General features: G+C 71.8%; 51 protein-coding genes and 7 pseudogenes (1 of these 58 cut by a window edge). 25 read left to right on the top strand and 33 right to left on the bottom strand.

Annotated elements, in window-relative coordinates:
* The first annotated feature begins 242 nt into the window (after positions 1 to 242).
* On the top strand, positions 243 to 995 hold the full coding sequence (locus KSF81_RS04240) for a 3'-5' exonuclease (protein ID WP_217377918.1): 753 nt from the start codon (positions 243 to 245) through the stop codon (positions 993 to 995).
* A 105-nt stretch (positions 996 to 1,100) separates the two neighbouring features.
* On the opposite strand, the gene KSF81_RS04235 is transcribed toward KSF81_RS04240, so the two are convergent.
* From KSF81_RS04235 to KSF81_RS04220, 4 genes and pseudogenes are all read right to left on the bottom strand, one after another.
* Positions 1,101 to 2,456, bottom strand: coding sequence for a TldD/PmbA family protein (locus tag KSF81_RS04235; RefSeq protein WP_217377917.1), 1,356 nt, complete (start codon positions 2,454 to 2,456; stop codon positions 1,101 to 1,103).
* The gene (locus tag KSF81_RS04230; protein ID WP_217377916.1) at positions 2,453 to 3,718 is read right to left on the bottom strand and encodes a pitrilysin family protein; all 1,266 of its coding nucleotides are present in this window, start codon (positions 3,716 to 3,718) and stop codon (positions 2,453 to 2,455) included. Before KSF81_RS04230 ends, KSF81_RS04235 begins: the two co-directional genes overlap by 4 nt.
* 31 nt (positions 3,719 to 3,749) lie before the next feature.
* Positions 3,750 to 5,157 (bottom strand): annotated as a pseudogene (gene thrC / locus KSF81_RS04225) (threonine synthase).
* 112 nt (positions 5,158 to 5,269) lie between these two features.
* Complete coding sequence (locus tag KSF81_RS04220) at positions 5,270 to 6,478, bottom strand: hypothetical protein (protein WP_217377915.1); 1,209 nt, start codon at positions 6,476 to 6,478, stop codon at positions 5,270 to 5,272.
* A 304-nt stretch (positions 6,479 to 6,782) separates the two neighbouring features.
* Here KSF81_RS04220 and KSF81_RS04215 point away from each other — a divergent pair, with 304 nt between their 5' ends.
* Positions 6,783 to 7,433, top strand: coding sequence for a DUF938 domain-containing protein (locus tag KSF81_RS04215; RefSeq protein WP_217377914.1), 651 nt, complete (start codon positions 6,783 to 6,785; stop codon positions 7,431 to 7,433).
* On the opposite strand, the pseudogene KSF81_RS04210 reads toward KSF81_RS04215, so the two are convergent.
* The 15 genes and pseudogenes from KSF81_RS04210 to KSF81_RS04145 all read right to left on the bottom strand — a co-directional run bounded on the left by KSF81_RS04210 (position 7,396) and on the right by KSF81_RS04145 (position 19,790).
* Positions 7,396 to 8,881 (bottom strand): annotated as a pseudogene (locus KSF81_RS04210) (carboxypeptidase M32). The gene KSF81_RS04215 and the pseudogene KSF81_RS04210 sit on opposite strands and share 38 nt — an antisense overlap.
* A 91-nt stretch (positions 8,882 to 8,972) precedes the next feature.
* On the bottom strand, positions 8,973 to 9,581 hold the full coding sequence (locus KSF81_RS04205; RefSeq protein ID WP_217377913.1) for a transposase: 609 nt from the start codon (positions 9,579 to 9,581) through the stop codon (positions 8,973 to 8,975).
* A 215-nt stretch (positions 9,582 to 9,796) separates the two neighbouring features.
* Entirely contained in the window at positions 9,797 to 10,174 is a 378-nt protein-coding gene (locus tag KSF81_RS04200) for a response regulator (RefSeq protein WP_256444240.1), read from the bottom strand.
* On the bottom strand, positions 10,171 to 11,559 hold the full coding sequence (locus tag KSF81_RS31265) for an ATPase domain-containing protein (protein WP_309139699.1): 1,389 nt from the start codon (positions 11,557 to 11,559) through the stop codon (positions 10,171 to 10,173). Before KSF81_RS31265 ends, KSF81_RS04200 begins: the two co-directional genes overlap by 4 nt.
* Before the next feature lie 84 nt (positions 11,560 to 11,643).
* Positions 11,644 to 12,063 (bottom strand): sensor histidine kinase KdpD, encoded by a 420-nt coding sequence (locus KSF81_RS04190; protein ID WP_217377910.1) that lies wholly within the window; start codon positions 12,061 to 12,063, stop codon positions 11,644 to 11,646.
* 73 nt (positions 12,064 to 12,136) lie between these two features.
* Positions 12,137 to 12,427, bottom strand: a pseudogene (locus tag KSF81_RS31845) (histidine kinase dimerization/phospho-acceptor domain-containing protein); the annotation flags it as partial.
* A gap of 292 nt (positions 12,428 to 12,719) precedes the next feature.
* Positions 12,720 to 13,409, bottom strand: a complete 690-nt coding sequence (locus KSF81_RS04180) for an SURF1 family protein (protein ID WP_217377909.1) — start codon at positions 13,407 to 13,409, stop codon at positions 12,720 to 12,722.
* A gap of 4 nt (positions 13,410 to 13,413) precedes the next feature.
* Positions 13,414 to 13,767, bottom strand: a complete 354-nt coding sequence (locus KSF81_RS04175; RefSeq protein ID WP_217377908.1) for a DUF983 domain-containing protein — start codon at positions 13,765 to 13,767, stop codon at positions 13,414 to 13,416.
* Between the two features lie 5 nt (positions 13,768 to 13,772).
* Complete coding sequence (locus tag KSF81_RS04170) at positions 13,773 to 14,624, bottom strand: cytochrome c oxidase subunit 3 (protein WP_217377907.1); 852 nt, start codon at positions 14,622 to 14,624, stop codon at positions 13,773 to 13,775.
* A 117-nt stretch (positions 14,625 to 14,741) separates the two neighbouring features.
* The gene (locus KSF81_RS04165) at positions 14,742 to 15,353 is read right to left on the bottom strand and encodes a cytochrome c oxidase assembly protein (RefSeq protein WP_217377906.1); all 612 of its coding nucleotides are present in this window, start codon (positions 15,351 to 15,353) and stop codon (positions 14,742 to 14,744) included.
* Positions 15,354 to 15,413: 60 nt separating this feature from the next.
* Complete coding sequence (locus tag KSF81_RS30865; RefSeq protein WP_256444239.1) at positions 15,414 to 15,539, bottom strand: hypothetical protein; 126 nt, start codon at positions 15,537 to 15,539, stop codon at positions 15,414 to 15,416.
* Positions 15,536 to 16,492, bottom strand: a complete 957-nt coding sequence (locus KSF81_RS04160) for a heme o synthase (protein WP_217381556.1) — start codon at positions 16,490 to 16,492, stop codon at positions 15,536 to 15,538. Before KSF81_RS04160 ends, KSF81_RS30865 begins: the two co-directional genes overlap by 4 nt.
* Before the next feature lie 134 nt (positions 16,493 to 16,626).
* On the bottom strand, positions 16,627 to 18,249 hold the full coding sequence (gene ctaD / locus KSF81_RS04155) for a cytochrome c oxidase subunit I (RefSeq protein ID WP_217377905.1): 1,623 nt from the start codon (positions 18,247 to 18,249) through the stop codon (positions 16,627 to 16,629).
* Positions 18,250 to 18,292: 43 nt separating this feature from the next.
* Positions 18,293 to 19,216, bottom strand: a complete 924-nt coding sequence (gene coxB, locus KSF81_RS04150) for a cytochrome c oxidase subunit II (protein WP_254453358.1) — start codon at positions 19,214 to 19,216, stop codon at positions 18,293 to 18,295.
* Positions 19,217 to 19,463: 247 nt separating this feature from the next.
* A complete protein-coding gene (locus KSF81_RS04145) occupies positions 19,464 to 19,790 on the bottom strand; it encodes a metalloregulator ArsR/SmtB family transcription factor (protein ID WP_217377903.1) in 327 nt (108 codons plus the stop codon).
* 289 nt (positions 19,791 to 20,079) lie between these two features.
* Between KSF81_RS04145 and KSF81_RS04140 the strand changes: the two genes are divergently transcribed.
* The gene (locus KSF81_RS04140; RefSeq protein ID WP_217377902.1) at positions 20,080 to 21,402 is read left to right on the top strand and encodes an Nramp family divalent metal transporter; all 1,323 of its coding nucleotides are present in this window, start codon (positions 20,080 to 20,082) and stop codon (positions 21,400 to 21,402) included.
* A 46-nt stretch (positions 21,403 to 21,448) separates the two neighbouring features.
* Positions 21,449 to 21,925: pseudogene (locus KSF81_RS30860) on the top strand (lytic transglycosylase domain-containing protein); the annotation flags it as partial.
* Between the two features lie 29 nt (positions 21,926 to 21,954).
* Here KSF81_RS30860 and KSF81_RS04135 read toward each other — a convergent pair.
* Entirely contained in the window at positions 21,955 to 22,992 is a 1,038-nt protein-coding gene (locus tag KSF81_RS04135; RefSeq protein WP_217377901.1) for a VacJ family lipoprotein, read from the bottom strand.
* A 92-nt stretch (positions 22,993 to 23,084) separates the two neighbouring features.
* On the opposite strand from KSF81_RS04135, the gene hpnI reads away from it, so the two are divergent.
* From hpnI to KSF81_RS04090, 10 genes are all read left to right on the top strand, one after another.
* On the top strand, positions 23,085 to 24,257 hold the full coding sequence (gene hpnI, locus KSF81_RS04130; protein WP_217377900.1) for a bacteriohopanetetrol glucosamine biosynthesis glycosyltransferase HpnI: 1,173 nt from the start codon (positions 23,085 to 23,087) through the stop codon (positions 24,255 to 24,257).
* An 8-nt stretch (positions 24,258 to 24,265) separates the two neighbouring features.
* Entirely contained in the window at positions 24,266 to 25,711 is a 1,446-nt protein-coding gene (gene hpnJ / locus KSF81_RS04125; RefSeq protein ID WP_217381555.1) for a hopanoid biosynthesis associated radical SAM protein HpnJ, read from the top strand.
* Between the two features lies 1 nt (position 25,712).
* The gene (locus tag KSF81_RS04120; RefSeq protein WP_217377899.1) at positions 25,713 to 25,943 is read left to right on the top strand and encodes a hypothetical protein; all 231 of its coding nucleotides are present in this window, start codon (positions 25,713 to 25,715) and stop codon (positions 25,941 to 25,943) included.
* On the top strand, positions 25,940 to 26,782 hold the full coding sequence (hpnK, locus tag KSF81_RS04115) for a hopanoid biosynthesis-associated protein HpnK (protein WP_217377898.1): 843 nt from the start codon (positions 25,940 to 25,942) through the stop codon (positions 26,780 to 26,782). Before KSF81_RS04120 ends, hpnK begins: the two co-directional genes overlap by 4 nt.
* Positions 26,779 to 27,753 carry a lysylphosphatidylglycerol synthase domain-containing protein gene (locus tag KSF81_RS04110; protein WP_217377897.1) on the top strand — a complete coding sequence of 325 codons (975 nt, stop codon included), beginning with the start codon at positions 26,779 to 26,781 and terminating at the stop codon, positions 27,751 to 27,753. The genes hpnK and KSF81_RS04110 overlap by 4 nt, the downstream gene beginning before the upstream one ends.
* A 52-nt stretch (positions 27,754 to 27,805) precedes the next feature.
* The gene (locus KSF81_RS04105) at positions 27,806 to 28,774 is read left to right on the top strand and encodes a tripartite tricarboxylate transporter substrate binding protein (RefSeq protein WP_217377896.1); all 969 of its coding nucleotides are present in this window, start codon (positions 27,806 to 27,808) and stop codon (positions 28,772 to 28,774) included.
* Positions 28,775 to 28,894: 120 nt separating this feature from the next.
* Positions 28,895 to 29,644 carry an SDR family NAD(P)-dependent oxidoreductase gene (locus KSF81_RS04100; RefSeq protein ID WP_217377895.1) on the top strand — a complete coding sequence of 250 codons (750 nt, stop codon included), beginning with the start codon at positions 28,895 to 28,897 and terminating at the stop codon, positions 29,642 to 29,644.
* A gap of 7 nt (positions 29,645 to 29,651) precedes the next feature.
* On the top strand, positions 29,652 to 30,155 hold the full coding sequence (locus KSF81_RS29045) for a cytochrome P450 (protein WP_254453357.1): 504 nt from the start codon (positions 29,652 to 29,654) through the stop codon (positions 30,153 to 30,155).
* The gene (locus KSF81_RS29040; protein ID WP_309139469.1) at positions 30,115 to 31,017 is read left to right on the top strand and encodes a cytochrome P450; all 903 of its coding nucleotides are present in this window, start codon (positions 30,115 to 30,117) and stop codon (positions 31,015 to 31,017) included. Before KSF81_RS29045 ends, KSF81_RS29040 begins: the two co-directional genes overlap by 41 nt.
* A gap of 62 nt (positions 31,018 to 31,079) precedes the next feature.
* Positions 31,080 to 31,874 carry a hypothetical protein gene (locus tag KSF81_RS04090; RefSeq protein WP_217377894.1) on the top strand — a complete coding sequence of 265 codons (795 nt, stop codon included), beginning with the start codon at positions 31,080 to 31,082 and terminating at the stop codon, positions 31,872 to 31,874.
* 9 nt (positions 31,875 to 31,883) lie between these two features.
* On the opposite strand, the gene KSF81_RS04085 is transcribed toward KSF81_RS04090, so the two are convergent.
* From KSF81_RS04085 to KSF81_RS04065, 5 genes and pseudogenes are all read right to left on the bottom strand, one after another.
* On the bottom strand, positions 31,884 to 32,666 hold the full coding sequence (locus tag KSF81_RS04085) for an SDR family oxidoreductase (protein WP_217377893.1): 783 nt from the start codon (positions 32,664 to 32,666) through the stop codon (positions 31,884 to 31,886).
* Positions 32,667 to 32,678: 12 nt separating this feature from the next.
* The gene (locus KSF81_RS04080; RefSeq protein WP_217377892.1) at positions 32,679 to 33,695 is read right to left on the bottom strand and encodes a zinc-binding alcohol dehydrogenase family protein; all 1,017 of its coding nucleotides are present in this window, start codon (positions 33,693 to 33,695) and stop codon (positions 32,679 to 32,681) included.
* A gap of 127 nt (positions 33,696 to 33,822) precedes the next feature.
* The gene (locus KSF81_RS04075) at positions 33,823 to 34,701 is read right to left on the bottom strand and encodes a 3-hydroxybutyryl-CoA dehydrogenase (RefSeq protein WP_217381554.1); all 879 of its coding nucleotides are present in this window, start codon (positions 34,699 to 34,701) and stop codon (positions 33,823 to 33,825) included.
* 105 nt (positions 34,702 to 34,806) lie between these two features.
* Positions 34,807 to 35,709, bottom strand: a pseudogene (locus KSF81_RS04070) (electron transfer flavoprotein subunit alpha/FixB family protein); the annotation flags it as partial.
* A 1-nt stretch (position 35,710) separates the two neighbouring features.
* Positions 35,711 to 36,460 (bottom strand): electron transfer flavoprotein subunit beta/FixA family protein, encoded by a 750-nt coding sequence (locus KSF81_RS04065; RefSeq protein WP_217377891.1) that lies wholly within the window; start codon positions 36,458 to 36,460, stop codon positions 35,711 to 35,713.
* A 445-nt stretch (positions 36,461 to 36,905) separates the two neighbouring features.
* Here KSF81_RS04065 and KSF81_RS04060 point away from each other — a divergent pair, with 445 nt between their 5' ends.
* Complete coding sequence (locus KSF81_RS04060; RefSeq protein ID WP_217377890.1) at positions 36,906 to 37,985, top strand: sensor histidine kinase; 1,080 nt, start codon at positions 36,906 to 36,908, stop codon at positions 37,983 to 37,985.
* Between the two features lie 143 nt (positions 37,986 to 38,128).
* Here KSF81_RS04060 and KSF81_RS04055 read toward each other — a convergent pair whose 3' ends face one another.
* Together KSF81_RS04055 and KSF81_RS04050 are read right to left on the bottom strand one after the other, a co-directional pair.
* On the bottom strand, positions 38,129 to 38,323 hold the full coding sequence (locus KSF81_RS04055; RefSeq protein WP_217377889.1) for a twin transmembrane helix small protein: 195 nt from the start codon (positions 38,321 to 38,323) through the stop codon (positions 38,129 to 38,131).
* 116 nt (positions 38,324 to 38,439) lie between these two features.
* On the bottom strand, positions 38,440 to 39,519 hold the full coding sequence (locus tag KSF81_RS04050; RefSeq protein WP_309139697.1) for an MFS transporter: 1,080 nt from the start codon (positions 39,517 to 39,519) through the stop codon (positions 38,440 to 38,442).
* Between the two features lie 240 nt (positions 39,520 to 39,759).
* Between KSF81_RS04050 and KSF81_RS04045 the strand changes: the two genes are divergently transcribed.
* Positions 39,760 to 42,303: a mechanosensitive ion channel domain-containing protein gene (locus tag KSF81_RS04045; RefSeq protein WP_217377888.1), complete on the top strand. Its 2,544-nt coding sequence runs from the start codon at positions 39,760 to 39,762 to the stop codon at positions 42,301 to 42,303.
* A gap of 12 nt (positions 42,304 to 42,315) precedes the next feature.
* On the opposite strand, the gene KSF81_RS29035 is transcribed toward KSF81_RS04045, so the two are convergent.
* Entirely contained in the window at positions 42,316 to 43,374 is a 1,059-nt protein-coding gene (locus KSF81_RS29035) for an AzlC family ABC transporter permease (RefSeq protein WP_309139468.1), read from the bottom strand.
* Positions 43,375 to 43,479: 105 nt separating this feature from the next.
* Here KSF81_RS29035 and KSF81_RS04030 point away from each other — a divergent pair, with 105 nt between their 5' ends.
* Entirely contained in the window at positions 43,480 to 44,301 is an 822-nt protein-coding gene (locus KSF81_RS04030; protein ID WP_217377887.1) for an SDR family NAD(P)-dependent oxidoreductase, read from the top strand.
* Between the two features lie 13 nt (positions 44,302 to 44,314).
* On the opposite strand, the gene KSF81_RS04025 is transcribed toward KSF81_RS04030, so the two are convergent.
* Positions 44,315 to 44,965 carry a RecX family transcriptional regulator gene (locus KSF81_RS04025; protein WP_217377886.1) on the bottom strand — a complete coding sequence of 217 codons (651 nt, stop codon included), beginning with the start codon at positions 44,963 to 44,965 and terminating at the stop codon, positions 44,315 to 44,317.
* Positions 44,966 to 45,067: 102 nt separating this feature from the next.
* Here KSF81_RS04025 and KSF81_RS04020 point away from each other — a divergent pair, with 102 nt between their 5' ends.
* From KSF81_RS04020 to KSF81_RS03995, 6 genes and pseudogenes are all read left to right on the top strand, one after another.
* Entirely contained in the window at positions 45,068 to 45,523 is a 456-nt protein-coding gene (locus tag KSF81_RS04020; protein ID WP_217377885.1) for a heme-binding protein, read from the top strand.
* Between the two features lie 114 nt (positions 45,524 to 45,637).
* Positions 45,638 to 46,465: a PRC-barrel domain-containing protein gene (locus tag KSF81_RS04015; RefSeq protein ID WP_217377884.1), complete on the top strand. Its 828-nt coding sequence runs from the start codon at positions 45,638 to 45,640 to the stop codon at positions 46,463 to 46,465.
* Positions 46,466 to 46,647: 182 nt separating this feature from the next.
* The gene (locus KSF81_RS04010; protein WP_217377883.1) at positions 46,648 to 47,850 is read left to right on the top strand and encodes an aspartate aminotransferase family protein; all 1,203 of its coding nucleotides are present in this window, start codon (positions 46,648 to 46,650) and stop codon (positions 47,848 to 47,850) included.
* Positions 47,837 to 48,806 (top strand): annotated as a pseudogene (gene argF / locus KSF81_RS04005) (ornithine carbamoyltransferase). The gene KSF81_RS04010 and the pseudogene argF overlap by 14 nt, the downstream one beginning before the upstream one ends.
* Positions 48,807 to 48,965: 159 nt before the next feature.
* Positions 48,966 to 49,949: pseudogene (locus KSF81_RS04000) on the top strand (Hsp33 family molecular chaperone HslO); the annotation flags it as partial.
* A gap of 107 nt (positions 49,950 to 50,056) precedes the next feature.
* Positions 50,057 to 51,040 (top strand): RidA family protein, encoded by a 984-nt coding sequence (locus KSF81_RS03995; protein WP_217377881.1) that lies wholly within the window; start codon positions 50,057 to 50,059, stop codon positions 51,038 to 51,040.
* 88 nt (positions 51,041 to 51,128) lie between these two features.
* Here KSF81_RS03995 and KSF81_RS03990 read toward each other — a convergent pair whose 3' ends face one another.
* Together KSF81_RS03990 and KSF81_RS03985 are read right to left on the bottom strand one after the other, a co-directional pair.
* A complete protein-coding gene (locus tag KSF81_RS03990) occupies positions 51,129 to 52,217 on the bottom strand; it encodes a hypothetical protein (RefSeq protein ID WP_217377880.1) in 1,089 nt (362 codons plus the stop codon).
* 28 nt (positions 52,218 to 52,245) lie between these two features.
* Positions 52,246 to 52,620, bottom strand: a complete 375-nt coding sequence (locus tag KSF81_RS03985) for a helix-turn-helix domain-containing protein (protein ID WP_217377879.1) — start codon at positions 52,618 to 52,620, stop codon at positions 52,246 to 52,248.
* 110 nt (positions 52,621 to 52,730) lie between these two features.
* Between KSF81_RS03985 and KSF81_RS03980 the strand changes: the two genes are divergently transcribed.
* Positions 52,731 to 53,102, top strand: a complete 372-nt coding sequence (locus tag KSF81_RS03980; RefSeq protein ID WP_217377878.1) for a hypothetical protein — start codon at positions 52,731 to 52,733, stop codon at positions 53,100 to 53,102.
* 17 nt (positions 53,103 to 53,119) lie between these two features.
* On the top strand, positions 53,120 to 53,428 hold the full coding sequence (locus KSF81_RS03975; protein ID WP_217377877.1) for a hypothetical protein: 309 nt from the start codon (positions 53,120 to 53,122) through the stop codon (positions 53,426 to 53,428).
* A 107-nt stretch (positions 53,429 to 53,535) separates the two neighbouring features.
* Here KSF81_RS03975 and KSF81_RS03970 read toward each other — a convergent pair whose 3' ends face one another.
* Positions 53,536 to 54,591 (bottom strand): SDR family oxidoreductase, encoded by a 1,056-nt coding sequence (locus KSF81_RS03970; RefSeq protein WP_217377876.1) that lies wholly within the window; start codon positions 54,589 to 54,591, stop codon positions 53,536 to 53,538.
* 31 nt (positions 54,592 to 54,622) lie between these two features.
* Positions 54,623 to 54,666, bottom strand: the 3' end of a protein-coding gene (locus KSF81_RS03965) for a cyclase family protein (RefSeq protein WP_217377875.1). 697 nt of this gene lie beyond the right edge of the window; the window shows 44 of its 741 coding nt (coding positions 698–741); its start codon lies off the right edge, out of view; the stop codon is at positions 54,623 to 54,625.

Below are 54,666 nucleotides of genomic sequence, written 5' to 3'. Positions count from 1 at the left end.
TTGGTCCTGGGGGGGCGCGGTGTAGGTCTGGCTGCCGCGGCTGCCCAGGGAGCGGCTGCCACCCGGCCGGGCATCGGCCAGGGCCGGGGCGAGCGCAAGGGCGGCAGCGGCGACGGCGGCCAGGACGAAAGCGGGGCGACGCATGGGCTTGGATGTCTCCGGCAGCGGTTTCATTACAGCCAATATAGGCGAACCGCGGCGGGATTGCGATGGGAACCGGAAATGGTCACCCTGGCCGGGTGATGCCCCCAGGGTCCGCCGCCACCGCGCCGCATCTCTTCGTCGATACCGAAACGACCGGCCTGCCGCGGGGCGGGGAACAGCCGCGCATCGTCTCCATCGCCTGGATCGTGGCGGCGGCGGTGCCGGCGCCACCGCGCCAAGCCATCATCCGGCCGGAGGGCTTCACCATCCCCGGCCGGGTCGCCGCCATCCACGGTATCACCACGCAAAGGGCGCGGCGGGAGGGCCGCCCACTGCGGGCGGTGCTCGCCGAATTCGCCGCCGATATCGCGGCGCATCGCCCCGCCGCCCTGGTGGCGCACAACCTGGCCTTCGACCTGCCGATCATCGAGGCGGAATACGCCCGGCTCGGCTTGGCCTCGCCGCTCGGCGGCCTGGCACGGACCTGCACCCTGCATGCCGCGCGGCGCCGCTGGCCGGGCGAGCGCTGCGGGTTGCAGGCAGTGCATGCCCGCCTCTTCGGCGAGGAATTCGAGGGCGCGCATGGCGCGGCGGCGGATGTGGCGGCCTGCGCCCGGATCTTCTTCGGGCTCCAGGCGGGCGATCATGCGCCGCCGCCAAGCCAGGCGGCCGAGGCGCTGGTGGCCGCCATCCTGCTCTGGGCCCTGGAGCGCCCGGAATTCGACAGTTCCTTCGTGGCCAGTATCGCGGCGCAAATCCGGGCCGGCCGCAGCGCCAGCCCAAGGCAAGTGGCGGCCTTGCAGCGGATCGCCCGGCATTGGCATATCCGGCTGCCCGCCGCGGCGGCATGATCGCGGCGCCCCGCCTGGGCGATCAGCCGCGTCGCCCTGGCCGGCGGCTGGTATCCTGCGGACCGGTTCACGCCCTCCGGCTGCGCCTCCGGACGACCGGGCCGGTCAGCCCCCGGCCAGGGTCAGCCCCTCGATGCGCAGGGTCGGCGCATCGGTGCCGCGGCGGAATCGCAGGTCATCCGCCGGGGTCAGCGCCAGCAGCATCTGCACCAGGTTGCCGGCGATGGTGATCTCGCTCACCGGCTCGGCCAGGGCGCCGTCGCGGATCATGAAGCCGGCGGCGCCGCGGCTGTAGTCGCCGGTCACGCCATTCACCCCCATGCCGATCAGCTCGGTTACGTAGAGCCCCTCGCGGATATCGGCCATCAGCGCGGCCGGCGTCACGCTGCCAGGTGCCAGCCACAGATTGCTGGGCGCGGGGCTGGGCGGGCCGGAGGTGCCGCGGCTGGCATGGCCGGTGCTGGCCATGCCAAGCTGCCGGGCGCTGCGCCAGTCCAGGATCCAGGTGGTGAGCACCCCGTCCTCGACGATGGCGCGCCGCTCGCCCTTCATGCCCTCGCCGTCGAAGGGGCGGCTCCGCAAGCCGCGCCGCCGGGTCGGGTCGTCGAAAACCGTGAGGCCCGCCGGCAGCACCCGCTGGCCCAGCCGGTCCTTCAGGAAGCTCGTGCCCCGCGCCACCGCCGCGCCATTGATGGCGCCGGCCAGGTGCCCGAGCAGGGAGCCCGCCACGCGCGGGTCGTAGACCACCGGCAGCCGCGCCGTCCTCGGCCGGCGCGGGTTGAGCCGCGCCACCGCGCGCTCCCCGGCCCGGCGGCCGATCGCCGCCGCATCCTCCAGGTCCGCGAGGTGCACGGCGGTGGCATAGTCGTAGTCCCGCTCCATCCCCGTGCCCTGGCCGGCCAGGGCGGTGGCGGAGAGGGAATGGCTGGTGCGCAGATACGCGCCGGCGAAGCCATGGGTGCCGGCCAGCGCCACGGTGTAGCGGGAGAAGCCGGCCTCGGCGCCTTCGCTATTGGTCACGCCGGGGATGGCGAGCGCCGCCGCCTCCGCCGCCGCGGCGCGGGCGATGAGATCCTCGGCGCTCGGCTCCGTGGCATCGGCGAGGTCGAGATCGACCGCCACCAGCCCATCCGGCGCCTCCGGCAGGCCGGCGAAACTGTCCTCCGGCACCGCCCGGGCCATCGCCACGGCGCGCTCCGCGAGCGCCGCGAAGCCGCGGGCCGAGGGATCGCTGGAAGACACGATCGCCTGCCTTTGGCCAACGAAGACCCGGAGGCCGAGATCGAAGCCCTCCGCCCGCTCCAGGTGCTCGATCTGGCCGAGGCGGCGCTGCACCGAGAGCGAGGCGGAGGAGATCAGCAGCGCATCCGCCGCATCGGCGCCGGCCTTGCGGGCCGCCGCGACCAGCTCCTGCAGGGTCTCGCTGGCAGGCGGCCCGCCCGGGGGCCGATCCTGGCTCATGCCGCCAGCCTCTCGGCGATATGGGCCAGGCCCGGCACCTTGCCGGCCGGGCCGAGCGCGGCGAGGGTCGGCCGGGCGCGGAAGGCGGCGGCGGCCGCCTCCTGCACCTCCTCGATGGTGACGGCGGCGATCTTCGCCTTGGTCTCCTCGGTCGGGATGACGCGGCCATGCACCTGGATCTGCCGCGCCAATTGCTCGCTGCGGCTGCCGGTGCTCTCCAGCGACATCAGCAGGGAGGCGCGGAACTGCGCCTTGGCGCGGTTCAGCTCCTCCAGCGTCACGTCGGTCTGGACCTTGCGAAGCTCCTCCAGGGTGACGGGGACCAGCTCCTCCGCCTCCTTCTCGCCGGTGCCGGCATAGATCGCGAAGACCCCGCCATCCCGGAAGGGGTGGGAGAAGGAATAGATCGAATAGACCAGCCCCCGCTTTTCCCGGATTTCCTGGAACAGCCGCGAGGACATGCCGCCGCCGAGCAGGGTGCTCAGCAGCAGGGTCGGGTAGTGCAGCCGGTCCTTGTAGCCGGTGGAGGGGAAGCCCAGCACGATATGCACCTGGTCGAGGTCGCGCTCCTCGCGGAACTCGCCGCCGCCATAGCGGGCGGGTTCGGGCGCGGGCGGCGAGACCTGGGGCAGGTCGGCGAAATGGGTCTGCACGAGGTCCAGCAGCCGGTCGTGCTCCAGCGCGCCGGCGGCGGCCACCACCATGCGCTCCGGCCCGTAATGGTGGCGCATGTAGCCGGTGAGGGAGTCCCGGCTCATGCCGCGGATCACCTCCTCGGTGCCCAGCGTCGGGCGGCCCATGGGCTGGGACGGATAGGCGGTGGACTGGAAGTGGTCGAAGATGATGTCGTCCGGCGTGTCGTTCGCCTGGCCGATCTCCTGCAGGATCACCCCCCGCTCGCGCTCCAGCTCCTCCGGGATGAAGGTGGAATGCGTCAGGATGTCGCCGATGATGTCGGCGGCGAGGGGCAGGTCCTCCTTCAGCACCTTGCAGTAATAGGCAGTCTGCTCGCGCGCCGTATAGGCGTTGAGATGGCCGCCGACATTCTCGATCTCCCGGGCGATGGCGGCGGCGTCGCGCTTCTCGGTGCCCTTGAAGGCCATGTGCTCCAGGAAGTGCGAGACGCCGTTCTCCGCCGCCGTCTCGTCGCGCGTGCCGGCGCCGACATAGGCGCCGAAGGAGACGGTCTCGACCCGCGGCATGGTCTCGGAGACCACGGTGAGGCCATTGGGCAGGCGGGTCAGGCGGACGGCATCGGACATGCGATTCTGGGTCTTCCTCGATGGCCGCCGATCAGGCGGCGTTGCGGCGGGCATGGGCGCGGACGAAAGCCTCGACCTCGGGGAGTTCGGGCGCAAGCCGGCCATAGCGTTCCTCCCGCTCATATAGGTCGGCGAGGCGCGCGGGCAGAGGGGGGGCGGCGGCCGGTCGCCTCCTCCACCGCATCGGGGAATTTGGCGGGGTGGGCGGTCGCGGCCACCACCACGGGGATGGCGCGGTCCGCCGGCGCATGGGCGCGCGCGGCGGCGGTGCCGATGGCGGTATGCGGGTCCGCCAGATAGCCGGCGCTGGTCCAGAGATGGCGGATTTCGGCCAGCGTCCCGGGATCATCCAGCGTGAAGCCGCGGAACAGGCCGGTGGCGGCGCGCCAGGCGGCATCCGGCACCGGCATGCGGCCCTCGGCCCGGAAGCGCTGCATCTGCGCCGCCGTCGCGGCGCCGTCGCGGCCGAGCAATTCGAACAGCAGCCGCTCGAAATTGCTGGAGACCTGGATGTCCATGCTGGGCGAGAGGCTCGGCTCCACCGGGCGGATCGACATGTCGTTGGCATCGAGCCAGCGGGCCAGGATGTTGTTGCGGTTGGCGCCGATGATGAGGCGCTCCACCGGCAGCCCCATGCGGCGCACCGCCCAGGCGGCCAGCACATTGCCGAAATTCCCCGTCGGCACGCTGAAGGCCACCGGCCGGTCCGGCGCGCCGAGCGCCATCGCGGCGTAGGCGTAATAGGGGATCTGCGCCGCCACCCGGGCCCAGTTGATGGAATTCACCGCGGCGAGGCGCATCTCCGCGCGGAAGGGCGCGTCGTTGAACATCGCCTTCACCAGGTCCTGGCAGGTGTCGAAATCGCCCTCCACCGCCAGGTTCGCCACATTGGGCGAGAGCACGGTGGTCATCTGCCGCCGCTGCACCTCGGAGGTGCGGCCCTCCGGATGCAGGATCACGACGTCGAGGTTGGCCCGGTCGCGGCAGGCCTCGATGGCGGCGCTGCCGGTATCGCCCGAGGTGGCGCCGACGATGGTGATCCGCTCGCCCCGCCGCGCCAGCACATGGTCGAACAGCCGGCCGAGCAACTGCATCGCCATGTCCTTGAAGGCGAGCGTCGGGCCGTGGAACAGCTCCAGCGCGAAGCACCGGGCATCGAGCTGCACCAGCGGCGCCACCGCCGGATGGCCGAAGCCGGCATAGGCGGCGGCGGTCATCCGCGACAGATCCTCGAAGCCGAGCGCCGGGCCGGCGAAGGGGTGGATCAGCCGGGCGGCCAGTTCCGCATAGGGCAGGCCGCGGAGCGCCCGCCATTCGGCGGGGGAGAGTTCCGGCCAGGTCTCGGGCAGGAACAGCCCGCCATCCTCGGCCAGGCCGGCCAGGAGGACAGCCTCGAAATCGCGGGGCGCGGCCTGGCCGCGGGTGGAGAGATAGCGCATGGGGCGCGAAACTAGTCGCTTCGCGGGCCGAGAGGGAGGGGCTGTCGCAGGCGGGGCCGGCGGATGGGGGCGCCGCTGGCCGCGACGCCCCCTGCTTCCGGAATCCGCCCGGTTACATGAACCACTGCCCTGTCAGCGCGAAATTGCCATGGACCTGGGCCGCGATCGCGTGCCAGTCGATTGGCCCGGCCGATGCGGCGGGCTCCGCCGGCTGCGGGGCAAGGGCCAGGGCACCCCCGCCGATGGCGACCCCCTCGGGCGCGGTCCAGAGCGGCAGCCCCTGATCGTCATAGACCGCATGGCCCTGGCCCGTGCCATCCGCCGCGATGAGGCGGCCATAGCCGTAATTGTAATGCAGCAGGCCATCCGCCGGCAGCGGCTGCTCGAAGGTGACGAGCAGGCCGTTGCTGCCGGCCGGGCTGGCCGCGCTGGCCTTGATGAAGCCATTTGCCGAGACCACGTTCCAGCCGGTGCCGGCGGCGGCGGTGGGGTCAAGGGCGGCCAGGCCGGTGGCGGCGTCGAAGTCGAGGGTCAGATGCAACTGGTCCGCCCGGCCGGCGACCGGTCGCGCGCTGACCACCTCCGGGCCGAGGTCGTTGACCTGCCCGCCCGCCAGGGCCACTGGCGATCCGGGCCTGGCATGGTCGGCGAAGGCCTGGGCGAAGGACAGCGCCACCCGCTGCCCCAGGATTTCGGCATCGGACCAGCTGATATGGCTGCCGCCGTAGTCGCCGTCATTGTTCATGTCGAGGTCGGGGGCCTGGGCGGCGATTTCGGCGTGGAAGCCGGGGTCCTTGGCCAGCGTCGCCATGCCCTGCTTGATGGCCTGGTTGCTGTCCGAGCGGGCGTTCCCATAGGGGATGGCATTGACGAAGAGATAGGGGAGCTGCGCCGCCTCCTGGCCGAAGGCAGCCCGCAATTGCGCCGCATCGAAGCGCACGGCGCTTTCCCATTCGGCGGCGGAGAGGCCGGGCTGCTTGCTGTCATACTCGTTGTGCAGCCAGACCACCCCGGTGGGATCGGCCCGGACATCCGCGGGCTGCGCCGCGATGGTCTCGAGCAGCCCGGCTTCCAGGGGACCAACCTCCCAGCCCTGGCGCCAGTCGCCGTTGCGGGGGTTCAGCCACTCGGTCAGCAAGGCGGTGCCGCTGTTGATGGTATTGGCGCTGTCCTGGCCATGGGAGGAAATGACATTGATCCGGTCATTGACGCCATCGAAGCCGAGCAGGCGCTCGGCCTCCCGGGCTGCCGCATGGATGGCGCCGAAGTGGTCGAGAAGCACGGCATTGGATTGGCCGCGCAGCAGCATATTCAATTCCAAAACTAATGATCTCCCGGCATTATTGACACTTCGCGGCTGAACACGCCCGCGAAGCGGCAGCGGCCTTGGCCGCGCCGGGCAGCCCTAACGGGATATTACTCTCTGGCAAGTTTTCATTGCGCTTGACTTCATGGTCCAAGCGGGAACGGCGCCTCTTCCTTGCCAGGCCCCGGGCCGGACATGCTGAACAAATCGCGACAGCCGCACCGGGCCCGGATCCGTCCGGCCCATGGTCGCGGGTCGCGCCCAGGCCCGGACATGTCCTAACCTTCCCGGCCGATGGCGTGGGAAAGGGTGATGTGAGTTGCCAACAACGACCGGCGATGCCCGCCGCCACGCTCCCGCCGCGCTCAGGAACCGCGCGGCGATCCTGGCCGTGCTGGCGCGCCACCTGCCGCCGCGGGGCTCCGTGCTGGAGGTGGCCAGCGGCACCGGCGAGCATGTGGCGCATTTCGCCGCCGCCCTGCCCGGCCTGGTCTTCCAGCCGAGCGACCCCGATGCTGCCGCCCGCACCAGCATCGATGCCTGGGCGCGGCAGGCGGGGCTGCCGAATCTCCGCCCGGCGCTGGCGCTGGACGCGGCGGCGACCTGGCCGCCCGGCCTCCATGCGGCGGTGCTCTGCATCAACATGATCCATATCGCCCCCTGGGCGGCGACGCTCGGCCTGATGCGCGGCGCGGCAGGCGTCCTGCCGCCCGGCGGCGTGCTGATGCTCTACGGCCCCTACCGGCGGGAGGGCCGCCACACCGCGCCCAGCAATGCCGAATTCGACCGCGACCTCCGCGCCCGCGACCCGGCATGGGGGGTGCGCGACTTGGAGGCGGTGGCGGCCGCGGCCTCCGCGCAAGGCTTCGGCCCGCCGGTGGTCGAGCCGATGCCGGCGAACAACCTCTCGCTGGTCTTCCGCCGGCTGCCGCTTATCCATCGAGATACCGCTCCCGCAGATGCGCCGTGAAATCCGCGGGGTCGAGCGGCTTGCCGGTGGCGTGGCGCAGCAGGTCCTGGAAGCCGAGGCGCGAGCCTTGGGCATGCACCCGGTCCCGCAGCCAGGCCATCAGCGGCAGCATCTCGCCCTGCGCCATTTCCTCGTCCAGCGCCGGGAGGTCGCGCCGCGCCGCGCGCATGAGCTGCGCCGCCGCCATGGCGCCGAGCGTATAGCTCGGGAAATAGCCGAAGGCGCCGTCATGCCAGTGGATGTCCTGCAAACAGCCCTGCGCATCGTCCGGCGGCGCCTGGCCGAGCAGTCGGGCGAAGCCTTCGCCCCAGGCGCCGGGCAGGTCCGCCACGGCGAGGTCGCCGCCGATCAGCGCGCGTTCCAGCCGGAAGCGCAGGATCACATGCGCGGGGTAGGTCAGCTCATCCGCATCCACCCGGATGAAGCCGCGCGAGACGCGGCGCCACAGCCGCGCCAGGTTCGCCGCCGCATAGGGCGCCGGATCGCCGCCGAAAGCCGCGTGCAATTCGGCCCCGAGGAAGCGCAGGAAGGCGTCGGAGCGGCAGGCCTGCATCTCGACGATCAGGCTCTGCGATTCATGCGCCGCCATGCCGGCGGCCTCGCCCACCGGCTGGCGCGCCCAGGCCGCCGGCAGGCCGCGTTCATAGAGCGCATGCCCGGTCTCATGCAGCACGCCGAGCAGCGACTTCCCCACCTCCGCCTCGCTGTAGAAGGTGGTGATGCGGATATCCGTGGGCGTGCCGCCGCAGAAGGGATGCAGGCTCTCGTCCAGCCGGGCATGCGCATAGTCCAGCCCGACCCGTTCCGAGAGGCTGCGGCAGAGGCGGCGCTGCACCGGCACCGGGAAGGGGCCATGCAGCGGCAGCGGCGCCGGGCGGCGGGCCTGGATCGCCTCGGCCCGCGGCAGGGCCTCGGCCAGGAAGGCTTCATAGGCGGCGAAGACCGGCTCCAGCTCGGCCGCCGTCACGCCGCGCTGGTAGCCCTCCATCAGCGCGTCATAGGGGGGAGAGGCCGAGCGCGGCGGATAGCGCCTCGGCGGTGTGGCGCTGCAGCCGCACCACCTCGGCCAGGGAGGGCGCCACCAGGGCGAAATCGGCGCGGGCCTTGGCCTCCCGCCACACCGTCTCGCAGGCGCTGTTGGCGCGGGCGGTGGCTTCCACGAGGCCGGTCGGCAGGGCGGTGGCGCGGGCATGGGCGCGGCGCATCAGCGCCAGGTTGGCGGCGTCCCACTCGCCCGCGGCCTCGGCCGCCGCCAGATCCTCGGCCACCGCCGGGGCGGTGAGCAATTCGTGGCCGAGCCCGGCCAGGGCGGCAAGCTGCTCGCCCCGCGCCGCGGCGCCGCCCGGCGGCATCATGGCGCTGGCATCCCAGTGCAGCATGGACTGCGCCTCGCCCAGGGTGGCGATGCGGGCGAAGCGGGATTTCAGGCGCTGATAGGCGGGGGTCATGCGGCGTGGCTCCGTAAGGCCGGGAGGGCTTTGCCCTCCCCGACCCACCCACCAAAGGCCGAAGGGCCTTTGGAAACCGTGAGTTCGGGCATCAGGGTGGGGCCAGCTTCTTCGACCATACCCGGCGGCCGCCGGCATAGGCCAGGAGGCGGCCGAGCCGGGTGAGGGTGCCGGGCGGCGGCGGGTCCGAAAACAGCCGATCCAGCAGCCTGGCCTGGAAGCGGTGCAAGGCTTCGGACAAATCCCGGTTCGGCATGTAGCAGGGCAGCATCGGCAGCGCGCTGTAGAGGCCGAGGCGGCGGGCGAGCGTCAGGCCGGCCATGCCGAGCAGGCGCATGGCGCGGCGGGCGGCGCGGCAGAGCCAGTACTCGATGGCCCGGAGTGCGGGTGGACAGCGCGGCAGCACCAGGGCGACCAGCAGGCGAGCCCAGAGCCCGGCATGGGTGAGGCGGCGGAAGTGGCGGCTGACGGTGTCGCCCTTGCCGAACTGCTCCGGCAGGGCGTGCCAGGGCTGGCCGGAGACGGCGGCGTGCAGCATGGCGTCCATGCGGTTGCGCCATTCATCCCCGAGCGGCCGTCCGGCCCGCCGCCCGGCCGTGCCGGGCGCGGCCCTCATCCAGCGGCGGAGATGCGGCGCGAGCGCGGCCCATTCGGCATCGGAGAGCGGCATCCAGGCGCGGCGGGGCGTGAAGCGAGGCATGGCGGGCTCCGTCACCCGGGGAAAGCGGTTGGAACATATCATGAACTGCGCTGAAATGCAATGGAATGCCGGCGAGGCTGGAATTGGCCGTTGCAGCAGCGGCCCTGCCCTATGACCCGCTCCGGGTGGCGAGCAGTCCCAGGTGATGCAGCAGCCTGGCCAAAGGGGCGGTCCGGGGGCCCTGGCTCATCCTTGCCTGGGCCACCTGTCGGGCGTCAGGTCCTCGCTTGGCCTGCCTCGCCAAGGACCCGCTGGATCGTCTCCAGGACCTCGTCGGCGGTATAGGGCTTGCGCAGGATCGCGGCCGTGCCATCGGCCTGCGCCTGGATGGTTGCCTTGGGAAGCGAGCTCAGGATGATGACGGGGATGCCGCGCAGGCCCGGGTCGGCGGCCATGGCCTTGAGCATCGCGGGTCCGCTCATGACCGGCATCATCATGTCGAGGAGCACGATATCGGCCCGCGCCTCGGCCAGCCGCTCCAGGCCCTGCCTGCCGTTCGCGGCCGTCTCCACCCGATAGCCCGCATCCTCCAGCGCCGCCTCGAGCGCCATGGCGATGAGCGCTTCGTCATCGACCACCAGGACCCTTGTCATCTGTCCTCCGGGGTGGAGGGCCGGCCGCCGGGGCGGTGGCGCGCGAACCCGCTCAGAACCTCCTCCGCACCCTCGAAGTTGCCGGCGAGGACGATGCCGCGGTCAGTGATGGCGAATTCGCGCAGGTTGGCATCGAAATCGCTGTCGCGGACCTTCAGAACGGAAAGCAGCCGGCGCGAGCGCGAGCGGTACTCCACGTACCGAAGCACGATAAGGTTCTCCAGCAACGACGACATCCCGGTGACGGGCATCTCGACGCCGGAGCCAAACAAGTCCCTGGTCTCCATCGAGTAAAGCGTCGTCACGCCGCGCGCCCGAAGCTCGTTTGCCAGCACGGCGAAGAAGCGGCTGATGCGCCCGGGCTCGACCGAGGCCTCGATGAAGCCGCCGAGCCCATCGAGGAACAGCCGCCTGACGCCGCGCCTGCCCACCGCGTCCAGCAGCCGGTGCGCCAGCGCGTCCTGGAGACTTTCGGCCTGCGGCTGCCAGAGGATCTCGATTTCCCCCCGATCGACCTTCCCCGAAAGATCCAGCCCGAGCCGGGCTGCCTTGTGCAGCAGGCGGGGCGGTGTCTCGTAGAAGCCGAAGAACAGGCCCGGCTCGGCCGCGCTGGAGCCATCGAGGAAATGCAGGCCCATCGTGGTCTTGCCGACGCCCGATGGGCCGAGCAGGCCCGTGACGGTCCCGTCCGGGAAGCCGCCGCCGAGCATGGCGTCGAGCCCCGCCATGCCGGTCGACAGCCTGCCGGCCCGGACCTCGTCCGGGCGCGTGGTGACACGGAACGCCGCCTCGATCCGCGGATAGACCACCAGGCCCTCGGCGGTGATGCGGAAGGGATGCCGGCCGGGCAGGAAGTCGCTGCCGCGCAGCTTGTTGACGTAGAGCCCGCGTTCGGTGCGGGAGTCGTAGCGCACGTCCGTCAACTCGACGATGCCGTCCACCATGGTGTGCTCGGGGGGGACCGCCTGGCCCTTCGCCGTGGTGAGCAGGAAGACCGTGCAGCCATGCAGCCCGGCCTGGGTTTGCAACTCCTGGATGAAGGCCTTGAACTCGGTGTCGGTGGCGGCCCGGTCTTCCGCGGCCACGAGCCCGTCCAGGATCATGATGGTCGCCCGATGCGCCGCGATCTCGCGCCGGATGAGCGTCACCAGCCCCGCCAGCCCCTCGCCTTCGAGAACACCGAACCCGCTGATGTAGGAGACCTGCTCCAGCAGGCGCGAGGCATCGAAGAAGCGCATCGTGCCGAGATGCAGGAGCATCCGGGCATGGGTCTCGGACAGCAGCGTGGCATAGAGCGCCCGGCCGCCCGCGGCCGCGTGGTGGTAGCAGATCTGGTTCGCGAGGGTGGTCTTCCCCGTCCCGGGCGGCCCCTGGAGGATATGGATGCCCCCCCTTGGGGAAGCCGCCCTTCAGGATCACGTCGAGGCCCGGAACCCCGCTCGGCACCCGCTCGATCGCCTGCTCCTCGCTCATGCGCCTGCCTTCTCCGGTCCCAAGGGCAGCCTGACCAGGAAGGCCGAGCCCTCGCCAGGGGTGCTCTCGATGCCGATCGTGCCGCCCATGGCCAGGACCAGCTGATTGGCCAGCCACAGGCCGATGCCGAAGCCGCCATGCTCGCGCCGGGCCACGGCCCGCTCGAAGCGCTGGAAGATGCGGGCGCGGTCCGCCTCGGAGATGCCGATGCCCCGGTCCCGGACGGCAAGTTCCGCGGCTTGGCCTTCGGCGCGGAGGGTCACGGCGACCGGCTTGCCGGCACCGAATTTCAGGGCGTTCGAGAGCAGGTTCTCCGCCACCTGCTCGAGCGCGAGCGGGTCCCAGGTCCCGACGACGCCCTCCTGCAGGTCGGTCTCCAGGGGGGGACCGTCCCATGCGCGCCGCCGGCGCCGCACGGTCCACCACCGCCCGGACGAGGCGGGTGAGGTCGACCTCGGCAGGTTCGATCCGGACGTTCCCCGCCGCGATCCGGGACACGTCGAGCAGGGCGGTCGAGCGCCGCACGAATTCGCGCACGGCATGTTCGAGCAGCTCAAGCCGCGGCGCCAGGACCTCCGGGCGGCAGCGGTCCGGGTTCCGTGCGGCCGCGGCCAGGTTGTGGACCTGCATGAGGATGGGCGTCATCGGGTTGCGCAGCTCATGCGCCGCAATGGCAACGAACTCGTCCCGTGCCCGGACCGCCTCGCGCAGATCCTCGATCAGGCGGTCCTTGTCGGTTTCGCCGTGGGTGTCGCCCCCAACCTGGCCGGCGTCCGTCATGTGATCCTCAGGCGGTGTTCGGATAGGAGACAAGCGCATCGACATCGAGAAGGTGGCGCGGCCTTCGGCCCTGACGAGGGAAGGGATCAAGGATTGGCAGTTTCGCACCGACGCGGCGGCCGACAAAGCCACTTGGCCGGACAGGCCGCCCGGACAGGCGCCCTGCGTCGCCAAGCAAGCCGGTCATCAATTCGGCCATTGTATTGGCCGTGCCGGGGCATCAGGCAATCCGCCCGGCCCGCCCCCTGGTTGGGGGAGCCCGAGGGGGCAAAGCTCCCTCGGCCCTTCCCGGTCACGATTCCTCGCGCAGCCGCCGCCGCGCGAAGGCGATGAAGACGCCGACCAGCGCCAGGGCCAGCCCATACCAAGTGATGGCATAGCCGAGATGCGAGTTGGTCGGCCGCGGCAGGCTGCGGGCGGGCATGGGCAGGGTGCCCGGCGGCGCACCCTCGGCCGCCAGCGCCACCAGGCCGAAGGGCGCCACCTCCGGCAGGCCGAGCGCGGCGCCGATCGCCGCCGGGTCGAAGGTATAGAAGCGGCGGCCGGCCGGGTCGTCCTGCGCGCTGACCCATTCGCGCCGATCGGGGGGGCGGATATAGCCGGTGACGGCCACCTCGCCCTCCGGCCGCAGGACCGGGGCGCCGCGCTCCAGCGGCACCCAGCCGCGATCCACCAGCAGCGGCGACGCCGCGTCGCGGAGCAGCGGGGTCAGCAGATGCGCGCCGAGGCTGGTGCCGCGCACCTCCACGCCCAACAGCGCCTCCCGCGCATGGTCGAAGCGGCCGGTGGCGAGGACCTTGGCATAGGCTTCCGGCGCGGCGGGGCCGAGCGGCACGGGCGGCGCGGCCTCGGAGGCGGCGATGCGGGCCAGCAACTCGGTCTTCCAGTGCAGCCGCTGCACCTGCCAAGTGCCGAGCCCGAGCAGCAGGGCCAGCACCGGCAGGCTGGCAAGGGCCGGCAGCAGCAGGCGGCGCAACCGCATGGGTTCAGCCCGGCTCCGGGTTGTGCCGGTAGTGCAGCCCGGCCAGCGCCGCCTTGGCCACCCGCATGACCCAGATGGAAAGCGGCAGCACCAGCGCCGGCCAGAGCAGCGCATGCAGCCAGAGCGGCGGCGCGTATTTCACATCCACCACCAGCGCGGCCACCACGGTGATGGTGCCCACCACGAGGATGCCGGCCACCGCCGGGCCGTCCCCGGCATCCTGCGCCCTGAGGTCGAGGCCGCAGAGCGCGCAATTGTCACGGAAGCGCAGCAGCCCGGAAAAGAGCGGGCCGCGCCCGCAACGCGGACAGCGGCCCAGCAAGGCAACAACGGGCAGCGGCGCCGCCCAGGGGGTCATGGAGCCTAGTGCCCCATGATTTCGCCGGCGCCCCACCAGTAGATGCAGATGAACAGGAACAGCCACACCACGTCCACGAAATGCCAGTACCAGGCCGCCGCCTCGAAGCCGAAATGCCGCTGCGGGTTGAAATGCCCCTTCAGCGCCCGCAGGAAGCAGACCGCCAGGAAGACGGTGCCGACCATGACATGGAAGCCGTGGAAGCCGGTGGCGAGGAAGAAGGTGGAAGGATAGATGCCGCCGGTGAAGGCGAAGGGCGCCTCGGCATACTCGATCACCTGGAAGGTGGTGAAGGAGAGGCCCAGCAGCACCGTCAGGCCGAGGCCGGTGATCAGCCCGCGCCGGTCGTTGTGCAGCAGCGCGTGGTGCGCCCAGGTGACCGTGCAGCCCGAGAGCAGCAGGATCATGGTGTTCAGGAAGGGCAGGCCAAAGGGATCGAAGGTCAGGATCCCGGCCGGCGGCCAGATCGCGGTTTCCGCGCCGGCGACATGCTGCGGATAGAGCGCGAAGTGGAAATAGGCCCAGAAGAAGGCGACGAAGAACATCACCTCGGAGGTGATGAACAGGATCATGCCGTAGCGCAGGCCGATGCGCACCACGCCGGTGTGCAGGCCGGGCGTGCGCGACTCCCGGATGACGTCGCGCCACCAGAAGAACATGGTGGTCAGCACGGCGGCGATGCCGATGCCCAGCAGCCAATAGGTGCCGTAATGCGCCACCAGGATGATGCCGATCAGCAGCGCGGCGCCGGAGAAGGCGCCGACCAGGGGCCAGGGCGACGGGTCCACCAGGTGATAGGGGTGCTTGTGCGGCGGTGCGGGTTCCGCGGTCGCCGTCATGTCGGTGGTGCTGGCCATCGAGCGTCCTGGTATCGTGCTGCCTGTGCGAAGGCCCTGGCGGGCCCCCGCGTTTCGCCGTGCATCAATCCCGAAAACCCCGCGCGGATCAAGCCCACCCCGGGAAAGCCACGGTTTTCAAGGAGTCGCGCGTGAGGGCGCGGCGCCGACATGCTGGCCGGCGCTCGCCAGCGCGCCGGCGCGGTCGGCGTCATCGAGGCTGCGGAAGAAGCTGTAGCTGATCGTGATGGTATGGATGTCGCGGGTATTCGGGTCCTCCGCGATCTTCGGATCGACCCAGAAGGTGAGCGGCATCTCGGCCTGCTGGCCCGGCTCCAGGGTCTGCTGCTCGAAGCAGAAGCAGGCGGTCTTGTGGAAATACTTCCCCACCACCTCCGGCGTCACGTTGTAGGTGGCGATGCCGGTGGTGGGCGTCCCGGCCAGGCTCTGCGCGTGGTAGAAGCCCATGCCCTCCTCGCCGACGTGAAGCCGCATGCTCGGCTGGGCGGGGCCGAAGTGCCAGGGCAGGTTGGGCTGGGTATTGGCGTTGAAGCGGATGGTCAGCACCTGCTCGCCCGCCCCCGGCGCACCGCCGCCACCCACCTGCACCGTGCCGTTGTAGCCGGTCGCCTGGCAGAAGATGCGATAGAGCGGCACCGCGGCGAAGGCCATCCCCACCATGCCGGCGACGAAGCCGGCCATGCCGAGCCCCATCAGGCGGTTGCGGCGGCGGAGGGTGGTCGGGTCCATGGGGCGCCTTTCGAGGTCAGCCGCGGTCACGGCTACGCGCGGAAACGCGCGATGCTACGGCTACGCGCGGAAACGCGCGATGCTGATGAAGAAGAACAGCACCACGAGGCCGAGCAGCACCGCCAGGATCGCCCAGTTGCGGGCACGGCGGCGGCGGTCGAGGTCCTGCCGCTCCTCGGGCGTCATCCGAAGAGCAGCCGGTCGGCGGGCAGCGCCGCGAAGAGCAGCGACAGGTGCAGCAGGGAGAAGCGGAAGGCGCGTTTGGCGGCGGCATCCCCCGCCAGGCTGCGGCCGGCCTCGTCCTGCCGCTCCCGCCAGACCGCGATGGCGTGCCAGAGGAAGCCGAGCCCGAGCGCCGCCGCCACCACGGCATAGGCCGGGCCGGCCAGGCCCAGCGCCCAGGGGGCGAGGCCGAGCGGGGCGAGCAGGATGGTGTAGAGCAGGATCTGCCGCCGCGTCTCCCGCGCCCCCGCCACCACCGGCAGCATGGGCACGCCCGCCCGCGCATAATCGGCATGCGCCCAGAGGCTCAGGGACCAGAAATGCGGCGGCGTCCAGAAGAAGATGATGGCAAACAGCACCAGCGGCTCCAGCGTCACGTCGCCGGTGACGGCGGCCCAGCCGATCACCGGCGGGAAGGCGCCGGCGGCGCCGCCGATGACAATGTTCTGCGGCGTCCGGCGCTTCAGCCAGATGGTGTAGACGAAGACGTAGAAGGCGATGGAGAAGGCCAGCGCCGCCGCCGCCACCGCATTGGTGGCCAGCCCCATGACGATGACCGAGCCGATGGCGAGCGAGATGCCGAAGCCGAGCGCCGCGCCTGGCTGGATGCGCCCGGCCGGGATCGGCCGCCGGGCGGTGCGGCGCATCACCGCGTCGATGTCGCGGTCGTACCACATGTTGATGGCGCCTGCCGCGCCGGCGCCCACCGCGATGCAGAGGATGGCCGTCAGCGCCAGGACCGGGTGCAGCCGGCCCGGCGCCAGGAGCAGCCCGACCAGGCCGGTGAAGACCACCAGCGACATGACCCGCGGCTTCAGCAGGGCCAGCCAGTCGCCGACCTCGGAGAGATCCTGCGCTGGAGACAATGGCAGGGAGGCGGCGTTCCCCTCCCCCGGATTCACGGTGATATCGCTCATGGCATCGCTGATGTAGGACAGGCGCGGCTGGACCGCCATGCCTTTCGGCATGGCGGCCCGGTTGCGGAACGAGCAGGCTGGCGGCCGGAACTGCCGAGATCAGCGGATCCGCGGCAGTCCCGAGCCCCCGCGGGTCAACGGACCCGCGGCAGCTCCTCGAAGGTGTGGAAGGGCGGCGGGCTGCTCACCTGCCATTCGAGGGTGGTCGCGCCCTCGCCCCAGTAGTTGCTCCCCACCCGCTCGCCGGAGGTGAAGGTGCGCCAGATCACGTAGAAGAAGACGAACATGGAGGCGGCACTGATATAGGAGCCGAGCGAGGACACCATGTTCCAGCCCCAGAAGGCATCCGGGTAGTCCGGGTAGCGGCGGGGCATGCCCTGGGCGCCCAGGAAGTGCTGCGGGAAGAAGATCAGGTTGGCGCCGATGAACAGCATCCAGAAATGCACCTTCCCCCAGAACTCCGGGTATTGCCGGCCGCTCATCTTGCCGATCCAGTAGTAGAAGCCGGCAAACAGCGAGAAGACGGCGCCCAGGCTCAGCACGTAGTGGAAGTGCGCGATGACGTAGTAGGTGTTGTGCAGGATCACGTCCACGCCGGCATTCGCCAGCTTCACGCCGGTGACGCCGCCCACCGTGAACAGGACGATGAAGCCGATGGCAAACAGCATCGGGGTCTTCAGGCTGATGGAGCCGCCCCACATGGTGGCGACCCAGGAGAAGATCTTGATGCCGGTCGGCACCGCGATGACCATGGTCGCGGCCATGAAGTAGGCCCGCGTATCCACATCCATGCCGGAGGTGAACATGTGGTGCGCCCAGACGATGAAGCCCACCGCGCCGATCGCCACCATCGCATAGGCCATGCCGAGATAGCCGAAGACCGGCTTGCGGCTGAAGGTTGAGACGACATGGCTGATGATGCCGAAGCCCGGCAGGATCATGATGTAGACTTCGGGGTGCCCGAAGAACCAGAACAGGTGCTGGAACAGCACCGGGTCGCCGCCGCCCTCCGGCCGGAAGAAGGCCGTGCCGAAGTTGCGGTCGGTGATCACCATGGTGATGGCGCCCGCCAGGACCGGGATCGACAGCAGCAGCATGAAGGCGGTGACCAGCATCGACCAGACAAACAGCGGCATCTTGTGCAGGGTCATGCCCGGCGCGCGCATGTTGAAGATGGTGGCGATGAAGTTGGAGGCGCTGAGGACCGAGCTGATGCCCGCCAGGTGCAGCCCGAACAGCACCATGTCCATCGCCGGGCCGGGATGGTAGGTGGCGTCCGAGAGCGGCGGGTAGAGGGTCCAGCCCGCGCCGGCGCCCTGGCCCACGAAGAAGCTGCCGCACACCATCAGGAAGGCCGGCACCAGCAGCCAGAAGCTGATGTTGTTCAGGCGCGGGAAGGCCATGTCCGGCGCGCCGATCATGATCGGCACGAACCAGTTGCCGAAGCCGCCGGTCGTCGCCGGCATGACCACGAAGAACACCATGATGAGGCCATGGAGGCTGACGATGGTGTTCCAGCTCTGGCCATCGCCGAAGAATTGCAGGCCGGGATTCTGCAGCTCCATCCGCATCAGCACCGAAAGCCCGACGCCGATCACCGAGGCGAAGATGGAGAAGATGAAATAGAGGGTCCCGATGTCCTTGTGGTTCGTCGAGAACAACCACCGGGCCGCGAAGCCGGGCTTGTGGTCGTGGTCGCCATGGCCGTGGGCGGCATGGTCGTGGGAATCGTGCTTGCTGTCAGTCGCGGTCGCCATGGATCCGTCCGCCTCGGGTTTGGGTGTCAAGGGGTCCGCCGGCTCACCGGCGGGCCGCCGCGATGCGCAGTTCCGCAGCCTCGCCGGCAGCCGCATCGGCGGCCAGGGTCGCCGGCGCGGTCCGGTTCTGCGCGTATTTGGTCTTCGCCTGCTCGACCCAGGCCTGGAACTCGGCCTGCGGCACGGCACGCACCTCGATCGGCATGAACCAGTGGTTGGTGCCGCAGATCTGGTTGCACTGGCCGTAGAAGATGCCCGCGCGGTCGGCGCGGAACCAGGTCTCCAGCGTCCGGCCGGGGATCGTGTATTTCTGCACGCCGAGCGAGGGCACGAAGAAGCTGTGGATCACGTCCTGCCCGGTGGTCAGCACGCGGACATTGGCGCCCACCGGAATGACCAGCGGCTCATCCACCGTCAGGTTGCGGAGCTGGCCGGGCTGGAGGTCCTCGTCCGGGATCGGGCGGCTGTCGAAGGCCAGCTCGCCCTGGTCCGGATAGGCATAGTGCCAGTACCACTGGCGGCCCTGCACATTGATGGTGAGATCCGCATCCCGCGCCCGGTCCTCGTAGTAGATGAGCCGGAAGGAGGGGATCGCGATCACCACCAGGATCAGCACCGGCAGCACGGTCCAGGCGATCTCCAGCACCGTGTGGTGGCTGGTGCGCGACGGCGTCGGGTTCGCGCTCTCGCGGAAGCGCCACATGCACCAGCCGAGCAGGACCATCACGAAGGCGGTGATGACGATGATGATCCACAGCACCAGTGTGTTGAAGTCGTGGATCGCCTCCTTCACCGGCCCGCCGGCCGGCTGCAGCCCGAGGCCCCAGGGAATCGGCGCGCCCAGCGAGGAGTGGGTCTCTCCCACGATACCGCCCGAATCGCGGTTGTCCTGTGCCAGGGCCGGCCCGCACCAGGCCAGCACGCCCCAGAGGGCGGCCGAGAACACCATGCCGGCCCGGCCCGCCATGGCCGAACCCGCTGCCTTACCGAACCACCGCCCGATCACACGTCGCATCCCATGTCCCGTTCGTCCGCGTCGCACGCGCCGCCTGATATCCGCCCCGCCGCCCCGTCCGGGCGGCAGGCGCGCCGGGTCCACCCCGCGGAGCAGGGGGAGGGCGCGACCGGACCATAGTCGCGCGAGGCCGCACCGCACAAGGGAGGCTCCGCCGCGGAAGCGCAGGACAGGCGAAAACCGGCGCGCGGCATGGCGTTCAGGGCGCGGCCTCCGCCTCCGCATCCACCTCCGCCACATGGTCCACCATGTCGGACAGCATCGAGCGGATGTGCTCGTCCCCCACGGCGTAGAAGACCTGCCGGCCGCGCCGGTCCGCCTGCAAAAGCCGCGCCGCGCGCAGCAGCCGCAGGTGGTGCGACACCAGCGAGGCCGAGATGCCGAGCCGTTCCGCCATCTCCCCCACCGCCGCCGGCGCGTCGAGGCAGGCCAGGATGATGCGCAGCCGCGTCGGGTCGCTCATCATCTGGAACATTTCCGCCAATTCGACGACCTGGTCGTCGCCGATCCGCAAGCGCCCGCGCATGTCATCCGTCCTTCGCCCCGGCGCATCTTCCGCTCGCGCAAGGCGCACGGCCAGAGGGTCCAGGCTGTTTTTCACGGGGCGGATCGGCGCTCCGGAGCGCTGCCGCCCCGCCGCGATCCGTCCCGGCCCCCCTAGACTTGCCCCCCGCGCGGCGCGGCGGCAAGCGCCGGCGGGGCTTGACAGGAATGGCGCGTGAGGGCACCTCAAGGCTTCGACCTAACCCACTGAAAAGCCAAGGAACCTCTGAACAGTTGAAGATCTGTTCAGCCATCCCTTCCGGGACCGTGCCATGCTGACCCGGCCGGAGCCGCCTGCCGGACCGGAAGTCAGCCTGCCGGAGATCCACCGCAGCGTCCGGGTGCCGGATGGTGCCGGCTGGCTGCGCCGGATGCTGGCCTTCGTCGGCCCTGGCTACCTGGTCGCGGTTGGCTACATGGACCCCGGCAATTGGGCCACCGCGCTCGCCGGCGGCTCGGCCTTCGGCTATACGCTGCTCTCGGTGGCGCTGGTCTCCTCGCTGATGGCCATGCTGTTGCAGGCGCTCTGCGCCCGGATCGGCATCGCCACCGGACGGGACCTGGCGCAGCTCTGCCGCGACCGCTTCCCCCGCCCAGTGAACCTGGCGCTCTGGGCGCTGGCCGAGATCGCCATCTGCGCCACCGACCTCGCCGAGTTGATCGGCACCGCCATCGCCCTGCAATTGCTGTTTGGCATCCCGCTGCTGATCGGCGTGATGCTGACCGCCCTCGATGCGCTGCTGATCCTCTGGTTGCAGCACCATGGCGTGCGCTGGCTGGAGGCGCTGGTGGCCGGGCTGATCTTCCTGGTCTTCGGCTGCTTCGCGACGCAACTGGCGCTGGCCCAGCCGGTCTGGGGCGAGGTGCTGGCGGGCTATATCCCGAGCGCCTCGATCCTGACGAACGAGGAACAGCTCTACATCGCCATCGGCATCCTCGGCGCCACGGTGATGCCGCACAACCTCTACCTCCATACCGCCGTGGTGCAGACCCGCGCCTATGGGCTGGGCGAGGCGCGCAAGCGCGAGGCGATCCGTTTCGCCACCATCGACAGTACCGCGGCGCTGTCGCTCGCCCTGCTGGTGAATTCCGCCATCCTCATCACCGCGGCCGCCGTGTTCCACGCCGGCGGCCGCACCGAGGTGGCGGAGATCCAGGACGCCCATGCGCTGCTCGCCCCCATGGTCGGAACCACCCTCGCCGCCACCCTGTTTGCCGTGGCGCTCCTGGCCTGCGGGCTGAACGCCACCGTCACCGCGACCATGGCGGGGCAGGTGGTGATGGAGGGCTTCCTCGGCCTGCGCATGCCGCCCGCCCTCCGCCGGCTGGTGACGCGGCTGGTGGCGATCGTGCCGGCGGTGATCGTCACCTGGCTCTATGGGGTCAGCGGCACCGCGCAATTGCTGATCCTGAGCCAGGTGGTGCTGTCCTTGCAGCTTCCCTTCGCGGTGGTGCCGCTGATGCTGGTCGCCAGCAGCCGGCGGCAGCTTGGCGCCTTCACGGCGCCGGGCTGGCAGCTCTGGCTCGGCTGGGCGGCGACGGTGCTGATCGTGGCGCTGAACCTGAAGCTGCTCTGGGGTTTCCTGGCGGAGTAGGACCGGCAGCGTTGACGGGGCGGCTCCGCGCCCCGATCTCCGCCCGGTGCCCCGCCCCGCCGCGCTCCTCCTCATCCTGCTCTGGCCCCTGGCCCTCGCCTGCCGCCCGGCGGCGGCGCAGGACCCTGGCTGGACGGCCTGCCGCCAGGCGATTGCGGCGGCGGAGCCGGCCTCCGGCATCCCGCCCGGCCTGCTCGGCGCCATCGCCCTGGTCGAGACCGGCCGGCGCGACCCGCGTTCCGGCCGGATCGAGCCCTGGCCCTGGTCCTGGAACGCCGAGGGCGAGGGTGGCACCGCGCCCACGCGGGAAGCCGCGGTGGCGGCGGTGGCGGCATTGCAGGCGCGCGGCATCCGCTCGATCGATATCGGCTGCATGCAGGTGAACCTGCTGCACCACCCCAATGCCTTCGCCGGGCTGGAGGAGGGCTTCGACCCCGCCCGCAACCTCCGCTACGCCATCGGCTTCCTCAGGGAATTGCGCGCCCGCACCGGGGATTGGGGGCAGGCGGTAGCGAATTACCATTCAGGCGAGGCGGGGCGCGGCCTCGCCTATCACCGCCGGGTATTGCTGGCGAGGCTCGGCGCCGCCTGGATGACGGGCGGCACGGTGCCGCTGCCGGCCGGCACGGCGACGGGGCTCTGCGCGCCGGGGCTGAGCCCGGCCATGGTCCTGCGCGGCTCGGCGGCGCGGCGGGCCGGGCCGGCGGCTGCCAGGCCGCGCATCCTGTGCCGGCGGGTGGGGCGGGGCTGAACCGCCCGGACGCGGAGCGCGGCCTGGGGCCGGGGCGTCGGGCGCGATTCGGCCCGGGGCGGGGCGGGATCGGTCAGGGCGGGAGCAGCTTGGCCGGGATCCTCCAGGATCTCCGGCTCCTCGGCCGGGACCTCGCCGAGTTCGGCATCACGGTGCTGCCGCCACAGGCTGCGCAGCCGCGCATAGAAATCGAGCGAGCTGTTGCGGATCTCGTCCACGGTCTCGATGTTGCGCTCCCGCTCCGTCAGGCCCCAGGCGGCGACGGCGCCGAGGTTGACGCCGATCGGCAGCAGCCAGCCGACCGGGTTGAGGAAGCCGTTGCCGATGCTGCCCGCCAATTCCCGCGGGGTGGAGGGGCCGAGGACGGGCACCATCAGGTAGGGCCCGTCCGGCAGCCCCCAGTGATGCAGGGTGATGCCGAAATCCTGCACCTGGCGCGGCGGCCCGCCGATCTCCGCCAGGTCGAACATCCCGCCCAGGCCGAGGGTGGAGTTGATCGCGAAGCGCATCACCGATTGCCCCGCCGCCAGCGGCCGCGCCTGCAGCAGGTTATTGGCCGCGACCGCCGGCTCGGCCATGTTGTCGAGCACATTGCGGATGCGGGTGCGGGTCCAGGAGCCGAGACTCTCCCGGTAGAGGACCGCCATCGGGCGGATCACCGCGTCGTCCAGTGTCAGGTTGAGATCGAAGATGCGGCGGTTGGTGTTCTCCAGCGGGTCGGTGCGGCTGGTCGGGGCCGGGGTGGCGCCGGCAACGGCATCGGCCTGCCGCGTCCCGGCGCAGGCCGGAAGCAGCAGGGCGAGCAGCAGCGCGGACAGCAGCCTGGCGGAACGGGTCATGCAGTGTGGCAGGCTAGACCAGGCACGGCCCAACGGGAACCGCGCAGATGCGGCCCGGCGGGAAGGCCGCGGGGGAGAGGCCGGGCCGCCGCATGGTTGAGGCGCTGTTGCAGGGGCTCGGCCTGCTGGCCGGGCTGGTGGCCCTGGCCGGGGCGGTCTCGGCCCTGCTGGCGGCGCGGGCGATGCGCCGCTTCGCCCGGCTGCCGCCGGCCACCGCCCCCGCCCTGCCCGCCAGCCTGCTGAAGCCGCTGCATGGGGCGGAGCCGGGGCTGGCGGCGAACCTGGCCGCCAGCCTGCACCAGATGCACGCCGCGCCCCATGAGGTGCTTTTCGCGCTGCGTGACCCCGCCGACCCGGCGGCGCCGATCGCCGAGGCGGCCATGGCGGCGGCGGCCGGCGTGCCCGCCCGGCTGGTCCGCGACCCGCGCCTGCACGGGCCGAACCGCAAGGTCTCGCAACTGGTCAATCTGGAGGGGCTGGCGCGGCATCCCGTGCTGGTGGTCTCGGATGCCGATATGCGGATGCCGCCGCATTGGCTGACCGCGGTGACGGCGCCGCTGGCCGACCCCGCGGTGGGGCTGGTCACCTGCCTCTACCGTGGCGAGCCGGCGGAGCCCGGGCTCTGGTCACGTTTGGCGGCGCTCGGCATCGACTGGCAATTCCTGCCGAATGCGGTGCTGGGCGAATCCATGGGCCGGGCGGAGGGCTGCTACGGCGCCACCATGGCGCTCCGGGCCGAGACCCTGGCGCGGATCGGCGGTTTCCGGGCCCTGGCGGGGCTGCTGCCGGACGACCACGCGCTGGGCGTGGCGGTGCGGCGGCTGGGCCTCCGGGTGGTGGTGGCGCCCGTCCTGCCGGCGCATGTGATGCGGGAGCCGAGCCTTCCCGCCCTGCTGGCGCATGAGCTGCGCTGGGCGCGGACGCTCCGGCTGCTGGAGCCCGGCGGCTATCTTGGCATGGGGATCACCTATCCGCTGGTGCCCGGGCTGCTGGCGGCGCTGCTGGCCCCGCAGCCCTGGGGCATGGCCGCGCTGGCCTTGGCGCTGGCGACGCGGCTTGGCCTCGCCCTTACCGTGGACCGGGCGCTGGGGCGTCCGTTGTCTTTCCGGCGATTCATGCTTCTGCCGCTGCGCGATCTGCTCTCCTTCGGTATATGGGGGGCCGGGCTGGCCCGCGGCACGGTGGTGTGGCGCGGCCGGCGCTACCGGATGGGCCGCGACGGCAGCATGGTCGAGGCCGCCAGGAAGGCCAGCAAGAAGGGTTGATGCCGGCGATGATGCGCACGCTGTTTCTCCAGGCCCCGTCCTTCGACGGCTTCGATGGCGGCGCGGGCTCCCGCTACCAGGCGCGGCGGGAGATCAAGAGCTTCTGGTTCCCCACCTGGCTCGCCCAGCCGGCGGCGCTGGTGGAGGGCTCCAAGCTGGTGGATGCGCCGCCGCATCGCCAAAGCCTGGCGGATGTGGCCGCCATGGCGCGCGACCACGACCTGGCCGTGCTGCACACCTCGACGCCGAGTTTCGCCTCCGACGTGAAGGTGGCGGAGCGGCTGAAGGCGGAGAATCCGGGCCTGAAGATCGGGCTGATCGGCGCCAAGGTGGCGGTGCAGGCGGAGGAATCGCTGCGCGACGCGCCGGTGGTGGATTTCGTCGCGCGGAACGAATTCGACTTCACCGTGAAGGAGGTGGCGGAGGGCCGCGACTGGTCCGGCATCAAGGGCCTCTCCTGGCGGAACCGTGACGGCGTGCTGGTGCACAACGCGGAGCGGCCGGTGCTGGAGGACATGGACAGCCTGCCCTTCGTCTCGCCCGTCTACCGGCGCGACCTCGACTATACGAAATACTTCATCGGCTACCTGAAGCACCCCTATGTCAGCCTCTACACGGGGCGCGGCTGCAAGAGCCGCTGCACCTTCTGCCTCTGGCCGCAGACGGTGGGCGGGCACCGCTACCGCACCCGCTCGGTCGGGCATGTCATCGAGGAGATCCGCTACATCCAGGCGAATTTCCCGGGCCTCAAGGAGATCTTCTTCGACGACGACACCTTCACCGACAACCTGCCGCGCGCCGAGGCCATTGCCCGCGAGCTTGGCAAGCTCGGCGTCACCTGGTCCTGCAACGCCAAGGCCAATGTGCCGCGCGAGACGCTGAAGGTGCTGAAGGACGGCGGGCTGCGCCTGCTGCTGGTGGGCTATGAGAGCGGCAACCAGCAGATCCTGCACAACATCAAGAAGGGCATGCGGATCGACGTGGCGCGACAATTCACCAAGGATTGCCACGAACTCGGCATCGCCATCCACGGCACCTTCATCCTCGGCCTGCCGGGCGAGACGGCGGAGACCATCCAGGAGACCATCCGCTTCGCGATCGAGACCAACCCGCATACCGTGCAGGTCTCGCTCGCCGCGCCCTATCCCGGCACCTTCCTCTATGACCAGGCGGTGCGCGAGGGCTGGCTGGACACCGCCAATGCCGAATACATCGATGCGCACGGCGTGCAGATCGCGCCGCTGCACTACCCGCATCTGTCGCATACGGAAATCTTCGACAGCGTCGAGACCTTCTATCGGCGCTTCTACTTCCGCGCGCCGAAGATCGCCTCCATCTGCGGCGAGATGATCCGCGACCGGCAGATGCTGGTCCGCCGCCTGCGCGAGGGGGTGGAGTTCTTCCGCTTCCTGCGGGAGCGGTCGGAGGCAGGCCGGCAGCAGAAGGCGGCGTGATTTGTCGGGCACGCAGCGGTTCGAGCAGCTTCTCGCCAAAGTTCCCGCGGAAAGCAGTGGCATGAAGTCCGCCCTGATCCGCGTGCTCGATACGGCGGAGTTGTGCAAGGCTTGGTTCGAGGACCGGGGCATGACGCCAAGCACGGCGGACCTGATCGCTGCAACTCGCCTGGTGCTGGTCCAGGCTGCACGCGATGAAATCGAAGCGTCGCTCGATCCGGGAATCGAGTGACAGCTTCAAGGGTCATCCTCACCGCCGATGATTTCGGGCTCTCGCCGCAGGTGAACGAGGCGGTGGAGCGGGCGCATCGCGACGGCGTGCTCACCGCCGCCAGCCTGATGGTGGGCGAGCGTGCGGTGCCCGAGGCCGTGGCCATCGCGCGGCGCAACCCGTGCCTCGCCATCGGCCTGCACCTCACGCTCACCGATGGCACGCCCACCCTGCCGCCCGGCCATATCCCGGCGCTGGTCCAGCGCAATGGCCGCTTCCGCGACGACATGGCGGGGCTCGGCCTCACGCTCGCCACCTCCGCCGCCGCACGGGCCGAATTGCGCGCGGAGATCGCGGCGCAGTTCCGCGCCTTCCGCGCCACCGGCCTCGCCTGCGACCATGTGAACGCCCACAGGCACTTCCACCTGCACCCCGTCATCGCCGCCGCCGCCTTCGCCGCGGCGCGGGCCGCCGGGGTCCGCGCCACGCGCATCCCCTGGGAGCCGCCGGCGCTGGTCCGCGCGGTGGAGCCCGGCGCCCGCACCGCGCCGCGCGCCCTCGCCCCCTTCGCCCTGCTGCTGCGGCGGCTGGCGGCGCGGCAGGGGCTGGCGGCGGCGGACCGCGTGGTGGGCCTCGCCTGGTCCGGCGGCTTCACCGCGGACCGGCTGGCGGCGCTGCTGCCGCTTCTGCCGCCGGGCCGCACGGAGATCTACCTGCACCCCGCCACCGCTGGCGGCTTCCCCGGCGGCGCCCCCGGCTACCGCTACCCGGAGGAATTGGCGGCGCTGCTCGACCCGCGCGTGCGGCAGGCCGCCGCGCGCCTCACGACCGGCGGCTATGCCGCGATGCTCGCCGCATGAGCCGCCTCGGGCTGCTTCTGGCCGTGGCGGGGCTCGGCCTCGCCCTGCTGCTGATCGCCCGGCAGGACCTGGCGGAGGTGGGCGACCTGCTGGCCGATGCCGGCTTCGGCCTGGTGCTGGCGGCGCTGGCGCATATCCCCGCCATGGCGCTGAACGCGCATGCCTGGCGCGTGCTGCTGCCGCGCCGCCGCCGCCCCGGCCTCGGCGCCATGACCGCCAATGTCTGGGTCCGCGAATCGGTGAACGGGCTGCTGCCGGTGGCGCGGGTCGGCGGCGAGATCGCCAGCTACCGGCTGCTGCGCGGCGAGGGCGTGGCGGTGGCGCCGGCCGCCGCCAGCCTGATGGTGGACATGGCCCTCTCCATCCTGAGCCAATTGGCCTTCGCCCTGCTCGGCCTGGCGCTGCTGGCCTATGCCGGGGCGGGAGTGGGCTGGGGCGGCATCGCGCTGGCGATGCTCTGCGGCCTGGCGCTCGCCGGCGGCTTCATCCTGGCGCAGCGGGCCGATCTCCTGAGCCGCCTTGCCAGCCTGCTGAACCGCATCGGCGGCGGGCTCTTCGCCGGCTTCACCGCGCATTCCGCGCGGATCGACCGCATGACGCGCCGGCTCTGGCAGGTGCGCCGCGCCATCCTCGCCTGCTTCCTCTGGCAATTGGCGGGCTGGATGGCGGGGGCGCTGGAGATCTGGCTGGCGCTGTGGTTCCTCGGCGCGCCGGTCTCGGCGGCGGAGGCGCTGGCGATCGAGGCGATGATCCAGGCCGTTGCCTCCGCCGCCTTCCTGGTGCCGGGGGCGCTGGGATTGCAGGAAGCGGGGTTCCTGGGTCTCGGCCTGCTGCTCGGCCTCGACCCGGAGGTGGCGGCGGCGCTGGCCATCGCCCGGCGGCTGCGCGACCTGATCGTCTTCCTGCCCGGCCTGCTCGCCTGGGTCTGGGCGGAGCGGCGGATCGGCCGCAGCGCCGCAGTGGAAGGCTGACGCGCCGCCCTGGCCGGGCCTATGCTGCCCGCAAGCCTCCAGGAGGAAACGCATGACCCGCCGCCGCACCCTGCTGCGCGCCGCGGCGCTGGCGCCGCTCGCCGGCCTGCCCGCGCGCGCCGAGACCTGGCCCAGCCGGCCGATCCGCGTGATCGTCGGCTTCGTCGCCGGCGGCGGCGTGGACATCACCATGCGCATCCTGGCGCCGAAGCTGGGCGCGCTGCTCGGCCAGTCCGTGGTGGTGGACAACCGCCCCGGCGGCGCCGGCAACCTGGCGAACGAGATCCTGGCCCAGAGCCCGGCCGATGGCCACACGCTGATGGTCGGCACCATCGGCCAGATGACGGTCAACCCGCTGCTGACCCGCCTCAACCTCGACCCCGTGCATGACTTCACACCCATCTCGCTGCTGGTCGATGTGACCAACCTGATGGTGGTGCCGGCCGACCGGCCCTGGCGCAGCGTGGCGGAGCTGGTGGCGGCGGCGAAGGCCAAGCCGGGGGTGCTGACCTATGGCTCCTCCTCGGTCGGCTCGGCCGGGCACCTGGCGGCGGCGCTGCTGGACCAGGCGGCGGGGATCGAGACGGTGCATGTGCCCTATCGCGGCGGCGGGCAGCTCATCACCGACCTCATTTCCGGCAAGATCGACTTCAGCTTCGCCACCGCCGCCACCACCATCCCGCATGTGCAGACCGGGCGGCTCCGGGCGCTGGCGGTGCCGACCGCCCACCGCTCCGCCCTGGTGCCGGAGGTGCCGACCGTGGCCGAGAGCGGCGTGCCGGGCTTCGACGTGGTGAACTGGTACGGGCTGCTGGCGCCGAAGGGCACGCCGGAGCAGGTGGTGGCGCAGGTGAACGCGGCGCTGCACACGGCGCTCCGCGATGCCGAGGTGCTGGAAAAATTCGCCGCCCAGGGGCTGGAGCCGCTGCCGAGCACGCCGGAGGCATTCCAGGCCTTCATGGAAGCCGAGTCGGTGCGTTGGACGCGGGTGGTGCGGGCGGCGGGGATCACCTCGAACTGAGGGCCGTCCCGGCTTGCCCGCAAGGCCGCGGGCAAGCCGGGACGCCGGGGAACCGAGGCGCCGGTTCCCCGCCCCGGCGCTTTGGCGTAGGGATCAGGCCCCCGCGAAGGAGCCCGCCCCATGATCGTCTTCGTCACCGGCGCCACCGCCGGCTTCGGCCTGGCCATCGCCCGCCGCTTCGCCGCCGATGGCGCACGGATCATCGCCGCAGGGCGCCGCCAGGAACGCCTCGACGCGCTGGTCGGGGAACTCGGCGCCGCGGTGGTGCATCCCCTGGCGCTCGATGTGCGGGACCGCGCGGCGGTGATGGCGGCGGTCGCCGGCCTGCCCGCGGACTTCGCCGATATCGACGTGCTGGTGAACAATGCCGGCCTCGCGCGCGGGCTGGAGCCGGCGCAATCCGCCGATCTCGACGACTGGGACGCGATGATCGACACCAATGTGAAGGGGCTGGTCTATGCCACCCGCGCGGTGCTGCCGGGGATGGTGGCGCGCGGGCGGGGGCATGTGGTCAATCTCGGCTCCACCGCCGGCGAATTCCCCTATCCCGGCGGCAATGTCTATGGCGCGACCAAGGCCTTCGTCCGGCAATTCAGCCTGAACCTCCGCGCCGACCTCTTCGGCACGCCGGTGCGGGTGACGGATATCGAGCCCGGCCTGGTCGGCGGCACGGAATTCTCCAATGTCCGCTTCAAGGGCGACGACGACAAGGCCGCCGGCATCTACCAGGGCACCGAGCCGCTGATGCCGGAGGACATCGCCGATGCGGTGCATTGGGTGGCGACAAGGCCGGCGCGGGTGAACGTGAACGTGCTGCAAGTCATGCCTGTCGTGCAGAGCTTCGCGCCGCTCCGCGTGCATCGCGGCTGAGCCGGGCGTGGCGGCCTATGTCCCGCCCTGCCCGCAGCCCTTCACCGCCCGGCCGCCGCTGCCCGAGCTGCTGCGGCGGCTGCGGCGGAACCTGCTGGAGGTCTGGCACGCCAGGCATTTCGAGGAGGAATTCTTCGCCACCCGCGTGCTGGCCCGCCGCTTCTTCGTCTGCAACAGCCCGGCCACGGTGCAGGCCGCCTTCGTCCAGCACCAGGCCGCCTTCGAGCGCAAGACGCCGGAGATGCGCCACGCGCTGGAGCCGCTGGTCGGCGACGGGCTCATCATCAGCGACGGGCTGGTCTGGCGGGAGCGGCGCCGGGTGGTGGCGCCGGTCACGCATGTCTCGCGCATCGGCGGCCTGGCCGGGGTGATGACCGAGGCGGTGGCGGAGCGCGGCGCCGCCTGGGCCGCCCGCCCGCCCGGCGCGCCGCTCGACATGCTGGCCGAGATGGGGGGAACTGGCGGCGGAGGTGATCTGCCGCAGCGTCTTCGGCCGGACGCTCGGCGGTGATGCGGCGCGCCAGGTGGTCGGCGCCTTCGCGCGCTACCAGCGGGGCAGTGGCGTCGGCGGCCTGCTGTCGCTGCTCGGCCTGCCGGGCGGGATCGGCGCGCGGGCGCGGGCCTGGCGGCTGCGCGGCGAGGTGGCGCGCATCCATGCGGTGCTGGACCGGCTGGTGGCGGCGGCGCTGGCGCCGGGGGCGGCCCCCTCCCTGATCCGCGCCATGGCGGAAGCGGCGCTGCCCGGCAGCGGCGAGCCCCTCTCGCCGCTCGCCTTTCGCAACGAGGCGGCGACCCTGTTCCTGGCCGGGCACGAGACCACGGCCAGCACCATGGCCTGGGCCTGGTTCCTGCTCTCCCAGGCGCCCGGGGCCGCCGCGCGGCTGCGGGCGGAAGCCGATGCCGTGCTGCAGGGCCGCGCCGCGCGCTTCGAGGACCTGCCCGCCCTGCCCTTCGCCCGCGCCGTGGTGGAGGAGACGCTGCGCCTCTACCCGCCCATCCCGCTGCTGGCCCGCCAAGCGCAGCAGGAGGTGGAACTGGCGGGCCGGCGCGTGCCGAAGGGCGCCGTGGTCATGGCGGTGCCCTGGCTGCTGCACCGGCACCGCGCCCTGTGGGAGCAGCCGGACCACTTCCGCCCGGAACGCTTCCTGCCCGGCGCCCCGCCGCGGCCGCGCCACGCCTATATCCCCTTCAGCCTCGGCCCGCGCGTCTGCACGGGGGCGCATTTCGCGCTGGCGGAGGCGATGATCTGCCTGGCCACCCTGGCGCAGCGCTTCGCGCCGCGGCTGGCGCCGGGCGCGCGGGTCTTCCCGGTCTGCCGCCTCACCCTGAAGCCCGGCGAGACCCTGCCCATGCTGCTGGAGCGCCGCGCCTGAGCCGGCTCCGCGCCCTGCTGGCCAATGGGCTGGAGCACGCGCTGCACCATCCGCTGCGGCTGTTGCCGACGCCGGCGGTCTCGGCCATCGGCGCGCGGCTGGGACAGCGGGTCGGGCCGGCGCTCTATCCCGGGCAGGATGCGCTGGCGCGGGCGGCCTTCCGCCAGCTTCGCCCCGACCTGCCGGAGGCAGCGGCCATGGCGGCGCTATGGGGCAATCTCGGCGCCAGCTTCGCCGAGATGGCCCGCATCCTGCGCTTCTGGGAGGAAGGCCGGGTCGAGGTGCTGGGCGCCGAGCACCTGCTGGAGGCCCGCCGGCGCCGGCCGGTGCTGCTGGCCGGGCTGCATCTCGGCAACCCGGAGGTGCTGGGGTTGACGCTCGCGCGGCTCGGGCTGCGGCCGGTCGGGGTGGCAACGCGCCAGCCCACGGATTTCCGCGAGCGGGTCATCACCGGCATCCGGCTGCGCGGCGGCGGCCGCATGATCCGCGCCGACCGCGACGCGCTGCGCCCGGCGCTGCGGGTGCTGGCGGCGCGGGAGGAGACGCTGCTCTTCTGGATGGACGACTATATCGGCGGGCGGGTGCTCGGCCCCTCGCTGGACCGCGGGCCACGGCACCGGGGCAATATCCCCTTCGCGGTGCGGCTGGCGCGGCTTTCCGGCTGCGCCATCCTGCCGGGCTTCGTGGAACGCCTGCCGGGGCCGCGCTTCCGCACGCATTTCCTGCCGCCGGTCGCGCTGCCGCCCGGGGAGGACCGGGCGGCCGGCGCCGCGGCGCTGGATGCGGTGCTGGACCCGGTGGTGCGGGCCAGGCTGGAGCAGTGGTTCTTCACCATCGCCTGGCGGCCGGAGCGGTAGGGAGCCGGTTCAAACCGCCCGCCCCAGCCCGCCATCCACCAGGATGCTCTGGCCGGTGACGTAGCTGGCGGCGTCGCTGGCCAGGAAGGCGACCATATTGGCCGTCTCCGCCGCCGTGCCCAGGCGGCCGAGCGGGATGGTGGCGGCTGTCTCGGCGATGATCGCCTCCAGCGACACGCCCGCCTCCATGGCGCGCTGCCGCATCCGGGATTCGGCGAGCGGCGTCAGCACCCGGCCCGGGCAGACGCAATTCACCGTGGTGCCCGGCGCCAGCTCGTTCGACAGGGTCTTGGTCAGCGCCAGCAGCGCCGCCTTGTGGGTATTGGAGACGATCTGGTGCTCCGAGGGCTGCCGCGCCGAGGTGGCGCCGAGCAGCACGACGCGCCCTGTCTCCGCCTGGCGCAGCAGCGGCAGCGCCGCCCGCAACACGCGCACGGTGCCGAGCACATTGAGTTCGTAATTCGCCAGCCATTGCGCATCCTCCAGCGCCTCGAAGCCGCTGCGGAAGCTGCCGCCGAAGGCGCTGACCAGAACATGCAGCGGGCCGCCGCCGAGATGCGCCATCAGCGCCGCCACCTGCTCCGGCCGGGTCGCATCGCAGGCCAGGGTCTCGGGGGTGCGGCCGGTGGCGGCCTGCAAGGTGGCCGCCGCCGCCTCCAGCTTCGCCGCGCTGCGGCTGGCGATGACGACACGCTGGCAGCCCTCCCGCAGCAGGATTTCGGCGGTGGCGAGGCCGATGCCGGTGCTGCCGCCGGCGACCAGCGCGCATTTGCCGGTGAAGTTGAGGTCCATCCGCCGCCTCCCTTACCCGAACCCGTCCAGCACCAGCTTGCCGCGCATCCCGCCGCTCTCCACCAGCGCATGCGCGCGCCGGAGGCTGGCGGCATCGAGCCGGCCGAGATGCGTGGTCATGGTGTGGCGCAGCGTTCCGGCATCGACCAGGTGGGAAACCTCGTTCAGCAGCCGGTGCTGCTCGATCATGTCCGGCGTCTGGAACAGGGCGCGGGCGAACATGCCCTCCCAGACCAGGCCGGCGGATTTGCGCTTGAGCTTCGCCATGTCGAGGCCGGGCGCCTCGTCGATGGCGCAGACCAGGCCCTGCGGCGCCAGCAGCGCGCAGATCGCGTCCCAATGCTTCTCGGTATGGTTCATGCCGAAGACATGCGGCACGGCGAGGCCGAGCGCCTTCACCTGCGCCGGCAGGTCGCCAGCATGGTCCAGCACATGATGCGCGCCCAGCGAAAGGCACCATTCCCGCGTCTCCGGCCGCGAGGCGGTGGCCAGCACGGTGAGGCCGGTGAGCTGCCGCGCGAGCTGGATGGCGATGGAGGCGACACCACCACCGCCGCCGAGCAGCAGCACGGCCTCGCCCGGGCGCGGCGCCGGATCGCGCGGAATCCGCAGCCGCTCGAAAAGCGCCTCCCAGGCGGTGATGCTGGTGAGCGGCAGGGCGGCGGCCTCGGCGAAGGAGAGCGTCGCGGGCTTGCGGCCCACGATGCGCTCATCCACCAGTTGCAGTTCCGCATTGCTGCCGGGGCGGGTGACGAGGCCGGCGTGGAACACGGCATCGCCGGGGCGGAAGAGCGTGCAGTCGGGCCCCGCCGCGCGCACCACCCCCGCGGCGTCGAAGCCCAGCACGCGCGGCTTGCCGCCAGGGTCGAGGCCGCGCCGCTGCTTGGTATCCACCGGGTTGACCGAGACGGCGCGCACCTCGACCAGCAGGTCGCGGCCGCGTGGTGCCCCGGGCTCCGGCAGGTCGAGGTCGAGCAGCGCCTCGGGGTGGTCGATCGGGTGGTTCTTCGTATAGCCGACGGCCTTCATGGCGCCCTCCCGCAGCGTGGCTGATGCACGCAGGGTGGGCGCGGACGGCGCGGCCGCCAAGCCCCGGTGTCCTGCCCCCGGACTTCGCTGGCGAAGTTCGGGGACAAGCAGGCCACCAGGCCTTTTGTCAGCGCGTCGGGCGCGGCGGGGTCACGCTGTAGTCGTAGAAGCCGCGGCCGGATTTGCGGCCGAGCCAGCCGGCCTCGACATATTTCGCCAGCAGCGGGCAGGGCCGGTATTTCGGGTCGCCCAGCCCCTCATGCAGCACCTTCAGCACGGAGAGCAGCGTGTCGAGCCCGACGAAATCCGCCAGTTCCAGCGGCCCCATCGGATGGTTGGCGCCGAGCTTCATGCCGGCATCGATCGCCGCCACATCGCCCACGCCTTCCATGAGCGCGAAGACCGCCTCGTTCAGCATGGGGCAGAGGATGCGGTTGACGACGAAGGCGGGGTAGTCGTTCGCCTCCACCATCGTCTTGCCCATGCGCTCCGCGAGGCCGCGCACGGTGGCGACCGCCGCATCCTCGGTGGCCAGGCCGCGGATCACCTCGACCAGCTTCATCATCGGCACGGGGTTGAAGAAATGCATGCCGAGGAAGCGGCCGGGCCGGTCGGTGGAAGCCGCCAGCCGGGTGATCGGGATGGAGGAGGTATTGGTGGCGAGGATGGCATCCGGCCGCAGCTTCGGGCAGAGCGCCGCATAGATCTTCTGCTTGACCACCTCGTTCTCGGTCGCGGCCTCGATGACGATGTCGCAATCGCCGAAATGGGCGTTGTCGGTCGCGGTCGCGATGCGCTTCAGCGCCGCGTCGCGGTCGGCGGCCTGGATGCCGCCCTTCTGCACCTGCCGCTCCAGGTTCCTGCCGATGGTCGCCAGGGCCTTTTCCAGGGCCCCGGCATTCACGTCCATCAGCACCACGTCGAGGCCCGCGAGGGCCGCGACATGCGCGATACCGTTGCCCATCAGGCCGGCACCGATCACGCCAAGTTTCTTCACATCCGCCATGACATCACCCACCCCACAGCAAAAGGGCCGCCGGACGCGCGATGGCGTCGGGCGGCCCCGATCCGCGACCGACCCTGTCCTACTTCTTGTCCAGCTCGGCCTCGAATCCGGCATCACCTTGAACAGGTCGCCGACCAAGCCGTAATCGGCCACCTGGAAGATCGGCGCTTCCTCGTCCTTGTTGATGGCGACGATGACCTTGCTGTCCTTCATGCCGGCCAGGTGCTGGATGGCGCCCGAGATGCCCACCGCGATGTAGAGCTCCGGCGCCACGATCTTGCCGGTCTGCCCGACCTGGTGGTCGTTCGGCGCATAGCCCGCATCCACCGCGGCGCGGGAGGCGCCGACGGCGGCGCCGAGCTTGTCCGCCACGCTCTCGATGATGTGGAAATTCTCGGCGCTGCCCATGGCCCGGCCGCCGGAGATGACGATGCGCGCCGCGGTCAGTTCCGGCCGCTCGCTCTTGGCGATCTCGGCGCCGAGGAAGCTGGAGAGGCCCGGGTCCGCCGCCGCCGCCACGCTCTCGACCGGGGCATTGCCGCCCTCGGCCGGCACCGGGTCGAAGCTGGCGGCGCGCACGGTGATGACCTTCTTCGGGTCCGAGGACTTCACCGTGGCCAGCGCGTTGCCGGCATAGATCGGCCGCACGAAGGTATCGGCATCAACCACGCCGGCGATGTCCGAGATCACCTGCACGTCGAGCAGCGCGGCCAAGCGCGGCATCACGTTCTTGCCGGCGGCCGAGGCCGGGGCCAGCAGGTGGCTGTATTGCGGCGCGAGGCCGACCAGCAGCGCCGCGATCGGCTCCGCCAGGCCATGCGCATAGAGCTCGGCATCCGAATGCAGCACCTTCGCCACGCCGGGCACCTTGGCCGCCGCCTGCGCGGGTGCCGCCGGGCCGAGCACCAGCAGATGCACCTCACCGAGCTTCGACGCCGCAGCCACCGCGCTCCGCGTCGGCTGCGTCACCGCCTGACCGTCATGGTCGGCGAGAACCAGGACCGCCATCTCAGATCACCTTCGCTTCGTTGCGGAGCTTGTCCACCAGCTCGGCGGCCGAGGCCACCTTCTTGCCGGCCTGGCGCTTGGCCGGCTCCTCGACCTTCAGCACGGTCAGCCGCGGCGTCACGTCCACGCCGAGATCGGCCGGCTTCAGCGTCGCAATCGGCTTCTTGCGGGCCTTCATGATGTTCGGCAGCGAGGCGTAGCGCGGCTCGTTCAACCGGAGGTCGGTGGTGACGATGGCCGGCAGCTTGAGCTGCACCCGCTCCAGCCCGCCATCCACCTCGCGCGTGACGCGCAGCCCGCCATCCGCCGGCTCGACCTTGCTGGCATAGGTGCCCTGCGGCCAGCCCAGCAGCGCCGCCAGCATCTGGCCGGTGGCGTTCATGTCGTCATCGATGGCCTGCTTGCCGAGGATGACGAGATCAGGGCTCTCCTTGGCGATGATCGCCTGGAGCAGCTTGGCCACCGCCAGCGGTTCCAGCACGCCGTCATGCTCGACCAGGATGCCGCGGTCGGCCCCCATGGCGAGCGCCGTGCGGATCTGCTCGGCGCAGGCGGCGGGTCCGGCGGAGACCGCGATGATCTCGGTCGCGGCGCCTTTCTCCTTCAGGCGCACCGCTTCCTCGACCGCGATCTCGTCGAAGGGGTTCATGGACATCTTGACGTTCGCGGTCTCGACCCCCGTGCCGTCCGCCTTGACGCGGACCTTCACGTTGTAATCGACCACCCGCTTGACGGGGACGAGGAGCTTCATCGCCTCTGCCGTTTCCTGCGTGATGTTGCGGACTCCCGCGGCGCGCCCCACCGGGCGGCCGAGAGCTGGTCCCGGGGCATGGCGAATCCTTGCCTCGAGGGGCCCGGAGGGCCGGGCGCCGGCACGAAAGCTGCCCGCGGCGCCGCGTGCCCGCGAAAACCCGGCGCAAAATAGGTCGGGGCGGCGCGGTCTGTCAAAACGCCCCCCCCGGGAGCATGTCCGCATGGCATGACCCGGGACATGGGTGGGGCGCGGTGTGTCCGAACCGCCGGCCCGTGCAACATCCGTGGATGCCCGCTCCGGAGCGAGAAGAGGCTCAGGACTGCCTGGGGCCGCAGTCGATCCGCGAACCCGGATTCCCGGGCCGCCGTTAAATCAGCATCACGTATATTGCTTATATATCCGCGATCCGCGAGCATCATTGTCGGCAGGAAGCGTAAAGGGAATGGCCGCGCATCACGAATTTTACATGAAAACTGCGTCTATTTTCCGCAGCCTGCCCCGCGACCGGCCATGGCTGGGGTTGACGATAGGCGTGACTGTCCTCGCGGCCGCGGCCACGCTTCGCTGGTGCCTCGGTGAGTTGGGGGAGGGCTTCGGCCCCATGGCCATCCTGCCCGCGATGCTGCTGGCCGGCCTCATCGGCGGAATCCGGGTCGCCCTGGGCTTTGGGATCGTCTGCACGTTCATCGCCTGGGTCTTTTTCTTTCCTCCCTACGGAACATTCATCCTGTCGCCCCGCGACACGGCCACGATGGTGATTTTCTTCGTGACCGCCTGCATTGAACTCTATGTGATCCGTACCCTGAACCTTGCCATCAATGATCTTTTGTTGGCGCGGGAGCGGTCGAACACGCTGTTCCGGGAATTGCAGCACCGGGTGGCGAACAACCTGCAATTCGTCGCCGCCCTCCTGCACCTTCGGAAAAAGGCGCTGGAGCGGGACAGCGACGGGGCACGGGCGCTGGAGGCAGCCCGGAGCCGCCTTGACCTGATGGCGCGGGTTCACCGGCGCCTCCACGATCCGAAGGCGGTCGACCTGCCGGTGGGGCGCTATCTCGAAGAGCTCTGCGGCGACCTGATCAAGGCCAGCGATGCGCGCGGCATACGGCTGACCGTGGAAGCGCCGCCCCTTGAACTGGATCTGCAATCCCTGATGTCGGTATCCTTGATCGTCGCCGAGCTTGTCACCAACAGCCTCAAATATGCGTTTCGCGGCCGGGCGGAGGGAAGCATCGCGATACGCCTCAGTGTCAGGAAGCAGGTCTGCACGCTGACCGTCGCCGACGATGGCTGCGGCCTTCCCGCGACCTTCAGCCAAACCGGATGCAGCGGCCTCGGGCAGGGCATCCTCCAGAGCCTGGCGTCCCAGCTCGGCGGCACGGTCTCCTTCGAGCGCGGGCAGGGGACGACCGCACGGCTGGTTTTCCACGCCGAGGGCAGATCGCGGACGGAGTTGCACGTCCGGGAGCGTGAATCCACTCCACGAAAACAAAATGCCACGGCGGATGGTGTCCATTCCTGAACGCCACCCGCCGTGGCGCGGCGGACGCCAGGACCGGACCACTACAGCGGCGTGCCGAATCGATGGTTCGGCACGCCGCTGTAGCCTGTTGTTTTTAGAGCGGATTCACGCCTCCGGGCGGTTCCGCCCTCCGGCGATCCGCTCTAACCCCGGCTGACCAGCAGCAGGAGCACGAACAGGATCAGCGTGATCCCCTGCAGAAGCACCCGCCAGCGCATCAGGGCATTGGACCGCTCGCCGTTGCCGTCGGTGCGGGCCAGGCCCAGCATGCCGGCGAAGAGCACCCCGAGCGTGCCCAGCAGGCCGAGGACGACAAGGATGGAGAGCAGGGTTTTCATGGCCCCGATCTAGACCGCCGCCGGAAATCCGCAATGCCGGCAGGCCGTATCCCGGTTTGCCCGGCAAATCCGCGGGCTGCGGCGCTCCAGCATGCAAACCGCGATACTGGGGCCGGCTACCCGCGCCGCAGCACCGCCACCGCCAGCAGCGCCATGACGGCGCAGAGCCCGAAGCCCAGCCGGTAATCCCCGGTCAGCCCGACCGCCAGGGAGAAGAGGCTGGGCGCGAAGAGCATGGTAATGCCGAAGGCGAAGCCCATGGCGGCGGTGGCCGCCCCCACCCGCCCCGGCGGCGCCACCCGCGCCACCTCCGCCAGCAGCAGCCCGTTCCAGCCGACCGCGGTGGCGCCCATCGCCACCGCCAGGACCAGGATCGCCAGCCCCGGCCAGTCCGGCCCCGCCAGGGCCAGCCCGGCGGCCGAGGCGGCGGTGCCGAGGCCGAGCGCCCGCAGCACCGGCCCGGCGCCGATCCGGTCGGCCAGCAGGGCCCAGAGGATCCGCCCCGCTATCCCCGCCGCCTGCCCTGCCGCCAGCCGCATCCCGGCCTCGACCAGCGGCGTCCCCAGCATCTGCACCTGCCAGACCACGAAGAAGGAGAAGAAGGAGAATTGCGAGATGCCGAGGCCGCAGCAGACCAGGGTGACGGCCCGCAGCCGCCGCTCGGTCCGCAGCAGGGCGAGGCTGGCCATGGCCTCCCGCCAGGGCGCGGCGCGGGTGGCGGTGGGGTCGCGGTCGGCGTCCAGCACGGCCCGCAGCGGCTGCAACGCCAGCGCCAGGGCCACCGCCAGCGCGGCCACCCCCAGCACCCCCCAGCGCCAGCCGAAGGCGGCGCCCAGCAAGGGCGCCAGGAAGGCCACCAGCATCGCCCCCGCCGGCACCCCGCATTGCTTCAGGCCGAAGACCAGGCTGCGGATGCGGGCCGGGGTGCGCGCCGCCAGCAGGTGGCTGCCCGCCGGGGTCAGCGGCCCATGCCCGATGCCCCCGACCACGGCGGAGGCTGCCAGCGCCAGCGGATGCCCCAGCACCGCCAGCGCGATGCCGGCGGCGATGACCAGCAGCGATCCCTGGCAGACCCGGATGCCCCCGAAACGCCGAAGCAACCCCTGCGCCAGCGGCCCGGAGAGCAGCGCGCCGGCATAGACCAGCGCGGTATGCACCCCGGCCAGGCTGGCCGGCAGGCCGGTCTCGGCGGCGATGGGGGGGCGCCAGGACCGGCAGGGTGAGGAAGGCGCCCATCCCGGCCAGATGCGTGCCGAGCAGCGCCAGCATCACCAGCCAGATGGAGGGGCCATCGGATCGTCGGGAAGCCATTCAGCCGGGGATGGTGGCCGCTTTGTTGCGCCGCGGCAATCCGGGCCCTGCCAAGCCCTGCCAATTCGGGCCCTCCCGCGGCAAGGCTTGACCGGGCAGGCCAGTCTGGGGTTGCTCACGCCCGCATGAGCCTTTCCCGCCCCCTCCTCGCGCTGCTTCTCCTGCTCTGCGGCTTCGCCGCGCCCGGTGCCTTGCCCGGCCGGGCGCAGGGGGTCACCGCGCCGCCGCGGCCGGCCGCCAGCCTGACCTCGGCGGATATCGACCGGCTGACCTCGCTGCTGCAGGACGAGGGGCGGCGCGCCGAATTCCTCCGCACGCTGGAGGCGCTGGCGGCGGCGCAGCGGGCCCAGGCGGGCACCGCCGGCGAGGGTTCGGTGCCGCCGCCCGCCACCATGGCAGCCGCGGCGGAAGGGGCGGAGGCGACGCCGCCCGCGCCCACCCGCCCGGCAACCGCGCCCGCCGCTGCCGCCCCCTCCGCTGCCCCGGCACCTACCACCGCGGCGCCCGCCACACCGGCGCCCACCGCCGCGGCACCCACCGCTACCGCGCCGGCAGCTACGGCACCGGCAGCCGCGGCACCTGCGCCGGCCGCCGCCGCGCCGCCTGCCGCTGCCCCGGCCGCCCCGGTTGCGGCGGCACCGCCCGCCGCCGCGGCGGCGCCCGCCGATCCGCTGATCGCGCCGAATACCCTCGGCGCGCAGTTGCTCCTCGGCCTTTCCGGCCGGATCGGCACGGCCTCGGAGACGGTGCTGGAAAACATCCGCTCCATGGCCGACCTGCCCACGCTCTGGCATTCCGTCGTCGGCCTGGCGCGGGACCCGGTGGCGCGGGCGCGGATGGTCGATGCCTCCTGGAAGCTGCTGCTGCTGCTCGGCGCCGGGCTGGCGGCGGAGGCGGCGCTCAAGCGCGTGCTGGCCCGGCCGCGCCGCCGGCTCGATGCGTCGGTGCCGGGCGATGGCGCGGCCTGGCCCTGGCTGCACCGGGTGCCGCTGCTGCTGGCGCGGCTGCTGCTGGACCTGGTGCCGGTCGCCGGTTTCGCGCTGGTGGTCTATGGCCTGTTCGGCCTGGTGCAGCCGCTGCCGACGACGCAACTGGTCGGCGTGATGGTGGCGAATACCTACATGGGCGCCCGCGCCGCCTTCGCGGTGGCGCATCTGCTGCTCTCGCCCGGCTCGAAGCGGCTGCGGCTGATCCCCTGGTCGGACGCCATGGCCGCGGCCTGGCTCGGCTGGCTCAAGCGGATCCTGCTGGTCGGCGTCGGCGGCTATGCGCTGGCCGAGGCAGGGCTGTTCCTCGGCCTGCCCTGGGCGGCCTATGACGCCATCATCAACATCACCCTGCTGGCGATCTCGCTGTTTCTGGTGCGGATCGTGCTGCGGCAGCGCCACGCGGTCGCCGATGTGCTGCGGGCCCCGCCGCTGGCCCCGGGCGACCAGCCGGACCGCACCCGGCTGATGCTGCGGAGCCTGCGGAACCGGCTGGCCGAGGTCTGGCACATCCTGGTCATCCTCTGGCTTGGCGCGGCCTGGGTGGTCTGGGCGCTGGCGCTGGAGAACGGCACCCAGCGACTGCTGCACGGCACGCTGCTCACGGTGCTGATCTTCACCGTGGCCAAGCTGCTGGACGAGGGCCTGGGCCGGCTGCTGGAGCATGCGCTGCATCCGGGGCCGGACCTGGCCAAACGCTATCCCGGCCTGCCGGCGCGGGCGGCGACCTATGTGCCGGTGCTCAGCGCGGTGGTCTCGCTGGTGATCGGCTTCGGCGCGCTGGTGCTGCTGCTGGAGACCTGGGGCCTCGACGCGCTCGACTGGTTCGCCGAGGACACGCTGGGCTACCGGCTGCTCGGGACGCTGTTCTCCATCGGCGGCACCCTGATCCTGGCGCTGGTGGTCTGGGAGGCGGCGAACAGCGCCATCCAGCGGCGCCTGTCCCGGCTCTCGCGCGACAGCCAGGCGGCGCGCAGCGCCCGTGTCCGCACCCTGCTGCCGATGCTCCGCACCGTGCTCGGCGGCTTCATCCTGACCTTCGTCGTGCTGAACGCGCTGTCGCAGCTCGGCGTCAATGTCGCGCCGCTGCTGGCCGGCGCCGGCGTGGTCGGCCTGGCCATCGGCTTCGGGTCCCAGACCCTGGTGCGCGACGTCATCACCGGCATCTTCCTGCTGCTGGAGGATGCCCTGGCGGTGGGCGACGTGGTGAATGTCGGCGGCAAGGGCGGCGTGGTGGAGCATCTGTCGATCCGCTCCATCAAGCTGCGGGACGGCGACGGCTCCATCCACATCGTGCCCTTCTCGGCGGTCACCACCGTCACCAACAGCACCCGCGACTTCGCCTTCGCCATGGTGGACATCCTGGTCGACTACGACACCGACACGGACCGGGCCGGCGAGGCGATGCGGGAGATCGTCGCCGAGATGCGCACGGAGCCGCGCTGGCAGAGCGCGATCCGCGACGATTTCGACTTCTGGGGCGTGGACAGCCTGGGCCAGGTCGGCGTGCAGCTCCGTGGCCGCGTGCGCACCGAGCCGACCCAGCGCTGGCCGGTGCAGCGGGAGCTGACGCGGCGCCTCAAGCGCCGCTTCGAGGAGCTGGGCATCGCAATCCCGCACCAGCCCACCATGGTCCTGGACCGCGACGGGAAGCTGATTCCCGCGCAGCAGGCGGCGCAGTAGCAGCAGGCCGGGCTACAGGCCGCCCGCCGCAACGCGGAACAGCCATAGCGCCGCGACGCCGGCGGCGATGGAGACGGCCAGCCGGCCGAAGGCGGCCTGCACCGCCACCGTGGCGGCGGCGGCCAGCCAGGCGCCCCAGCCGCCATTGGCCAGGGTGGGCGCCAGGAAGGCCATGAAGATCGCGCCGGGCATGTGCTGCAGCATGGCCTGGACGAAGCGCGGCGGCCGCAGCATCCGCAGCACCGCATAGCCGCCGGCGCGGCAGAGATAGGTGGCGGCCGCCATGCCGAGGATCGCCGCCAGCACATCCCAGCGGAGGGTCATGCCTCCCCCCTTGGCGCCGCCCTCGCGCCCCCCGCCCTCGCGCCTGAAGTCCCGCGCCGCGCCGGCGGCGGCGCCGGCCATCGCGCCGGCCAGCACCGGCCAGGGCGCGCCGAGCCCGGCGCCCTGCGCGGCCAGCGCCACTGCGCCGGCCACCCCCCAGGGCAGCAGGTCGCCGCGGCCGCGCCAGATCGGCACCAGGATCGCCAGCAGGGTGGCGATGCCGGCGAAGAAGACCGGATGCCCCGCCGGCAGCCGCAGCACCGCGCCGAAGCTGTGGCCGAGGCCGCACATCAGCATCCAGTTGCCCCACATGGTCAGCCCGGCGCCGAGCAGGAAGCCGGCGTCCCGCCGCCCCGCCCGCATCTCGGCGATGGTGAGCGCGAAGGAATTGTCCACCAGCGTCGCCAGCGTGCCCCAGAGCCGGAAGCCGTGCAGCCGGTCCAGCAGCGGCGCCAGTGCCGCGCCCATCGGCGCCAGCCGCAGGTTGATGACCAGCGCGGCCAGCGTCGCCGCCAGCACCGGCGCCGGGTCCGACCACAGTTCCAGCGCGACGAGCTGGCTGGTGCCGGCGAAGGTGAGGCCGCTCATCAGCAGGGTCTCCAGCAGCGAGAGGCCGCGCGCATCCGCGACCATGCCGACCACCAGGCCGAAGGGCATCAGGCCGATGGTGATGGCCAGCGCCGCCCGCACCCCGCGCCGCACCCCCGCGCGCGTGAAAGCCGCCCGCGCCCGCTCCGTCTGCTCCACGCCCCGCCCTTTCCCCAGCCCGGGATCCATAGCAGCGCCGCGCCGGCTTGACCCATGCAAAGCGGACGCGGTTGGCTGCCGCCTCACGCAAGCGGAGACACCGGCATGCTCGACCTCACCGGCAGGACTGCCTTCATCACCGGCGCGGGCTCGGTGGGCGAGGCCAAAGGGGACACCGCCTGGGGCAATGGCAGGGCGACGGCGGTGCTGATGGCGCGGCAGGGCGCCCGGGTCTTCGCGCTCGACATCAACCCGGCGGCGGTCGCCGAGACAGGGCGGCTGATCGAGGCCGAGGGCGGCACCTGCGCCACCCGCACCTGCGACATGACCATGGCGGCGGAGGTCGAGGCAGCCGTCGCGGAGTGCCTGGCGCGGTTCGGCGGCATCGACATCCTGGTGAACAATGTCGGCGGCTCCGCCCCCGGCGATGCGGTGACGATGCCGGAGGAGGTCTGGGACGGGCAGATGGACCACAACCTGAAGACCGCCTTCCTCGGCTGCAAATACGTGTTGCCCGTCATGGAGCGGCAGGGCGGCGGGGCGGTGGTGAACATCTCCTCGGTGGCCTGCATGAGCCACCAGGTGGAGGGCCGCACCAATGTGGCCTATGCGGCCGCCAAGGCCGGGGTGCTGGCCTTCACCCGCTCCACCGCCATCGCCTTCGTGAAGAAGGGCATCCGGGTGAACACGGTGGTGCCGGGCACCATGCACACGCCGCTGGTGGAGCACCGGCTGGCGAAGCAGATGGGCGCCAATGACGCACAGGCGCTGGTGGCGAAGCGCCATGCCAGCGTGCCGATCGGGCGGATGGGCGATGCCTGGGACGTGGCCAATGCGGTGCTGTTCCTGGCCTCGGACGAGGCGCGCTACATCACCGCGACGCAATTGGTGGTGGATGGCGGGCTGACGGCGGCAAGGCCGGGGTAACGGAAGCGCGGCCTCAGCCCCGCCGCAGCGCGATCAGCCGCTCCTCCGCCACCGCCGGGTCCATCTCCAGCGCCGCCTCCGCCGTATCGCGGCCGAAGCCGGCGCGGGCCAGGGCGGCCATGGATTTGAGCCGCGCCTCGGGGGTGGGCGGCTCGGCTGCAAAGGGCCCGATCCGCCGCCGCCGGCAATAGGCCAGCGCCGCATCCAGCTCCGCCTCCGGCGCCTCCGGCAAGGCGGCATCGGCGGCTTCGCGCGCCACGCCCTTGCCCGCCAGATGCGCGGCGATGGCGCGGCGGGAACGGCCGGCGCGGGCCAGGCGGCGGGCGCGGGCGGCGGCGAAGGCGGCGTCGTCCACCACCCCGCTGGCGACCAGGCGCTGCGCCACCAGGGCAGCGGCAGCCTTCGCGGCGGCGGCCTGCGGGGCGATGGCGGCGGGCGCCGTGCCCTCGGCCTCGGCGCGGCGGGCCCAGCGATCCACCCGGCGCTGCAAGACCCGGCGCAACCCGGCCTCGGTGGCGGCGAAGCGGGCCAGGTGGTTCAGCGCCGCCTCATGCAGCAGGGCCGCGGTCGGGGCCGGGCCGGCGGCGGGCGGCGGGCGAGGCTGCGACCCGGCGCGCCCCCGCCTGCCTCGCCGGCCCTGATCCTGGTCCCCGTCCCGTGCCATGCGCCCAGTCTGGCATGGTGGGTGCCCGCGTCCAGGGCTGGCGGCTGCACGCCCGAGCGGGCAATAGGAGTGCCCATCCACGCTTGAGGAGGAACCCCGCCCATGGCCCGCTACGCCACCAATGGCCTGACGCTCGCGCAGGCGAATACCATCGTCGAAGCCGCCCTGGCGAAGGGGCGGGAGCTGAAGCTGCAGCCCCTCACCGTCGTCGCGCTGGATGCCGGCGGCCAGATGAAGGCGATGCAGCGGCAGGACGGCAGCAGCCTGCTGCGGCCGGAGATCGCGCTCGGCAAGGCCTTCGGCGCGCTCTCCCTCGGGCTGGGCGGGCGGGAGCTGGCGCGGCGGGCCCAGGCCATGCAGGGCTTCATGAACGCGCTGTCGGATATCGCCGGCGGCCGGGCGGTGCCGGTGCCGGGCGGGGTGCTGGTCTGCGACGCAGAGGGGCTGATCCTGGGCGCCATCGGCATCAGCGGCGACGTCTCCGCCCAGGACGAGGTCTGCGCCGTGGCCGGCATCAAGGCGGCGGGCCTGGCCCCCGATACCGGCGACCCGGAATAGTTCGCCGACGGTCTCGCGACCGGCCGTGCAGGCAACCTGCTGTCGTTCCGGGGCGTTCTGCAAGCCTCAACCCGGCCCCCGCCGGGCGGAACGCAGCAGGAGGCCACGCCCCCCATGACCACCCGCCAGCAATTGCTCGCCATGACTGCCGCCGCCGGGCTGATCGCCCTGCCGGGCCTGGTTTTCGCACAGGGCTCGGCCGGCAGTTCCATGCAGCCGCAGACCACCCAGACCACGCCGCAGCAGGGGCCGCTTTCGGGCAGCCCGGGCGCCCGGGCCGGTGCCAATGCCGGGCAGGCGACGACCCAGACCACCCCGGGCAACAATGCCGGCTCCGGCATGGCGCAGAACCGTGATGCCTCGGGCGGCGTGATGGCCCAGGGCACCACCTCCAGCCCGCGGGACGGCACGCCGGGCAACCCGCCCAGCACCGCGACCCAGCGCGCCGTGGACAGCGTCACCGGCAACCGCACCCCGCCGGATGGCACTCCCGGCAACCCGCCCGGCACCGCCGTCGGCCGCGCGCTCGACAGCCACCCGAATACCAGCGCCACCGCGCCCCACACCACGGGCACCACAACCACTTCGACGACCACCACCACCACCACCGGCGCCACCACCGGCGCCGTGGCGGTAGACAGTGCCGCGCTGCGCAACGGCCGCCGCGCCAGCAAGGTGATCGGCAGCACCGTCTACAATGAGAACAACGAGAGCATCGGCGAGGTGGACGACATCCTGATCCCGCCGGGCGGTGGCGCGCCGGTGGCGGTGGTCTCGGTGGGCGGCTTCCTCGGCATCGGTGCCAAGCTGGTGGCTGTGCCCTATGACCGGTTGCAGATGAACTCCGAGCGCAACCGCTGGACCATGACCGGCGCCACCAAGGACAGCCTGACCAGCCTGCCGACCTTCACCTACGACAACGCCGCCGAACGGCGCGGCTGATCCCTGGGCGGGGCCTTGCCCCGGCCTGACCCGATAGAGTGCCGCCCCGCTGCGCCGGGGCGGCATTTTTTCATATTTGCGGGTTTGACGCGGCCGGAGCTTTGCGGCCAAATCCCCGGCTTCCCTCGCCAGGGCCGGCGGCAGTCGCGGGCCCCGGGGGGAAGTCTGGAGAATCGCCTCCCGTGATCCCCGCCCTGATGCCGACCTACAACCGCGCCGACCTCGCCTTCGAGCGGGGCGAGGGCGCTTGGCTGTGGACGGAAGCCGGGCGACGATTCCTGGATTTCGGCGCCGGCATCGCCACCTCGAGCCTCGGCCACGGCCATCCGCACCTGACCCGCACCATCGCGGAGCAGGCGGCGAAGGTCATGCATGTCTCGAACCTGTATCGGGTGCCGCAGGCGGAGACGCTGGCGGCGCGGCATGTCGCGGCCTCCTTCGCGGATTCCGTCTTCTTCTGCAACTCGGGCGCCGAGGCGAACGAGGGCATGGTGAAGGCAGTGCGGAAATACCACGCGGAGAACGGCCACCCCGAGCGGTTCCGCATGATCTGCTTCGAGGGCGCCTTCCACGGCCGCACCCTGGCCATGCTGGCGGCGACAGGCAATGCCAAGTACCTCGCCGGCTTCGGCCCGCCGGTCGAGGGTTTCGACCATGTGCCCTTCGGCAACATGAACGCGGTGCGCGACGCCATCGGGCCCGGGACCGCCGGCATCATGATCGAGCCGGTGCAGGGCGAGGGCGGCGTCCGTGCCGCGGATCTCCGCTTCCTGCGCGAGCTGCGCGCCGTCTGCGACGAATTCGGCCTGCTGCTGGCGCTGGATGAGGTGCAGACCGGCATGGGGCGCTCCGGCAAGCTCTGGGCGCATCAATGGGCGGGGATCGAGCCGGATGTGATCTCCGCCGCCAAGGGCATCGGCGGCGGCTTCCCGCTCGGCGCGATCCTGGCGAAGGAGCATGTGGCGAAGCACCTGAAGCCCGGCACCCATGGCACCACCTTCGGCGGCGGCCCGCTGGCCTGCGCCGCCGGCAATGCGGTGCTGGACGTGGTGCTGGCGCCCGGCTTCCTCGATGGCGTGGACCGCGTGGCGCGGCATCTCTGGCGTGGCATGCTGGGGCTGGCGGACCGCCACCCCGCGGTGGTGGAGGGCGTGCAGGGCGCCGGGCTGCTGCTCGGCCTGAAGCTGCGGCCGGAGGTCTCCAATACCGACATGCAGGCCGCCGCCGTGGCGGAAGGGCTGCTGACCGTCGCCGCCGGGATGAACGTGCTGCGGGTGGCGCCGCCGCTCATCATCACCGAGGCGGAGGCGGATGAGGCGGTGCGGCTGCTCGACCGCGCCTGCCTGGCGCTGACCCCCTCCAGCGCGAAGGATGCCGCCCAATGAGTGCGCTGGCAGCGGTGCGGACGGAGGCCGGGGGGGACGCCCCCCGCGCCACTTCCTAGAATTGATGGATTTCGAGCCGGCGACGCTCCGCCGCATGCTCGACCTCGCGGCGCAGACCAAGCGCGCCGCGCCGGCGGTGAAGCTGCTGGCCGGCAAGACGGTGGCGCTGATCTTCGAGAAGCCCTCCACCCGCACCCGCGTCTCCTTCGAGGTCGGCGTGCGCCAATTGGGCGGCGAGGTGGTGATGCTCTATGCGCGGGACATGCAGTCCTCGCGCGGCGAGTCGGTGAGCGACACCGCCAAGGTGCTGTCGCGCTATGTGGATGCGATCATGATGCGCACCCATGACGTGCGCCGCATCCGCGAGATGGCGCAATACGCCACGGTGCCGGTCATCAACGGCCTCACGGATGTCTCGCATCCCTGCCAGCTCATGGCGGATGTGCTGACCTTCGAGGAGCATCGCGGGCCGATCGCCGGCCAGGTGGTGGCCTGGGTCGGCGACGGCAACAACGTGGCGCAGAGCTTCATCCAGGCCGCGGCGCGCTTCGGCTTCACGCTGCGCCTCGCGACCCCCCGCCGCGCTGCGGCCGCCGCAGGCGCTGGTGGACTGGGCGCGGGCGGAGGGCGCCAGCATCGAACTCACCGAGGATCCGGTCGAGGCGGTGCGCGGCGCCCGCTGCGTCGTGACCGATGCCTGGGTCAGCATGAACGACGAGACCGGCGAGGGCGGCGGCCCCAGCCGCCACAACCTGCTGGCTCCCTACCAGGTTGATGCGGCGCTGATGGCCCATGCGGCGCCGGATGCGATCTTCCAGCACTGCCTGCCGGCGCATCGCGGCGAGGAGGTCGCGGCCGAGGTCATCGACGGGCCGCAGAGCGTGGTCTTCGACGAGGCGGAGAACCGGCTGCATGCGCAGAAGGGCGTGCTGCTCTGGGCACTGGGGGCGGGGTAGGCGAAGCCGGGGAAGAGCCCGGCCCGGCAACGGCCAGGGGGCGGGGCATCCCTGGCTGACGAGACCATGCCTGCCGGTGGTGCTTTGGGCCGGAGAGCCGGCTGTAGGGCGGCGCGGGAGACCCTATCTATGGCGCCTCTCCAGTAAGGTTCCCAGGTTTTGCCCGACCCCACCCTCCCCTCCGCCACCCCCGATTTCCTCCAGCATGACCGCCCCCCGGTGCCCGACCTGGCGGTGCCGCGCGGCGTGCAGCCCTTTCATCTACAGGCCGGGCCGGTCCGCGGCCGGCTGATCCGGCTTGGCCCCTTGGCTGAGGTCCTGCTCACCCGCCATGAGAACCACCCCGCCGTCGCCCGGCTGCTGGGGCAGGCGCTGGCACTGACCGCGGGCCTCGCCGCGGCGTTGAAATACCGCGGCAGCTTCTCGCTCCAGGCCAAGGGCGACGGCGCGGTGCCGATGCTGCTGGCCGATTGCACGGAGGCCGGCGCGCTGCGCGGCTATGCCCGGGCCGAGCCGGCGGCGCTGGCCGCCGCGTTGGCCGTGGATGCGGAGGCCGAGGCGGCTGCGCTGCTCGGCCAGGGCTACCTCGCCTTCACCTGCGACCAGGGCCCGGAGATGGACCGCTACCAGGGCATCGTCGCCATCGAGGGCGCCACCCTGGCCGACATGACGGGGCACTATTTCCGCACCTCCGAGCAATTGCGCACCCATGTGCGGCTGGCCTGCGCCCATACCCCGGCCGGCTGGCGCGCCAGCGCCTTCATCATGGAGCGGGTGGCCGTGGGCGGCGGCATCGCGCCCGAGGCCGCGGAGGGCTCCCCGGAGGAGGAGGCGCAGGAGGAGGCCTGGCGCACCGCCCTCGCTTTGGCCGGCACCCTGACCGAGGCCGAGATGCTGGACGACGCCCTGCCGCCCGACCAGGTGCTGCACCGGCTGTTCCATGCCGAGGGGCTGGCGCTCGACCGGCCGCGGCCGCTCTCCTATGGCTGCCGCTGCTCCCGCGCGCGGCTGGCCGGGGTGCTGGCCGGCTTCCCGGAGGAGGATCTGGACCACATGGCAGAGGCCGGGGCCATCACCATGACCTGCGAGTTCTGCAACCTGGATTTCTGCTTCGACCGCGCGGAAATCCGCGGGATGGATGCCGGGGGTAGCGCCGGGGGGGGCCTGAGCCGTTACATCCTCGGCGCGGCAGGGTGCCACGGGACGAAGCCCCGGCGGCAACCGGCCGTCCACAGCATAGGGGTCCTGCCATGCCGACACGGCGCGCCGCGCTGCTGCTGCCGCTGCTGGCCACGGCCTGCGGCGGGCGGAGCGATGCCGTTCCGCCGCCGCTCGGCCCGCTCGGCTTCCGGCACCTGACCCCGCTGCCGCTGAATGTCGCGGTGCTGGAATTCGCGCAGGTGCCGCCCCGCACCTTCCCGGGCGATATCGGGGCCGAGCTCTCGCCGCCGCCCGCCGAGGCGGTGCGGATCATGGCGCGGGACCGGCTTTCCGCCGCGGGCACTGCGGGGCAGGCGGTCTTCACCGTCACCACCGCCAGCCTGGTGCGAGAGCGCAGCAGCCTGACCTGCCTGCTCGGCTGCCGGCTGGAGATCCTGGATGCCGCCGGCAACCGGTTGGGCTTTGCCGAGGCCGAGGTCCGGCGCAGCATGACCGGGCCCGACGCCACACGGCCCCGGGCGGCGGACCTGCTGCTGCGCCGGGCGATGGACGACCTGAACGTGGAATTCCGAATCCCAGCTCCGCCGCAACCTGCGGGACTGGCTGGCCACGGCGGCGCCCGGCACCGGGGACGAGGCCGTCTCACGCGAGGACCTGCCCGAGACCTGAACCCAGGAGGCCCCACCATGCCGATCGAGCTTGCCAATCCGTCGGGCGTGCATGCCCCGGCCTCCCGCTATTCCCATGCCGCGCTGGTGCGGGACGCGGCGCGGCGCCTGGTGGTCTCGGGCCAGGTCGGCCTGACGCCGGAGGGCCAGGTGGCGGAGGGCGGGGAGGCGCAGATCGGGCAGGCGCTGGCCAACCTCCGCACCATCCTGCAGGCGCATGGCATGGGGCCGCAGCAGGTGGTGAAGGTCACGGTCTTCCTGACCGATCGTGGCTTGCTCGGCCCCTGGCGCGCGGCGCGCGACGCCTTCTTCGCCGGCCACGCGCCGGCCAGCACCCTGCTGGTGGTGGCCGGCCTGGCCGATCCGCGCTTCCTGGTGGAGGTGGAGGCCGAGGCGGTGGCTTAGCCGCAACCTCGGCCCGAGCTTATGGGACAGGCCAGGCCTGCCGTTCCGAGCGGAGGCGCGATGTGCTTCCGCCCGGAACGACGTGCCATCAATCCAGGTCCGTCTTGGCCGGGGGCGGTGGAGTTGCAGGGCGAGGCCGGAAGAGTTCATTGAGCATGGATGGTCCGATCGGAAAGCGCTGATCCGGACAGAGCACGTGCAGGATGGGCGGGCCGCTCAGCCCGAGCAGCACCGGCTCCGGCGGCTCGAACCCTTCGTTCTCCGGCAAGGGCGCCTCGCCCTTCGCCTGGCCGAGGCTGGAGACCGAGGCGAGGCCCGCCAGGATCGGGCTGCCCGGCAGGGCCGGCGCGTCCTGATAGAGGTCGAACCAAGGCAGGCCGGCCCGGGTGTAGTCCCGGGCGGCCGGCGGCAGGCTGGGCGGCTCGGCGCCGGTGATCCTGCGCCAATGCAGCGAATTGGCGATATGCACGAAGCAGCGGGAGCGGGTGGCGAGGTCCCAGTCCTCCGCGCGCTCCTTGGCCTTGCTGATCTGCTGGCGGATGCGGCCGCCGGGGGCGAGGCCCATGGAGGGAGCGGCGGAACTCATCCGCATGCACATCCCCCGCACCGCGCGTGCCCGTGCGCGCTGCCGCTTCTGCCACACCTTCCGCTTCAGCGGATGCACCAGCAATTGCAGGCCGCCATGCTCGGCGGCGCCGGTGATCTGCTCCTCCGCCGTATAGCCCTGGCCGAGCGGCATCGCCACGAATTGCCGGATGATGCCCTCCGCCACGCAGAAGCCGTCGATCCAGGGCTGGCCCGGCACCTCCAGGTAGTCCTGCCTGGCGAAATCCAACTCGTTGGTCCAGGGTTTGCCGGTGATGGCATTCACCTTGCCCGCGGCGATCTTCACCGCCATCGGGTAGCCGCTGGGGGAGCTGAAGCTGAGCCAGCAGGCCTCGGACTGCCACATCGGCAGCGCCACGCCGCCGCGCCGGCGCCAATCCTCCGGCAACAGGTCCGCCGGCAGGTCGTCCACCGCCCGCAGCGGAAAGGCGCCGAGGCCGGGCGGCAGATGGTATTCCCCGGCATCGTCCGGCACCCGCAGGGTGCGCTGGAAGCTGACGCGCAGCACCGCATCCGGGTGCACCTCCGGGAATTCGAAAAGCAGCGTGTCGCGGGCGAGGCCAAGCGGCATGGAGGGTCCTCCTTCTTGCGGGGTCGGGTCACCAATCGCCGTCGCGGATGCGCCGGATGGCGCGGTCGAGGGCGGCATCGGGCAGGTCGCGCAGCGCCCGCACCGCCTCGGCCAGGGCCGGGCGGGCGGCGACCGCGGCGGCAACGTCCTCCGGCACGCGGCGGGCCAGGGCGAGCAGCGGTTCCGGCGGCAGGTCGAGTTCCGCGGCCAGGGCCCGCAGCAGCGCCTCGGTCGGGCGCTGCGAGCCGCGTTCCAGCAGCGAGAGATAGGCGGCGGAAACCTTCAGCCGGGCAGCCAGGGCGCGCACCGAGAATTGGCGCGGATCGGCGGCGGCGCGCGCCTGCCGGGCCGCGCGCAATTGCGCGCCGAGGCGGGGCAGGTCGAGCGGGGCATCGGGTTCCATAAGTGTAAAGTAAGCACTTAACGTTACGCGCACAAGACCCGGCGCAGCGGGAACCGTCCGCCACCCCGCGCGCTGGACGGCGCGGGACCGGACAAGAAAGGAGCCCCTGCATGCCCCGTCCCTTGAGCACCCCCCTTGGCGCCCTGGCCGGACTCGCCGCGCTCGCGCTGCTGCCGGCCTGCACGGTGCAGACCACGGCCGATACGCCCGCCTATGCACCGGCCTATGCCCAGGCGCCCTATTCCCAGGCACCGGTCTATGCGCCGGCCTCGCCCTATGCCCAGCCCGGCTATGCCGTGACCCAGCCCTATCAGGCGCAGGGCTATGGCGCGCCGGTGGCGGCCCGGCCCTATGATTCCTACTGTGCCGAAGCGGTGGGAGAGGCGCAGTCGGCCGCCGCCCAGGCCGCCATCACCGGCACCGGGCTGGATGCCGGAAGGGCGCATCGCACCGCCGGCTATGCGCAGCGGGATTGCCGGTAGCGGCAGGGAGGCCCGACATGAACAGCCCCCCTGATCGGGCTCGCGCCCCTTGCGCTGGCCCTGGCCGCCCTGCTGGCCCGCCTGCGGCGAAGGCGCAGCAGGTCGTCATCGAGGCGCCGCGGCAGGGGCCGGCCTGCCTCGATGGGGGCCGCGGCGAAGCCCGGCACGACCTGCGGGATGCCCGGCGCGATGCGCGCGAGGCCGAGCGTGACCTCGACACCGCCGAAACCCGGCGTGAAGCGCGCGAGGCGGCGCGGGATCTCGACGCGGCCCGCCGCGACGCCGCCGAGGCACGCCGCGACCTGGCCAGCCGGCCGGCCTGCTGAGCGGCCTCGGCCGGGCATATCCATCAGGGGGGGGCTCCGGGCCGGGGTAACGGCCTGGCAACCCAGGACCAAGCGCCACGGATTGAAGGCACCCTTGGGGCGTCGCCCTACGGGTTGGGCAATATCCCCTCCGCGCGGTAGCCGGCGATCTGCTCGGCGAACATGGACCAGCTATCGACGAAACCCGTGAAGCCGGCGGTCCGCGCCGCGGTCATCGAGGAGAGCACGTCGTAGTCCATGCCGAGGAAGAAATCGGCGAAGTCCCAGCTCGCCACCTGCTCGATCGGCAGGGCGAGATCATGGCGTCGCCTGATGGCGTCCCAGACCGGCGCCTTGTCCGCCATCCAGTGCTTCAGCGACATGCTGCGCACGGTGCCGGGCCTGAGGCCGAATTGCCCGGCCAGGGAGGGCCAGAGATCGCGCCAACGGAAGCTGTCGCCATTGGTCACATTGAAGGCGCGATTGGCACAGCGCGGCTCGCTGAGCATCCAGAGGACCCCCTCCGCCAGCAGCCTGGCATCCGTCACCTCATGCAGCGCCGTCCAGGCACCGGGCTTGCCCGGGAAATCGAGCGGCACATCCAGCTCGCGGCAGATCGCGGCATAGGCGCCGAGGGTCGAGACCATGTTGCGGGCACGGCCCGGTGCGACATCGAGCACGAAATTCGGGCGGCTCGCGCTCCAGGCCCAGGTCTTGCCGACCTGGCACCCCGCGATGAAATCCTGCTGGTCGTAGTAGAAATTCGGCGGCATGTGGCGGGGGTCATCCTCGCGCGCCGGGGTCCGGTATGGGCCGATATGGAGCCCATACCACTTGCCGCCATGGACCAGATGGACATGCGCCAGGCGGGGCAGGCTGGCCTCCGCGGCGTCCACCAGGTTGCGCAGCATGCGGAGATTGCCCGGCACGTCCTCGACGCCCGTCTCGCCATGCGGAGCCCGTGATGCGTAGACGATGTGGGTGATGTCCGGCCTCGTCGCCAGGGCTTCGGACAGGCTGCGCCCGTCATTGAGATCGGCGGTCAGCCAGGCGTCCGATTGCGTCGGGCGGTTGCGGGAGAGCCCGATCACCTCGGTCCCGGAGGCAGCCCTTCCCCCTTCGAGGATTCGACTGGCTGCCGCGCCGGTCGCGCCCACGACCAGCATGACCCGCGTGTTGCTCAAGGGACCTCCTTCCGCCTCTCATGCGGCATTCTCAGTCGCGAATGGCGCGTGCGAGGACCCGGGCGGGCGAGCCGT

This window comes from Siccirubricoccus sp. G192, assembly GCF_019084075.1.
In the GTDB taxonomy this organism is placed as follows: domain Bacteria; phylum Pseudomonadota; class Alphaproteobacteria; order Acetobacterales; family Acetobacteraceae; genus G192.
This window is presented reverse-complemented; position numbering and strand designations above follow the sequence as displayed.

Bases quoted from the DNA above. Each gene is read 5' to 3' on its own strand.
- KSF81_RS03975 (WP_217377877.1), top strand. From the start codon at position 53,120: ATGAACAGCCCCCCTGATCGGGCTCGCGCCCCTTGCGCTGGCCCTGGC.
- KSF81_RS04020 (WP_217377885.1), top strand. From the start codon at position 45,068: ATGGCCCGCTACGCCACCAATGGCCTGACGCTCGCGCAGGCGAATACC.
- KSF81_RS30865 (WP_256444239.1), bottom strand. From the start codon at position 15,539: ATGACGCCCGAGGAGCGGCAGGACCTCGACCGCCGCCGCCGTGCCCGC.
- KSF81_RS04025 (WP_217377886.1), bottom strand. From the start codon at position 44,965: ATGGCACGGGACGGGGACCAGGATCAGGGCCGGCGAGGCAGGCGGGGG.
- hpnI (WP_217377900.1), top strand. From the start codon at position 23,085: ATGGTTGAGGCGCTGTTGCAGGGGCTCGGCCTGCTGGCCGGGCTGGTG.
- KSF81_RS04080 (WP_217377892.1), bottom strand. From the start codon at position 33,695: ATGAAGGCCGTCGGCTATACGAAGAACCACCCGATCGACCACCCCGAG.
- KSF81_RS04200 (WP_256444240.1), bottom strand. From the start codon at position 10,174: ATGACAAGGGTCCTGGTGGTCGATGACGAAGCGCTCATCGCCATGGCG.
- KSF81_RS03985 (WP_217377879.1), bottom strand. From the start codon at position 52,620: ATGGAACCCGATGCCCCGCTCGACCTGCCCCGCCTCGGCGCGCAATTG.
- KSF81_RS04060 (WP_217377890.1), top strand. From the start codon at position 36,906: ATGGCCGCGCATCACGAATTTTACATGAAAACTGCGTCTATTTTCCGC.
- KSF81_RS04230 (WP_217377916.1), bottom strand. From the start codon at position 3,718: ATGTCCGATGCCGTCCGCCTGACCCGCCTGCCCAATGGCCTCACCGTG.
- KSF81_RS04100 (WP_217377895.1), top strand. From the start codon at position 28,895: ATGATCGTCTTCGTCACCGGCGCCACCGCCGGCTTCGGCCTGGCCATC.
- KSF81_RS04205 (WP_217377913.1), bottom strand. From the start codon at position 9,581: ATGCCTCGCTTCACGCCCCGCCGCGCCTGGATGCCGCTCTCCGATGCC.
- KSF81_RS04145 (WP_217377903.1), bottom strand. From the start codon at position 19,790: ATGCGCGGGCGCTTGCGGATCGGCGACGACCAGGTCGTCGAATTGGCG.
- KSF81_RS04065 (WP_217377891.1), bottom strand. From the start codon at position 36,460: ATGAAGCTCCTCGTCCCCGTCAAGCGGGTGGTCGATTACAACGTGAAG.
- hpnJ (WP_217381555.1), top strand. From the start codon at position 24,266: ATGATGCGCACGCTGTTTCTCCAGGCCCCGTCCTTCGACGGCTTCGAT.
- KSF81_RS04085 (WP_217377893.1), bottom strand. From the start codon at position 32,666: ATGGACCTCAACTTCACCGGCAAATGCGCGCTGGTCGCCGGCGGCAGC.
- KSF81_RS04135 (WP_217377901.1), bottom strand. From the start codon at position 22,992: ATGACCCGTTCCGCCAGGCTGCTGTCCGCGCTGCTGCTCGCCCTGCTG.
- KSF81_RS04045 (WP_217377888.1), top strand. From the start codon at position 39,760: ATGAGCCTTTCCCGCCCCCTCCTCGCGCTGCTTCTCCTGCTCTGCGGC.
- KSF81_RS04015 (WP_217377884.1), top strand. From the start codon at position 45,638: ATGACCACCCGCCAGCAATTGCTCGCCATGACTGCCGCCGCCGGGCTG.
- KSF81_RS03995 (WP_217377881.1), top strand. From the start codon at position 50,057: ATGCCGACACGGCGCGCCGCGCTGCTGCTGCCGCTGCTGGCCACGGCC.
- KSF81_RS04140 (WP_217377902.1), top strand. From the start codon at position 20,080: ATGCTGACCCGGCCGGAGCCGCCTGCCGGACCGGAAGTCAGCCTGCCG.
- KSF81_RS04165 (WP_217377906.1), bottom strand. From the start codon at position 15,353: ATGGACCCGACCACCCTCCGCCGCCGCAACCGCCTGATGGGGCTCGGC.
- ctaD (WP_217377905.1), bottom strand. From the start codon at position 18,249: ATGGCGACCGCGACTGACAGCAAGCACGATTCCCACGACCATGCCGCC.
- KSF81_RS03990 (WP_217377880.1), bottom strand. From the start codon at position 52,217: ATGCCGCTTGGCCTCGCCCGCGACACGCTGCTTTTCGAATTCCCGGAG.
- coxB (WP_254453358.1), bottom strand. From the start codon at position 19,216: ATGGCGGGCCGGGCCGGCATGGTGTTCTCGGCCGCCCTCTGGGGCGTG.
- KSF81_RS04110 (WP_217377897.1), top strand. From the start codon at position 26,779: ATGAGCCGCCTCGGGCTGCTTCTGGCCGTGGCGGGGCTCGGCCTCGCC.
- KSF81_RS04235 (WP_217377917.1), bottom strand. From the start codon at position 2,456: ATGAGCCAGGATCGGCCCCCGGGCGGGCCGCCTGCCAGCGAGACCCTG.
- KSF81_RS03980 (WP_217377878.1), top strand. From the start codon at position 52,731: ATGCCCCGTCCCTTGAGCACCCCCCTTGGCGCCCTGGCCGGACTCGCC.
- KSF81_RS04175 (WP_217377908.1), bottom strand. From the start codon at position 13,767: ATGACCCCCTGGGCGGCGCCGCTGCCCGTTGTTGCCTTGCTGGGCCGC.
- KSF81_RS04030 (WP_217377887.1), top strand. From the start codon at position 43,480: ATGCTCGACCTCACCGGCAGGACTGCCTTCATCACCGGCGCGGGCTCG.
- KSF81_RS04075 (WP_217381554.1), bottom strand. From the start codon at position 34,701: ATGGCGGATGTGAAGAAACTTGGCGTGATCGGTGCCGGCCTGATGGGC.
- KSF81_RS04170 (WP_217377907.1), bottom strand. From the start codon at position 14,624: ATGGCCAGCACCACCGACATGACGGCGACCGCGGAACCCGCACCGCCG.
- KSF81_RS04160 (WP_217381556.1), bottom strand. From the start codon at position 16,492: ATGAGCGATATCACCGTGAATCCGGGGGAGGGGAACGCCGCCTCCCTG.
- KSF81_RS04105 (WP_217377896.1), top strand. From the start codon at position 27,806: ATGACCCGCCGCCGCACCCTGCTGCGCGCCGCGGCGCTGGCGCCGCTC.
- KSF81_RS04055 (WP_217377889.1), bottom strand. From the start codon at position 38,323: ATGAAAACCCTGCTCTCCATCCTTGTCGTCCTCGGCCTGCTGGGCACG.
- KSF81_RS04180 (WP_217377909.1), bottom strand. From the start codon at position 13,409: ATGCGGTTGCGCCGCCTGCTGCTGCCGGCCCTTGCCAGCCTGCCGGTG.
- KSF81_RS04240 (WP_217377918.1), top strand. From the start codon at position 243: ATGCCCCCAGGGTCCGCCGCCACCGCGCCGCATCTCTTCGTCGATACC.